Source organism: Arthrobacter sp. Soil_N43 (genome assembly GCF_057655195.1).
The window spans coordinates 1-57,619 of the sequence record NZ_JBDGML010000103.1; the positions used below are offsets into that span (position 1 = coordinate 1).

45 protein-coding genes and 3 pseudogenes are annotated in these 57,619 nt (G+C 66.9%); 19 read left to right on the plus strand and 29 right to left on the minus strand.

The window, feature by feature from the left end:
* The 5 genes from uvrA to AC3A3W_RS13790 all read right to left on the minus strand — a co-directional run.
* Positions 1 to 2,364, minus strand: a 2,364-nt coding sequence (uvrA, locus tag AC3A3W_RS13770; RefSeq protein WP_487443601.1) for an excinuclease ABC subunit UvrA, incomplete at its 3' end; no start/stop codon positions are given.
* Between the two features lie 44 nt (positions 2,365 to 2,408).
* Positions 2,409 to 2,789: a GntR family transcriptional regulator gene (locus tag AC3A3W_RS13775; RefSeq protein WP_487443602.1), complete on the minus strand. Its 381-nt coding sequence runs from the start codon at positions 2,787 to 2,789 to the stop codon at positions 2,409 to 2,411.
* Positions 2,786 to 4,570, minus strand: coding sequence for an ABC transporter ATP-binding protein (locus AC3A3W_RS13780; RefSeq protein ID WP_487443639.1), 1,785 nt, complete (start codon positions 4,568 to 4,570; stop codon positions 2,786 to 2,788). Before AC3A3W_RS13780 ends, AC3A3W_RS13775 begins: the two co-directional genes overlap by 4 nt.
* Before the next feature lie 123 nt (positions 4,571 to 4,693).
* Positions 4,694 to 6,460: an ABC transporter ATP-binding protein gene (locus AC3A3W_RS13785; protein WP_487443603.1), complete on the minus strand. Its 1,767-nt coding sequence runs from the start codon at positions 6,458 to 6,460 to the stop codon at positions 4,694 to 4,696.
* Positions 6,461 to 6,589: 129 nt separating this feature from the next.
* A complete protein-coding gene (locus AC3A3W_RS13790) occupies positions 6,590 to 7,366 on the minus strand; it encodes a trans-aconitate 2-methyltransferase (protein WP_487443640.1) in 777 nt (258 codons plus the stop codon).
* A 144-nt stretch (positions 7,367 to 7,510) separates the two neighbouring features.
* Between AC3A3W_RS13790 and AC3A3W_RS13795 the strand changes: the two genes are divergently transcribed.
* The 3 genes from AC3A3W_RS13795 to AC3A3W_RS13805 all read left to right on the plus strand — a co-directional run bounded on the left by AC3A3W_RS13795 (position 7,511) and on the right by AC3A3W_RS13805 (position 11,965).
* Positions 7,511 to 10,054 carry a DEAD/DEAH box helicase gene (locus AC3A3W_RS13795; RefSeq protein WP_487443604.1) on the plus strand — a complete coding sequence of 848 codons (2,544 nt, stop codon included), beginning with the start codon at positions 7,511 to 7,513 and terminating at the stop codon, positions 10,052 to 10,054.
* A gap of 68 nt (positions 10,055 to 10,122) precedes the next feature.
* The gene (locus AC3A3W_RS13800) at positions 10,123 to 10,623 is read left to right on the plus strand and encodes a GNAT family N-acetyltransferase (RefSeq protein ID WP_309991856.1); all 501 of its coding nucleotides are present in this window, start codon (positions 10,123 to 10,125) and stop codon (positions 10,621 to 10,623) included.
* A gap of 64 nt (positions 10,624 to 10,687) precedes the next feature.
* Positions 10,688 to 11,965 carry an alpha/beta fold hydrolase gene (locus tag AC3A3W_RS13805; protein ID WP_487443641.1) on the plus strand — a complete coding sequence of 426 codons (1,278 nt, stop codon included), beginning with the start codon at positions 10,688 to 10,690 and terminating at the stop codon, positions 11,963 to 11,965.
* Here AC3A3W_RS13805 and AC3A3W_RS13810 read toward each other — a convergent pair.
* The 4 genes from AC3A3W_RS13810 to coaE all read right to left on the minus strand — a co-directional run bounded on the left by AC3A3W_RS13810 (position 11,951) and on the right by coaE (position 18,013).
* Positions 11,951 to 13,300 (minus strand): MFS transporter, encoded by a 1,350-nt coding sequence (locus AC3A3W_RS13810; protein WP_487443605.1) that lies wholly within the window; start codon positions 13,298 to 13,300, stop codon positions 11,951 to 11,953. The genes AC3A3W_RS13805 and AC3A3W_RS13810 overlap by 15 nt on opposite strands.
* A 149-nt stretch (positions 13,301 to 13,449) precedes the next feature.
* On the minus strand, positions 13,450 to 14,487 hold the full coding sequence (locus AC3A3W_RS13815) for a TerC family protein (RefSeq protein WP_487443606.1): 1,038 nt from the start codon (positions 14,485 to 14,487) through the stop codon (positions 13,450 to 13,452).
* Positions 14,488 to 14,678: 191 nt separating this feature from the next.
* Positions 14,679 to 16,778, minus strand: a complete 2,100-nt coding sequence (gene uvrB, locus AC3A3W_RS13820) for an excinuclease ABC subunit UvrB (RefSeq protein WP_487443607.1) — start codon at positions 16,776 to 16,778, stop codon at positions 14,679 to 14,681.
* A complete protein-coding gene (gene coaE / locus AC3A3W_RS13825) occupies positions 16,775 to 18,013 on the minus strand; it encodes a dephospho-CoA kinase (protein ID WP_487443608.1) in 1,239 nt (412 codons plus the stop codon). Before coaE ends, uvrB begins: the two co-directional genes overlap by 4 nt.
* Before the next feature lie 93 nt (positions 18,014 to 18,106).
* On the opposite strand from coaE, the gene AC3A3W_RS13830 reads away from it, so the two are divergent.
* Complete coding sequence (locus AC3A3W_RS13830; RefSeq protein WP_487443609.1) at positions 18,107 to 18,799, plus strand: IMPACT family protein; 693 nt, start codon at positions 18,107 to 18,109, stop codon at positions 18,797 to 18,799.
* Between the two features lie 168 nt (positions 18,800 to 18,967).
* Positions 18,968 to 19,534 carry a type 1 glutamine amidotransferase domain-containing protein gene (locus AC3A3W_RS13835; RefSeq protein ID WP_205652968.1) on the plus strand — a complete coding sequence of 189 codons (567 nt, stop codon included), beginning with the start codon at positions 18,968 to 18,970 and terminating at the stop codon, positions 19,532 to 19,534.
* Positions 19,535 to 19,655: 121 nt separating this feature from the next.
* Here the strand turns inward: AC3A3W_RS13835 and rpsA are convergent, their stop codons facing one another.
* From rpsA to polA, 3 genes are all read right to left on the minus strand, one after another.
* The gene (rpsA, locus tag AC3A3W_RS13840) at positions 19,656 to 21,131 is read right to left on the minus strand and encodes a 30S ribosomal protein S1 (protein ID WP_026537355.1); all 1,476 of its coding nucleotides are present in this window, start codon (positions 21,129 to 21,131) and stop codon (positions 19,656 to 19,658) included.
* A 251-nt stretch (positions 21,132 to 21,382) separates the two neighbouring features.
* Complete coding sequence (locus AC3A3W_RS13845) at positions 21,383 to 22,672, minus strand: GNAT family N-acetyltransferase (RefSeq protein ID WP_487443610.1); 1,290 nt, start codon at positions 22,670 to 22,672, stop codon at positions 21,383 to 21,385.
* Positions 22,673 to 22,763: 91 nt separating this feature from the next.
* Positions 22,764 to 25,583 (minus strand): DNA polymerase I, encoded by a 2,820-nt coding sequence (polA, locus tag AC3A3W_RS13850; protein ID WP_487443611.1) that lies wholly within the window; start codon positions 25,581 to 25,583, stop codon positions 22,764 to 22,766.
* Here polA and AC3A3W_RS13855 point away from each other — a divergent pair.
* A complete protein-coding gene (locus AC3A3W_RS13855; RefSeq protein WP_487443612.1) occupies positions 25,582 to 26,112 on the plus strand; it encodes a hotdog fold thioesterase in 531 nt (176 codons plus the stop codon). The genes polA and AC3A3W_RS13855 overlap by 2 nt on opposite strands.
* Before the next feature lie 52 nt (positions 26,113 to 26,164).
* Here the strand turns inward: AC3A3W_RS13855 and AC3A3W_RS13860 are convergent, their stop codons facing one another.
* From AC3A3W_RS13860 to AC3A3W_RS13885, 6 genes are all read right to left on the minus strand, one after another.
* Positions 26,165 to 26,716, minus strand: a complete 552-nt coding sequence (locus AC3A3W_RS13860; RefSeq protein ID WP_487443613.1) for a dihydrofolate reductase family protein — start codon at positions 26,714 to 26,716, stop codon at positions 26,165 to 26,167.
* A 61-nt stretch (positions 26,717 to 26,777) separates the two neighbouring features.
* Positions 26,778 to 26,999 carry a hypothetical protein gene (locus AC3A3W_RS13865; protein WP_487443614.1) on the minus strand — a complete coding sequence of 74 codons (222 nt, stop codon included), beginning with the start codon at positions 26,997 to 26,999 and terminating at the stop codon, positions 26,778 to 26,780.
* Positions 26,996 to 28,225 (minus strand): anion permease, encoded by a 1,230-nt coding sequence (locus AC3A3W_RS13870; RefSeq protein ID WP_487443615.1) that lies wholly within the window; start codon positions 28,223 to 28,225, stop codon positions 26,996 to 26,998. The genes AC3A3W_RS13865 and AC3A3W_RS13870 overlap by 4 nt, the downstream gene beginning before the upstream one ends.
* Before the next feature lie 152 nt (positions 28,226 to 28,377).
* On the minus strand, positions 28,378 to 28,902 hold the full coding sequence (locus AC3A3W_RS13875) for an HAD domain-containing protein (RefSeq protein ID WP_487443616.1): 525 nt from the start codon (positions 28,900 to 28,902) through the stop codon (positions 28,378 to 28,380).
* A 137-nt stretch (positions 28,903 to 29,039) separates the two neighbouring features.
* A complete protein-coding gene (locus AC3A3W_RS13880) occupies positions 29,040 to 30,290 on the minus strand; it encodes an FAD-dependent oxidoreductase (RefSeq protein ID WP_487443617.1) in 1,251 nt (416 codons plus the stop codon).
* Positions 30,283 to 31,578, minus strand: coding sequence for an MFS transporter (locus AC3A3W_RS13885; protein WP_487443618.1), 1,296 nt, complete (start codon positions 31,576 to 31,578; stop codon positions 30,283 to 30,285). The genes AC3A3W_RS13880 and AC3A3W_RS13885 overlap by 8 nt, the downstream gene beginning before the upstream one ends.
* Before the next feature lie 48 nt (positions 31,579 to 31,626).
* Here AC3A3W_RS13885 and AC3A3W_RS13890 point away from each other — a divergent pair, with 48 nt between their 5' ends.
* The 5 genes from AC3A3W_RS13890 (at position 31,627) to AC3A3W_RS13910 (ending at position 37,729) form a co-directional block, all read left to right on the plus strand.
* Positions 31,627 to 32,424 (plus strand): IclR family transcriptional regulator, encoded by a 798-nt coding sequence (locus AC3A3W_RS13890; RefSeq protein WP_487443619.1) that lies wholly within the window; start codon positions 31,627 to 31,629, stop codon positions 32,422 to 32,424.
* 107 nt (positions 32,425 to 32,531) lie between these two features.
* Positions 32,532 to 33,674 (plus strand): cupin domain-containing protein, encoded by a 1,143-nt coding sequence (locus AC3A3W_RS13895; protein ID WP_487443620.1) that lies wholly within the window; start codon positions 32,532 to 32,534, stop codon positions 33,672 to 33,674.
* The gene (locus AC3A3W_RS13900; protein WP_487443621.1) at positions 33,674 to 34,498 is read left to right on the plus strand and encodes a fumarylacetoacetate hydrolase family protein; all 825 of its coding nucleotides are present in this window, start codon (positions 33,674 to 33,676) and stop codon (positions 34,496 to 34,498) included. The genes AC3A3W_RS13895 and AC3A3W_RS13900 overlap by 1 nt, the downstream gene beginning before the upstream one ends.
* Complete coding sequence (locus AC3A3W_RS13905) at positions 34,498 to 35,250, plus strand: maleylpyruvate isomerase family mycothiol-dependent enzyme (RefSeq protein ID WP_487443622.1); 753 nt, start codon at positions 34,498 to 34,500, stop codon at positions 35,248 to 35,250. The genes AC3A3W_RS13900 and AC3A3W_RS13905 overlap by 1 nt, the downstream gene beginning before the upstream one ends.
* Before the next feature lie 67 nt (positions 35,251 to 35,317).
* Positions 35,318 to 37,729: a phosphoketolase family protein gene (locus AC3A3W_RS13910; RefSeq protein ID WP_487443623.1), complete on the plus strand. Its 2,412-nt coding sequence runs from the start codon at positions 35,318 to 35,320 to the stop codon at positions 37,727 to 37,729.
* Between the two features lie 27 nt (positions 37,730 to 37,756).
* Here AC3A3W_RS13910 and AC3A3W_RS13915 read toward each other — a convergent pair.
* The 3 genes and pseudogenes from AC3A3W_RS13915 to AC3A3W_RS13925 all read right to left on the minus strand — a co-directional run.
* Positions 37,757 to 38,131 (minus strand): annotated as a pseudogene (locus AC3A3W_RS13915) (hypothetical protein); the annotation flags it as partial.
* A 38-nt stretch (positions 38,132 to 38,169) separates the two neighbouring features.
* Positions 38,170 to 38,601 (minus strand): VOC family protein, encoded by a 432-nt coding sequence (locus AC3A3W_RS13920; RefSeq protein WP_487443624.1) that lies wholly within the window; start codon positions 38,599 to 38,601, stop codon positions 38,170 to 38,172.
* Positions 38,602 to 38,717: 116 nt separating this feature from the next.
* The gene (locus AC3A3W_RS13925; RefSeq protein WP_487443625.1) at positions 38,718 to 39,578 is read right to left on the minus strand and encodes a DUF6528 family protein; all 861 of its coding nucleotides are present in this window, start codon (positions 39,576 to 39,578) and stop codon (positions 38,718 to 38,720) included.
* 184 nt (positions 39,579 to 39,762) lie between these two features.
* Between AC3A3W_RS13925 and AC3A3W_RS13930 the strand changes: the two genes are divergently transcribed.
* Positions 39,763 to 40,383, plus strand: coding sequence for an L-threonylcarbamoyladenylate synthase (locus AC3A3W_RS13930; RefSeq protein ID WP_487443626.1), 621 nt, complete (start codon positions 39,763 to 39,765; stop codon positions 40,381 to 40,383).
* A gap of 6 nt (positions 40,384 to 40,389) precedes the next feature.
* Here AC3A3W_RS13930 and ligD read toward each other — a convergent pair whose 3' ends face one another.
* Positions 40,390 to 41,412, minus strand: coding sequence for a non-homologous end-joining DNA ligase (gene ligD, locus AC3A3W_RS13935; protein ID WP_487443627.1), 1,023 nt, complete (start codon positions 41,410 to 41,412; stop codon positions 40,390 to 40,392).
* Positions 41,413 to 41,628: 216 nt separating this feature from the next.
* On the opposite strand from ligD, the gene AC3A3W_RS13940 reads away from it, so the two are divergent.
* Complete coding sequence (locus AC3A3W_RS13940) at positions 41,629 to 41,970, plus strand: YciI family protein (protein ID WP_487443628.1); 342 nt, start codon at positions 41,629 to 41,631, stop codon at positions 41,968 to 41,970.
* A gap of 54 nt (positions 41,971 to 42,024) precedes the next feature.
* On the opposite strand, the pseudogene AC3A3W_RS13945 reads toward AC3A3W_RS13940, so the two are convergent.
* Positions 42,025 to 42,366: pseudogene (locus AC3A3W_RS13945) on the minus strand (carbonic anhydrase); the annotation flags it as partial.
* Between the two features lie 164 nt (positions 42,367 to 42,530).
* Between AC3A3W_RS13945 and AC3A3W_RS13950 the strand changes: the two are divergent.
* Positions 42,531 to 44,444, plus strand: a complete 1,914-nt coding sequence (locus tag AC3A3W_RS13950; protein ID WP_487443629.1) for an alpha-amylase family protein — start codon at positions 42,531 to 42,533, stop codon at positions 44,442 to 44,444.
* A gap of 39 nt (positions 44,445 to 44,483) precedes the next feature.
* Entirely contained in the window at positions 44,484 to 45,146 is a 663-nt protein-coding gene (locus AC3A3W_RS13955; protein ID WP_487443630.1) for an alpha/beta hydrolase family protein, read from the plus strand.
* Position 45,147: 1 nt separating this feature from the next.
* On the opposite strand, the gene AC3A3W_RS13960 is transcribed toward AC3A3W_RS13955, so the two are convergent.
* The 4 genes from AC3A3W_RS13960 to AC3A3W_RS13975 form a co-directional block, all read right to left on the minus strand.
* Positions 45,148 to 47,325: an elongation factor G-like protein EF-G2 gene (locus tag AC3A3W_RS13960; RefSeq protein WP_487443631.1), complete on the minus strand. Its 2,178-nt coding sequence runs from the start codon at positions 47,323 to 47,325 to the stop codon at positions 45,148 to 45,150.
* Positions 47,326 to 47,468: 143 nt separating this feature from the next.
* Complete coding sequence (locus AC3A3W_RS13965; protein WP_487443632.1) at positions 47,469 to 47,612, minus strand: hypothetical protein; 144 nt, start codon at positions 47,610 to 47,612, stop codon at positions 47,469 to 47,471.
* A gap of 172 nt (positions 47,613 to 47,784) precedes the next feature.
* Positions 47,785 to 50,457, minus strand: coding sequence for an ATP-dependent helicase HrpB (gene hrpB / locus AC3A3W_RS13970; RefSeq protein WP_487443633.1), 2,673 nt, complete (start codon positions 50,455 to 50,457; stop codon positions 47,785 to 47,787).
* Between the two features lie 43 nt (positions 50,458 to 50,500).
* Complete coding sequence (locus tag AC3A3W_RS13975) at positions 50,501 to 50,881, minus strand: VOC family protein (RefSeq protein ID WP_487443634.1); 381 nt, start codon at positions 50,879 to 50,881, stop codon at positions 50,501 to 50,503.
* Positions 50,882 to 51,074: 193 nt separating this feature from the next.
* Between AC3A3W_RS13975 and AC3A3W_RS13980 the strand changes: the two genes are divergently transcribed.
* Positions 51,075 to 51,701 (plus strand): hypothetical protein, encoded by a 627-nt coding sequence (locus AC3A3W_RS13980; RefSeq protein ID WP_487443635.1) that lies wholly within the window; start codon positions 51,075 to 51,077, stop codon positions 51,699 to 51,701.
* A 42-nt stretch (positions 51,702 to 51,743) separates the two neighbouring features.
* Positions 51,744 to 52,562 carry an alpha/beta fold hydrolase gene (locus tag AC3A3W_RS13985; protein ID WP_487443636.1) on the plus strand — a complete coding sequence of 273 codons (819 nt, stop codon included), beginning with the start codon at positions 51,744 to 51,746 and terminating at the stop codon, positions 52,560 to 52,562.
* On the opposite strand, the gene AC3A3W_RS13990 is transcribed toward AC3A3W_RS13985, so the two are convergent.
* Entirely contained in the window at positions 52,559 to 55,045 is a 2,487-nt protein-coding gene (locus tag AC3A3W_RS13990; protein ID WP_487443637.1) for a PEP/pyruvate-binding domain-containing protein, read from the minus strand. The two genes, AC3A3W_RS13985 and AC3A3W_RS13990, sit on opposite strands and share 4 nt — an antisense overlap.
* Positions 55,046 to 55,210: 165 nt before the next feature.
* Between AC3A3W_RS13990 and AC3A3W_RS13995 the strand changes: the two genes are divergently transcribed.
* Together AC3A3W_RS13995 and AC3A3W_RS14000 are read left to right on the plus strand one after the other, a co-directional pair.
* Positions 55,211 to 56,404, plus strand: coding sequence for an MFS transporter (locus AC3A3W_RS13995; protein ID WP_487443642.1), 1,194 nt, complete (start codon positions 55,211 to 55,213; stop codon positions 56,402 to 56,404).
* Between the two features lie 36 nt (positions 56,405 to 56,440).
* Positions 56,441 to 57,304 carry an alpha/beta hydrolase gene (locus AC3A3W_RS14000; protein WP_487443638.1) on the plus strand — a complete coding sequence of 288 codons (864 nt, stop codon included), beginning with the start codon at positions 56,441 to 56,443 and terminating at the stop codon, positions 57,302 to 57,304.
* Positions 57,305 to 57,358: 54 nt separating this feature from the next.
* Here the strand turns inward: AC3A3W_RS14000 and AC3A3W_RS14005 are convergent.
* Positions 57,359 to 57,619: pseudogene (locus AC3A3W_RS14005) on the minus strand (hypothetical protein); the annotation flags it as partial.

Sequence of the window (57,619 nt, forward strand, 5' to 3'; positions counted from 1 at the left end):
GTTCATCTCGATCTTCAGGGTGCCGTCACCGGAACAGGCCTCGCACCTGCCGCCCTTGACGTTGAAGGAGAACCGCCCGGGCAGGTAGCCGCGGACCTTGGCTTCGGTGGTCTCGGCAAACAGTTTGCGGATGTTGTCGAAGACGCCTGTGTAAGTGGCCGGGTTGGAGCGCGGGGTGCGGCCGATCGGGCTCTGGTCCACATGGACCACCTTGTCGAGGTGTTCCAGCCCCTGCACCGTGCGGTGCCGTCCGGCGACCTGCTTGGCGCCGTTGAGCTTGTTGGCCAGCACCTTGTAGAGGATCTCGTTGACGAGGGTGGACTTGCCCGAGCCGCTGACCCCGGTGACGGCCGTAAACAGGCCCAGCGGAAACGCGGCGTCGACATTGATGAGGTTGTTTTCCCTGGCCCCGACAACCTTGATTTCGCGCTTTTTGTCGTACTTGCGCCGCTTCTTGGGGACGTCGATCTTCTTGCGCCCCGAGAGGTAGTCACCGGTGAGGGACGCATCGTTCTTCAGCAGGGATTCGTAGGAGCCCGAGTGGACCACCTGTCCGCCGTGCTCCCCAGCCCCCGGTCCAATGTCCACGATCCAGTCGGCTTCATGGATGGTGTCTTCATCGTGCTCTACAACGATGAGCGTGTTGCCCATGTCCCGGAGCCTGGTGAGGGTTTCGATCAGCCGGCGGTTGTCCCGCTGGTGCAGACCGATGGAGGGCTCGTCCAGCACATACAGCACGCCGACCAGGCCGGAACCGATCTGCGTGGCAAGCCGGATGCGCTGGGCCTCGCCGCCGGAAAGTGTTGCCGATGGGCGTTCGAGGTTCAGGTATTCCAGGCCGACGTCGAGCAGGAAGGTCAGCCGGGCCTGGATCTCCTTCAGGACCTGGTGGGCGATCTGCGCTTCACGTCCGGTCAGCACCAGGTTGTTGAGGAATGCGGCGCACTCCCGCATGGGCAGGGCAGCCACCTCGGCAATCGATTTGCCGTTGATCAGGACCGACAGCGACGCCGGGTTGAGCCTGGCACCGTTGCACGCAGGGCAGGGAACCTGCCGCATGTACTCCTCGTAACGGTCGCGGGCCCAGTCCGAGTCCGTCTCGCCGTGCTTGCGGTGCACATACTGGATGGCCCCTTCGAACCCCGTGCTGTATTTGCGCTCCCGGCCGAACCTGTTGCGGTACTGCACCACAACCTTGTGGTCTTTGCCGTGAAGAACGGTCTGGCGCACGTCAGCCGGCAGCTTCTCCCACGGGGTGTCCATGGAGAAGCCCACCTCCTTGGCGAGCCCGTCAAGCAGCCGGTTCCAATATTCCGTGGTGGCGGTGCCGAGCGACCAGGGTGCGATGGCACCCTCTGCCAAGGACAGCTCGGGGTTGGGGACGATCAGCTCCTCATCGACTTCGAGGCGCGTTCCGATGCCGCTGCAGGCCGAGCAGGCGCCGAACGGGTTGTTGAACGAGAACGACCTGGGCTCGATTTCATCGATCGCCAGCGGGTGCTCGTTCGGGCAGGCAAGGTTCTCCGAGAAAGCACGAAGCCGGTCCGGCGAATCGGCGTCGAGGTCCACGAATTCGGCCAGCACACGGCCTTCGGCCAGTCCAAGGGCCGTTTCGATCGAATCCGTCAGGCGCTGGCTGATGCCCTCCTTGACCACCAGGCGGTCCACCACCACTTCGATGGTGTGCTTGAACTGCTTGCCGAGCTTGGGCGGATCGCTGAGCTGGATGAGCTCACCGTCCACCCGGGCGCGCGAGTAACCCTTGGCGGTCAGCTCCTTGAAGAGGTCAACGAATTCGCCCTTGCGGCCGCGGACGACGGGCGCGAGCACCTGGAACCGTGTGCCCCCCTCCAGTTCCAGCAGCTGGTCCACGATCTGCTGCGGCGTCTGCTTGATGACGGGCTCGCCGCAGACCGGGCAGTACGGACGGCCTACCCGCGCCCACAGGAGGCGCATGTAGTCGTAGATCTCGGTGATGGTACCGACAGTGGAGCGGGGGTTCTTGCTCGTGGACTTCTGGTCGATCGAGACCGCGGGCGAAAGGCCTTCGATGAAGTCGACGTCGGGCTTGTCCACCTGGCCCAGGAACTGCCGGGCATAGGCCGAGAGGGACTCGACGTAGCGGCGCTGGCCCTCAGCGAAAATCGTGTCGAAGGCGAGGGACGACTTCCCTGATCCGGACAGCCCGGTGAAGACGATCATGGCATCGCGCGGAAGATCGAGGTCCACGTTGCGGAGGTTATGCTCTCGGGCGCCCTTGACGATCAGGCGGGACAGGTCCGGGCGCACCGGCTTCGCAGAGGTCAGGGGCACGACGGCGGAGTGGGCATCTACGGCTGTTTCTTCAGCTACGGCTTTAGGCACCATCCAATGCTAATCGAAAACTTCTTCGAATATCCACGACCCCGCTATTCCGCGTCGTAGGCCGCCGCCAGCAGGTGTACAGCCTCCGCGAACGTGGCGCCCTGCGACCTTGCCGCAGCGGCGAATTCCGCGGCGGCCGCTGAAAGTGCTCCCCAGCGTTCATCCCGGGCGCACACGACGGTGCCGTTCCGGCCCTTCGTGGCCACAACGCCGGCAGCTTCAAGTTCCTTATAGGCCCTTGCGACCGTATGGGGAGCCACACCGAGAACCTCGGCAAGGTTCCTGACTGCGGGCAGCCGGGTTCCCGGGGCAATCTTTCCCTGGTCCGCCTGCTCGATGACGTGGAGCCGGAGCTGCTCATAGAGGGCCACGGAGCTGCCGTGGTTGGGTTTCCACTGTCCGGGGAAGGGCTGGCCGGTGCTCACAGGGCCGGCTCTCCCGCACTGCCGTTGGCCCGGCCGGGAGTGTTTTGGGCGGCCATGCCATGCGTCCCGGTGTCCTGCGCCGCGGCGGCGGCCCTGTCGAGGCCGCGGAACTGGGCGTTGTAGAGCCGCGTGTAATGTCCGTCTCCGGACAGCAGGCTCTGGTGGGTTCCCTGTTCAACAATGCGTCCGTGGTCCATGACCAAGATTAGATCAGCGTCGCGGATCGTGGACAACCTGTGGGCGATGACGAAGCTGGTTCTGCCCCGGCGCAACCTCTTCATGGCAAGCCGGATCTGCACTTCTGTCCGCGTGTCCACGGAGCTGGTGGCCTCGTCAAGGATGAGAACGCTGCGCCCGGCCAGTTCGGCCCGGGCTATGGTGATCAGCTGCCGCTGCCCCTGGCTCAGTGAATCACCGTCGTTGCCGAGCCGGGTGGAGTAGCCGGCCGGCAATGCGCGGAGGAAGGGGGCCACGTGGGTGGCCTCGGCTGCGGCCTCGATTTCCGCGTCGCTTGCCCCCGGCCGTCCGTACTCGATGTTTTCCCGGATCGTTCCGCTGAAGAGCCAGACATCCTGCAGGACCACGCCGAAATGCGAGCGCAGGGAGTCGAGCGGCACGTCGGCGATGTCGGTGCCGCCGAAGGTGATGCGGCCGGAATCAAGCTCATAGAAGCGCATCAGCAGGTTGACCACGGTGGTTTTGCCGGCGCCCGTGTGGCCCACGATGGCGACCGTCTGCCCAGGCAGGACGGAGAAGGTCAATCCGCTGACGGCGGGCACGCCCGGGACGTAGCCGAACGTCACGTTGTCGAACTCGATCCGCCCGCTGAGGCTCTGCTTCCCGGCCGCGGCGGCGGCGTCAGCGATCTCCTCCGAATCCAAGAGGGAGAAGACCCGCTCCGCGGACGCGGCGCACGACTGCATCAGCGTGAGCATTCCGCCGATCTGTCCCATCGGTTGGGTAAAGAGCCTGCTGAACTGGATGAACGCCTGGACGCCGCCGATGGTCATGGCCCCCGCCGCGACCTGCAGGGCGCCCACCACGGCCACCGCCACGTAATTGAGGTTGGCGATGAACACCATCAGGGGCTGTACCGCGCCCGACATGTACTGCGCCCTGGCAGAGGTACGGGCCAGCCGGTCGTTCCCGCCGGCGAAAATCTGTGAGACAGCGTCCTGCTGTCCAAAGGCCTTGATGACCTCGTGTCCCGTCACGAATTCCTCGATGTGCGCGTTCAGTGCTCCCGTCGAAGCCCACTGCTCGGCGAAGTAGGCCTGGGACTTCCGGGCGATCAAAACGGTGATAAGGGTGGAAACGGGAACCGACACCAGGGCGATGGCGGCCAGCAGTGGCGAGATCCACAGCATCATGGCCAGCGAACCGCAGAGCATCAGGACTGCCATGATCACCTGCGTCAGCAGTTGGTTCAGGGACTGGGAGATGTTGTCGACGTCGTTGGTTGCCCGGCTGAGCACGTCACCGCGCGTCTGCTCCTGAAAGTGCGACGACGGCAGCCGATGCAGCTTGGCTTCGACCGCGGCACGCAGCCCAAATACGAGTTCCTGCACGGCCTTGGCGGTGAGCACACCTTGGAGCCAGTTGAGCAGCGAAGTCCCTATGTAGATCAGCGCCACAACAACCAGCAGCTGCGCCAGCCTGCCCTCGTCAAAATCACCGCCGACGAACGCCTCCACCACCACATCCGTGGCATCCCCAAGGAGTTTCGGAGCGGTGACGTTGAGTGCTGCGAACCCGCACGTGGCCGCGACCGCGACGAGCATCCGCCCCCTGGACGGGGCCAGCAGTCCGATGAGTCGGGCTGCGGCCGCCCGGAAGGCTCCGCCCGGCCGCGCGGCGGCGTGCGCGCCCCTCACGGCAGTCCGCCTCTCACGGCAACCCGGCTCTCATGGCATTCCGTTCATGGCGAGCTGTGACTCGGCTATCTCGCGGTAGGTCCGGGAGGTCCGGAGCAGGTGCGCGTGCGTGCCCTGCGCCTCGAGGCGGCCGTCGTTGAGGACGAGGATCTGTTCGGCATCCATGATGCTGGCGATCCGCTCGGCCACTACGATCACGGTGGCGGCCTCCAAGACGGGGACCAGCGCCTGCCGGACGCTCGCCTCCGTTGCGTAGTCCAGGGCGGAATAACTGTCGTCAAACAAGAAGACCTGGGCCTGGCGGAGAATGGCGCGCGCAATGCAGAGCCGCTGCCGCTGGCCCCCCGAAAGTCCGGCGCCGCCCTGGCCCACCGCGGCGTGCAGGCCGTTCGGCAGCCTGCGGACGAACTCGTCCGCCTGCGCACGGCGGAGCGCCTGCCACAGCTCCCCGTCCGTGGCGCCGGGCGCGGCCATGCGCAGGTTTCCGGCCACGGTGCCGGAGAAGAGGTACGCCTGCTGCGGGACCACGGCCATCCGGCCGCGAAGGTCATCCAGCCCGAAGGTGCGGATGTCCCGTCCGTCCAGGCTGATCTCACCGCCGACGGCGTCCAGGAAACGCGGCAGCAAGTTCAGCAGCGTGGATTTTCCGCTGCCGGTGGAGCCGATGATTGCTGTGGTGGAACCTGCACGGGCGGTGAAGGAGATGCCGCCAAGGACCGGAGTTTCCGCGCCCGGATAGGCGAAAACGACGTCCCGGAACTCCACCGTTGCCCCTTTGGCCGGGGCGCTGGCGGACGGAGCATCCGCGGCGCGTGCTTCGCCGTCGGCAGTCTCCATGCCGGCGACGGCCGGCACCACGTCCAGCACCCCCTGAACGCGTTCTGCGCAGACGGCCGCCCGGGGGGCGGTCATGAACACGTACATGGCCATCATGATGGCCAGCAGGATCTGCAGGATGTAGGCGATGAAGGCAGTCAGCGCCCCCACCTGCATGCTGCCGGCCTGGATGAGATGCCCGCCGAACCAGACCACGGCCACAGAGGAGAGGTTCACCACGATCATGATCATCGGCAGCATGCCGGCGACGAGCAGTGCCGACTGCAGGTTGTTGCCCGTCAGCTGCCGGTTCGCCTCGGCAAAGCGCGCCGCCTCGTGGCCCTGCCGCACGAACGCACGGATGACGCTGGCACCGATGATCTGTTCCCGCAGGATCCGGGTAACGCCGTCAATCAGCGTCTGCCCCTCCCGGTACAGCGGAATCAGGCGCCGCACGATGAGGGCCATGATCAGGACCAGCAGCGGAACGATGGCAATCACGACGACGGACAGGGCCGCGTCCTGCTGGACCGCAAGGATGATACCGCCGATACCCATGACCGGCGCGGCGGCCAGCATCGTAAAGACCAGGACGGCGAAAGTCTGGATTTGCTGCACATCATTGGTGGCCCTGGTCACGAGGCTGGGCGCACCGAAGGCACTGACCTCCTGGGAGGACATCGCCTGGACCTTGGCGAACAGGTCGCGCCGGAGCCGGTGGCCGATCTTCATGGCCACGGCGGCCCCCAGATACCCGGCCCCCAACGCGGCAGCGACCTGGACAACGGAGATCGCCGCCATCCAGCCGCCGAGCCGCAGGATCACGTCCTGGCGGCCGGGCAGGATGCCGTCGTCGATGATGCTGGCGTTCAGTGTGGGCAACAGCAGGTTGCCGGCCGTTTGGAGCATCTGCAGCGCAATGAGGGCCCACACCGCGGCACGGTGTTCCGACAGAAGGCGGCGCATGAGGCCAATGAGCACCGGGCCTCCTCCACATGGCTAGGCAGAACAGGAGCCTCACTGACCGGCCCCATAATGGCTTCGTCCTTGTAAGCTACATCACGGTTCCCCTTGCCTGCTGCATAGGACGCGCCTGGAAGGGGTCCGGCCCTACAGTTTCCGGCCCACCGCGAAGATCCGGCGGAACGGGTAGACGGTGCCGTACTCCGTAGCCGGGTAGGCCTCCGCGAGCCGCTGAGCGTAGCCCCGTTCGAATTCGGCCGCGTCTTCGCGTGACAAGGCGGCGAGGACTGGCCGGAGGGCCGTTCCCCGTACCCATTCGTACACCGCGTTGTCGCCGGGAAGCACCTGCAGGTAAGTGGTTTCCCACGCGTCCGCCGCGCAGCCGGCGCGCAGCATGATGTCAAGGTAGCGTTCCGGTTCGGCGACGGCGTCATCATGCCGGAGCACGCCGTTGAGCCGGGCGGACCACTCTGGGGATTCGGCGAGTTCCCGCAGCAGGGAATGGGACGGGGAACCGAAGTTGCCGGGTACCTGGAGGGCGAACCACGCCCCGGGGCGGAGAGCCTCCAGCCACCCCGGGAGCAGGTCAAGATGCTCCGGGACCCACTGCAGCGCCGCGTTGCTCACCACCACATCGGTTTCCGGGGACGGCGACCATGCGGCGATGTCCCCGAGCCGGAACTCCAGATTCGCCGCCGGTCCCGCGTGCGCTTCGGCTTTGGACAGCATCTCCGGTGAAGAATCAACGCCCACCACACGGGCCCCCGGCCAGCGCTCCGCAAGAGTGGCGGTGAGCTTACCGGGGCCGCAGCCCAGATCGACCACCTCACGCGGCGCGGCCGCGTCGATCCGGCCGGTCAGGTCAAAGAACGGCCGCTGCCGGTGGTCGCCGAATTGGCCGTACTTCGCGGGATCCCAGTGCACATCGCCTCCAGTGGCTTCAATCAGCGCGGGCACGCCGTGCCCGCTCACCTGCGCGGCCGCCCCCAAAGGTGCAGCCAACGCGAGCCTAGTGCCGGTCCAGGGAGAAAGCACGCGCGGCAGGGACACGCACTAAGCTGGAAGGCAATGAAACTCGTTGAACAGCTCCCCGCCCCTGCCGCACGGACAACGACGGCGGAGGCAGACCCGGATTCGCTCTACATGCGTTTCCTGGAGTGGACCGAAAGCCGGGGACTGGAGCTGTATGCCGCCCAGGACGAGGCCATCATGGAACTCGCCTCCGGCGCCAACGTGATCCTGGCGACACCCACCGGATCGGGCAAATCCCTCGTGGCCATCGCGGCGCATTTCCAGGCTATGGCCCGCGGGGAACGCAGCTACTACACCGCCCCCATCAAGGCCCTTGTCTCGGAAAAGTTCTTCGCCCTGTGCGAGATCTTCGGGGCAGAGAACGTGGGCATGATCACCGGCGACTCCGGAGTCAACCAGGACGCCCCCATCATCTGCTGCACCGCCGAGATCCTCGCCAACATCGCCCTGCGCGAGGGGGCCGCTGCCGACCTCGGCGCCGTCATCATGGATGAATTCCACTTTTACTCGGACCCGCAGCGCGGCTGGGCGTGGCAGGTGCCGCTGCTCGAACTGCCCCAGGCCCAGTTCCTGCTCATGTCCGCGACCCTCGGCGACGTCAGCCGCTTCGAGGCCGGCATGACAGAACTCACCGGCCGGCCCACCACGACGGTCAGCTCGGCCGAGCGCCCGATTCCGCTGCACTACTACTACCACCAGACCCCCGTGCACGAGACGCTCGAGGAACTGCTGTCCACCAGGCAGGTTCCGGTCTACGTGGTGCATTTCAGCCAGGCCGAGGCCATTGAGCGTGCCCAGACACTGATGAGCATCAACGTCTGCAGCCGGGACGAAAAGGACAAGATCGCCGAGCTCATCGCGAATTTCCGTTTTGCGGCAGGGTTCGGCAAGACGCTCAACCGCCTGGTCCGGCACGGGATCGGCGTCCACCACGCAGGCATGCTGCCCAAGTACCGGCGCCTGGTGGAACAGCTCGCCCAGGCCGGCCTGCTGAAGGTCATCTGCGGGACCGACACCCTGGGCGTCGGCATCAACGTTCCCATCCGGACCGTGCTGCTCACCGCACTCAGCAAGTACGACGGCGTCCGCACCCGCCTGCTCAACTCCCGGGAATTCCACCAGATCGCCGGCAGGGCCGGCCGCGCCGGCTACGACACTGCGGGCACCGTGGTGGTCCAGGCGCCGGACCATGTGGTGGAGAACGCCAAGGCCATGGCCAAAGCCACCGCCAAATTCGGCGACGACCAGAAGAAGCTCCGCCAAGTGGTGAAGAAGAAGCCGCCGGAAGGCTTCGTCTCCTGGGGCGAGCCCACCTACAACCGCCTGGTGGAATCCGTTCCGGAGCCCCTGAGTTCAAGTTTCACCGTGACCCACGCGATGCTGATGAACCTGATGGAGCGTCCCGGCGACCCGTTCGCCGCGGCGCGGCGGCTGCTCACCGAGAACCACGAACCCCGGTCTGCCCAGCTGCGGCTGATGAAGAAGGCGCTCTCCATCTACCGTGAACTGCTCGCGGCCGAGGTGGTGGAACGCATCCCGCTGGCCGACCAGGGCGCCGACGGCCGCACCGTCCGCCTGACAGTCCACCTGCAGGCGAACTTCGCCCTGAACCAGCCGCTCTCGCCGTTTGCCCTGGCCGCGCTGGAGCTGCTGGATCCGGAGTCGCCGTCGTATGCCCTGGACGTAGTCTCGGTCATCGAGGCGACGCTGGAGAAGCCGCGGCAGATCCTCTCCGCGCAGCAGAAGAAGGCCCGGGGCGAGGCCATCGCCGCGATGAAGGCGGACGGCATTGAATACGAGCAGCGCATGGCGATGCTCGACGACGTCACCTACCCGCAGCCCCTCGCCGAAATCCTCGGCGAGGCCTTCGAGGTCTACCGCAAGGCAGCGCCCTGGGTGGGCGACTTCGAACTGGCGCCCAAGTCCGTCGTCCGCGACATGTACGAACGCGCCATGAACTTCGGCGAATTCGTCCAGTTCTACGGGCTCGCGCGTTCCGAGGGGATCGTGCTGCGGTACCTGGCCGACGGCTTCAAGGCCCTGCGCCAGACCGTCCCCCAGGACGCCCTCCGGGAGGACCTGGAAGACCTCATCGCATGGCTCGGCGAACTGGTACGCCAGGTTGACTCCAGCCTGCTGGACGAGTGGGAGGAGCTGACGTCCGGTGCGGCGCCGACTCCGCACGATGCACCGCCCCCGCCGCCGCCGTCGCTGACCTCCAACACGCGGGCCTTCCGCGTCATGGTCAGGAACGAAATGTTCCGCCGCGTGGAGCTGTTCGCGGACGAGGACGCCGCGGCGCTGGGCGAGCTCGACGGCGACGCCGGCTGGGATGCCGACCGCTGGGAAGACATCCTGGACGACTACTTCGACGAGCACGACGATATAGGCACCGGCCCGGACGCCCGCGGCCCGGGACTGCTGATGATCACGGAGGGACCGGACGTGTGGAAGGTCCGCCAGATCTTCGACGACCCCGCGGGCAACCACGACTGGGGCATCTCCGCAGAGGTGGACCTCGCTGCCTCCGACGAGACCGGCACCGCCGTGGTCCGGGTGACAGAGGTCAACAGGCTCTGACGCCGCCCGGCGCCTGCCCAGGCGCAGCCCAAGCGCGGTGCCCTGCCCGGCCCTAGTATGCTCGGAACATGAGCGTAATCCGTCCCGCAACCCCGGCCGATGTCCCCGTAATCCTGCAGATGATCCATGAACTGGCCATCTACGAAAAGGAACCGGACGCCGTACGGAACACGCCGGAGATGCTGGCCGAGGTGCTTTTCGGCGAGCACCCCCGGGTGTTCGCCCATATGGCCGAGAACGACGCCGGAGAGGTCCGTGGCTTCGCCCTCTGGTTCCTGAACTACTCGACCTGGGAAGGTGTCCACGGCATCTACCTGGAAGACCTCTACGTCACCCCCGAGGCGCGAGGCGAGGGCCACGGCAAGGCGCTGCTGCAGCACCTGGCCGCCACCGCCGTCGAGCGCGGGTACGCGCGGGTTGAGTGGAGCGTCCTGGACTGGAACGAACCCTCCATCAATTTCTACCGGAAGCTCGGGGCGAGCCCGATGGAGGAGTGGTCCACGTTCCGCCTCACCGGCGACGCCTTGGCAGCGTTCGGGGCCCGCAGCGGGGCGGGCGCCCGTGGCTGAGGCCGCCGTGGACGCCGTTGATGCTGCCGTCCACACTGTCCGCGCCCGGCATGAGTTCCGCGGGATGCGCACGGCGGAGCACTACTTCACAGTCCCACTGGACCACTTCAATGGCGCCCCCGGCAAGGACGCCGAGACCATCACCGTCTTTGCGCGCGAATACGTGTCCGCGGACCACAGCGAGGCAGCGGCGGAACGGCTGCCGTGGCTCCTGTACCTGCAGGGCGGACCCGGCGGCCGCGGCAACCGGCTGATGTCCCTCGGCGGCTGGAGCAAGGCGGCTGCAAAGGATTTCCGGATCCTCATGCTGGACCAGCGCGGCACCGGGCTGTCCTCCCCCATCGACCGGAACACACTTCCGGCCAGGGGCGACGCCGCTGCCCAGGCCCGCTACCTGGAACATTTCCGCGCCGATTCGATTGTGGCCGACGCGGAGCTGCTCCGCCGTGCCCTGGGATCGGAGCCGTGGAGCATCTACGGCCAAAGCTACGGCGGATTTTGCGCGCTGACGTACCTCTCATTCGCGCCCGAAGGACTGCGGGAGGTCCTCATCACCGGCGGACTGGCCCCGCTGACAGGGTCGGCAGAACGCGTGTACCGGGAAACCTTCAAGCGCGTGGCCGCCCGCAACGCGGAGTACTTTGGCTGGTATCCGGAAGACCGCGAGACCGTCGACCGGATCGCCCGCCACCTCCGGGTCACCGAAGAATTTCTGCCCGGCGGTGAACGCCTGACCGTGGAGCGGTTCCAGATGGCGGGCGCCTTCCTGGGCGGAAACACCAGGGTGGACGGGCTCCACAACCTGCTGGAGGACGCCTTCGTGGACACGCCACGCGGCGCCCGGCTGTCCGATTCCTTCCTCGAGCAGCTCCGTTCCCTGGTCTCACGGGCCGGCAATCCGCTCTACGCGCTGATGCATGAGTCCATTTACGGCCAGGGCTCGGCCACGGATTGGGCAGCGTGGCGGGTCCTCCGGGAGTTCCCGGAGTTCAGCCCGGACGCGCCGGAGCTCCTGCTGACCGGCGAGATGGTGTATCCGTGGTACTTCGAGCAGGACCAGGCGCTGCGCCCGCTGAAGGAAGTGGCCGGACTGCTGGCATCCAAGCCGGACTGGACGCCGCTCTACGACCCGCTCCGGCTGGCGGCCAATACCGTGCCGGCGGCAGCGGCCGTCTACACCGACGACATCTACGTGGAGCGCGGCCTGTCCCTGGAGACCGCCGCAGCTGTCCGCGGCCTGCAGGTCTGGGAATCGGCCGACTTCCACCACGACGGCATCGCCGACGACGGCGAAGCGATCTTCGGCCGCCTGCTGGGCATGGTGCGGTCAGTCAGGGACTGACCCGACGGGCTTCGACCGCCCTGCCAGCAGGGCGACGACGGCGGCCGCAAGGACCGCGGCACCGAGCACGCCGCCGGCCAGGTTGAGGCCGAGGTATCCCACCCAGCTCAGGACGAGGCCCGAGACAGCCCCGCCGACAGCACCCGCCACGCCCATCATCATGTCCGAGACGCCCTGCACGGCCACCCGGTCCTTCTGGCTGACGCTTTCAGCAAGGAGAGTGGATCCGGCGATGGTGGAAGCCGACCATCCCACGCCCAGGAGCACGAGACCGACCGCGACCGCCGCCGTCGACCCTTGGCCGAAGCCGGCCACGAGAACAGCGGCGAGCAGGGTGGCGAGGCCAAGCGCAATGGTCTGCGTCCTCCCGAGCTTGTCGGTCAGCCACCCCATGACCGGGGAGAGCGCGAACATCCCCGCGATGTGCAGCGAGATGGTGAAGCCGATAATGACCAGCGCATCGCTTCCGGCGGCATGGCTGCCGTGGACACTGTGCGGGCCCGCAACGAGTGCCTGCAGGTGGAGCGGCGTCATGGACATGACGCCCACCATCATGGCGTGGGCCCCGACGACGGCGGCCAGCGCCAGGATCGCGGCCGGTGCGTGGCGGACCGCCCGAAGGCCCCTTGCGAGTGAGCCTCCGGCCGGCGCCGGAACCGGCGCTCCGCCTGCGGGAGGCCCGGCGGGCTGGGCCCGTGCGGCAAGTTGCCGAGCCAGGAAGAGGGGGTCCGGGCGGAGCCCGGCCAGCAGCAGGCCGCAGGCAAGAAACAGCCCGGCGGCGGAGATGACGAACGGTCCCGCAATGGGCGGCAGCCCCAGGCTCTGGCCCACCACCGCGCCGGGCTGGACCAGGTTGGGCCCGGCCACGGCCCCGACAGTGATGGCCCACACGACGGCGGACAGGGACCGGCCGCGGTGTTCAGGGTCTGCCAGGTCGACGGCGGCGAAACGCGCCTGCAGGTTGGCTGCCGTGCCCACCCCGACGCCCGCGGCGCCCATCACGAGGAACACGAAGATGCCCGTGACCACAGCCAGCACAATGAGGAGTGCACCCGCCAGGGCCGCCGCCAGCCCGGTGGCAAGGCTGATCCGTCGTCCCCGGCGCTCGGCAAGCGACGCCAGAGGCAGCGCCGCCAGTGCGGCGGCCAGGGTCATCATGGTGGCGACTGACCCGGCCCACGCTTCCGAGCCGGATAGATCGACGGCCAGCAGGGAACCGATGGAAACGGTCGCCCCTGTGACGATTGCGCTGAGCAACTGCGCGGACCCCAGGAGCAGCACGGTGCGGCGCTGCACCTGGCGAACATCCGGCTCCGCCCGGGAAGTGGTTGCCATCCTCCGAGCATAGTCCCGGCCCGGCGGCAGGAGGAGGCTCCAGCGCACAATTTTAACGCGAGAACCCCGGCCACACAGTGACCGGGGTTCTCGCGGGCAGCACCTAGAAAGGCTGACTCAGGACTGCCTGGGGACTGTAGGCCGGGAGCCTAGTCGACGTCCACGTCCACGTCGCTGCGGCTCTTCCGGGCGTCCTCCTCGAGGCGGGCGTCCATTTTGGCCTGCTTTGCCTTGGAGCTGACCAGGCTGGCAATCACGGCGACGACGATGGTGCCCACGATGACCGCCAGGGAAACGTAGGTGGGGATCTCGGGTGCCCACTCGATGTGGTGGCCGCCGTTGATGAACGGCAGTTCGTTCACGTGCATGGCGTGCAGGATCAGCTTCACGCCGATGAATGCCAGGATGACGGACAGCGCGTGCTTCAGGTAGACGAGGCGGTTCATCAGGCCGCCGAGCAGGAAGTAGAGCTGGCGCAGGCCCATGAGCGCAAAGATGTTCGCCGTGAAGACGATGAACGCACTCTGGGTGAGGCCGAAGATGGCGGGGATGGAGTCCACGGCGAACAGCAGGTCCGTCATGCCGATAGTCACGAAGACGATCAGCATGGGGGTGAAGACCTTCTTGCCGTTGACCACGGTGCGGAGCTTGCCGCCGTCGAACTTCTCCGACATGGGGATGACGGTGCGGATCTTGGCGATGATCGGGTTTTCCCGGTCCTCTTCGTCCTCGCCTTCGTCCTGGGCCTGCTTCCACGCCGTCCACAGCAGGAAGGCGCCAAAGATGTAGAAGACCCAGCTGAACTGCTCGATGACGATCGCACCGAGCATGATGAAGATGCCGCGCAGGATGAGGGCGATGATGATGCCCACCATCAGCACTTCCTGCTGGTACTTACGGGGCACCGAGAAGCGGGCCATGATGATGATGAAGACGAAGAGATTGTCGATGCTCAGGCTGTACTCGGTCACCCAGCCGGCGACGAACTGCCCGCCGTACTCCGGGCCCGCGAACATGAACATGGCACCGGCGAAGACCAAGGCAAGAGCCACATAGAAGGCGACCCAGAGGCCGGCTTCCTTCATGGAGGGTTCGTGCGGACGCCGCACCACCAGGAGCAGGTCTAACAGGAGGATGATGCCGAGGACGACGAACGAGCCGACCTCAAACCAGACGGGAAGCTGCACAGAGATACCTTTCGCAGGGTACAAAAAACTGGTGTAAGTCTCTCCGGCGAACCTGTGCACTTGGTGCTGATGTGGTTGCCCGCTACGCCCGGCAAGGCATCTGTGCCTTGCGTGTTGACGTCCGTAGCGCTTGGGATACTCCCCTACGTGACCTCAACTTTACCTCACGCCGGCGCCTGCCCGCGCCTACCTTACGCGTGACCGGCTGCATGCATCTGGCGGAGTTCCTTTTTCAGCTCGCCCACTTCGTCGCGGAGCCGGGCAGCCAGCTCGAACTGCAGCTCGGCTGCGGCGCCGTGCATCTGCTCCGTCAGCTGTTCGATCAGCCCCACCAAATCCTCGGCAGGCGCCGCCGCGAGCCCGTCCGCCCGGACAGTCGCCGCACCCTTGGCCGCGGACTTGCCCCGTTTGGCGCCCTTGGCCAGGCGGTTGTTGTTCAGCAGTTCCTGGGTGTCGGCGTCCTCCTTGGCAATCTGGTCCGTGATGTCCGCGATCTTCTTCCGCAGCGGCTGCGGGTCCACTCCGTTTTCGGTGTTGTAAGCAACCTGGATGGCGCGCCGCCGGTTGGTCTCGTCGATGGCATGGGCCATGGAGTCGGTGATGCGGTCCGCGTACATGTGCACCTGCCCGGACACGTTCCTGGCCGCACGGCCTATGGTCTGGATCAGCGACGTGGACGACCGAAGGAAGCCTTCCTTGTCGGCATCCAGGATGCTCACGAGCGACACTTCAGGCAGGTCAAGACCTTCGCGGAGCAGGTTAATGCCCACGAGGACGTCAAAGGTTCCCATCCGCAGTTCGCGGAGCAGCTCCACGCGGCGGAGGGTGTCCACGTCCGAGTGCAGGTACTCCACCTTGACGCCGTGGCCCAGGAGGTAATCGGTGAGGTCCTCGGCCATGCGCTTGGTGAGGGTGGTGACCAGGATGCGTTCGTTCTTCTCGGTGCGGGTCCGGATCTCATCCAGCAGGTCATCGATCTGGCCCTTGGTGGGTTTCACGACCACCTCGGGGTCGATCAGGCCGGTGGGGCGGATGATCTGCTGGACAAAGCCGTCCGCCTTTCCGAGCTCGTACTTGCCCGGGGTGGCGGACAGGTAAACCGTCTGGCCCACGCGGTCCTGGAACTCATCCCACTTGAGCGGGCGGTTGTCCATCGCCGAGGGCAGGCGGAAGCCGTGGTCCACCAGGTTCCGCTTGCGCGACATGTCGCCCTCGTACATGGCACCGATCTGCGGCACCGTGACGTGGGATTCATCAATGACCAGGAGGAAGTCGTCCGGGAAGTAGTCGAGCAGGCAGTGCGGCGCGGTTCCGCGGGCGCGGCCGTCGATGTGCGACGAATAGTTCTCGATGCCGTTGCAGAAACCCATCTGCTGCATCATTTCCAGGTCGTATGTGGTGCGCATCCGGAGCCGCTGGGCCTCCACGAGCTTGTTCTGGCCCTCGAGCACCGCGAGCCGTTCGGCGAGCTCGTCTTCGATCCGCTTGATCGCCCGGCTCATCCGTTCTGGACCGGCCACGTAGTGCGACGCCGGGAAGACGTACATCTCGGTCTCGTCCCGGATGACCTCCCCGGTGAGCGGGTGCAGCGTATAGATGTTCTCAATCTCGTCGCCGAAGAACTCGATCCGGATGGCAAGCTCTTCGTACATCGGAATGATTTCCACGGTGTCGCCGCGCACGCGGAACGTGCCGCGGTGGAAGTCCATGTCATTGCGGGTGTACTGCATGGAGACGAATTTCCGGAGCAGGTCATCGCGGTTCATCTCCGCCCCCTTGCGGAGGGTCACCATGCCGGCGATGTACTCTTCCGGGGTGCCGAGGCCGTAAATGCAGGAGACGGTGGCCACGACGATCACGTCCCGGCGGGTCAGCAGCGCGTTCGTGGCAGAGTGCCGGAGCCGTTCCACTTCCTCGTTAACGGAGGAGTCCTTCTCAATGAACGTGTCCGTCTGTGCCACATAGGCCTCGGGCTGGTAGTAGTCGTAATAGGAGACGAAGTACTCCACCGCGTTGTTGGGTAGCAGCTCGCGGAATTCGTTGGCGAGCTGCGCGGCGAGCGTCTTGTTCTGCACCATCACCAGGGTTGGACGCTGGATCTGCTCGATCAGCCACGCCGTGGTGGCGCTTTTGCCGGTACCCGTGGCGCCCAGGAGCACCACGTCTTTTTCACCGTTCTTAATCCGTTCGGTGAGTTCGGCGATGGCGGCCGGCTGGTCGCCGGCGGGCTTGAACTCGCTGATGACCTCAAAGGGCGCGACGACGCGGTTGATCTCCTGCGCAAGACTCATGTATCTAATCTACCGCTGCCCGCAGGGGCGTACGACGGCGGCCGCCAGCCGCTGCTTGCGGCCCACCGCTCCATTCCGGGGACGGCCGTCTCCATAAACCAGGCTTCTTTCTCCTGGGCGTACCCGGAGGTGGAGGTGTCCGATGCGTGGAGCGCCGCAACCCGGCGCTTTTCGGCTGCATAGGCGTCCCGGGCGGCCGGGTCCGCCGTTAGCCAGTCACGGAAGCCCAGTGCGAAGCGCCAGCCCGGAGATCCAGCGACGCGGACGTGGAGGTTCACGGGCCGCCCGGGATCCGCGTTGCCGTGGAGCCGCTTGGACCATGCAGCGGGATCCGGGCGTCCGGCGATGGGGCTGTCGAGCAGGATGCCCGGCCAGGCGGGGAACCCGGCGGCACCAAGCAGCGGCGCCATGCGGTCCGCCGTCTCCAGGTCCGTGACCGCCAGCTGCAGATCGATGACGTCCTTGGCGTCGAGTCCGGGAACGGCCGTGGATCCAATGTGGTCAACGGCGAGGACTTCGTCGGGGACAGCGGTCCGCAGCCTGTCCATCAGCAGGCTCGCCTGGCGCCGCCAGTCGGAATCGTGCGGAGCCAGCACCGGCCCGCCGTTTCGGGCGGCAACGGTGGCGTTGCTGATATTCCTGGCGTACGGCACGAGCCGGTCCTGCCACAGCAGGTCCACCTCACGCTGCAGTTCCTCCGGCGTGCCGGAGTTGTCCAGCACAACATCGGCCGCCGCCAGCCTGACGTCCCGCGCAGCCTGGGCGGCCATCCGGGAGCGGGCTTCCTCCTCCGTCATGCTGCGGTGCTTGACCATGCGCTGGAGCCGGACCTCGGCCGCCGCGTCCACGACCACGACGAGGTGGAAGCTGCTTTGCTGGCCCGTTTCGACGAGGAGCGGGATGTCCTGGACCACGACGGCGTCCGCGGGGGCGGCGGCGATCACCGCGGTGGCCTGCTGGCGGACCAGGGGGTGGATGATGCCGTTAAGCTCCGCACGCCGTTCCGGGTCGCCGAACACAACGGCACCGAGGCGGGGCCGGTCGAGCCGGCCGGCGGCGTCGAGGATATCTGCCCCGAACGCCCGCACTACGGCGGCGAGACCGGGAGTGCCGGGTGCCACGACATCACGGGCGATGGCGTCCGCATCGACCAGCACCGCCCCCAGCTCTTTGAGGCGCGCGGCCACCATTGACTTCCCTGAGGCGATGCCGCCCGTCAACCCAATCTTCAACACTCCCCCAGACTAGTCCCCACCGCCCCCCTGACCTCGCTCCGCTCGCCCAGGGAACCCTGCCGGCATGGGCCCACCCCGGACTAGACTTGGGCGGTGCAAGAGCAGAAGAGCAGGACGTCGTCCTTCACCACCCTGGCTGCCGGGCCGGACTTCCGCCATGAGCTGGAGATCAAACGGTCGCGGTTCATCACTGTGCTGCGGCGCACGGACAGCGAAGAGGCTGCCCGGGCGCTCGTGACGGACCTGCGGCGGGAATTCCACGACGCCCGGCACCACTGCTCTGCGTTCGTGCTGGGCCCGGACCGCAGCATCCAGCGTTCCAGCGACGACGGCGAGCCCTCGGGAACGGCGGGGATCCCCATGCTGGAGGCCCTCATCCGGCGGGAAACCGCCCCGGGGGTGACGGACCTCAGCGACGTGAGCGCCGTCGTCGTTCGGTACTTCGGCGGAATACTCCTGGGCGCCGGAGGGCTGGTGCGGGCGTATTCCGAGTCGGTGTCCGCAGCCCTTGACCTCGCGCCACTGGTGCAGCGCAGACGGCTGCGCCTCTGCGCTGTCCGGGTGCCCCATGCCGCTGCCGGGCGGCTTGAGAACGATCTCCGGGCCGCCGGCTATGCCATGGCCGAAACGGGCTATGAGCCGCAGTCGACCGTCCTGCGGCTCGCCCTGCCTGACGCGCCGGAACCGTTGGCGGAAGCGGCCGAGCGGCTCGCGGCAATGACGTCCGGAACCGCGACGCTTGAGCCGGAGGGCACGGACTGGGTGGACGTGCCGCTCCCCCGCTGACGGTGCCGGCTGCGGACGAAGTGCCGGCCCCTAACCAATAATCAGGTTGCTTATCAGTTTTCTGCTTCCTAGGGTTGATGTGTAAGCCAGCACACCGCGCGCCACGCCGGCATATCCTCGGCAAACCCTGCAGGACACCCGGCGGCGCAACAGGTTGAAGGAGGACGAATGTCGGAACACAACATCGCAGGCAAGAAGGTCGCCTTTCTGCTCACCCACGGGGTGGAGCAGGTGGAGCTGACAAGCCCCTGGAATGCGGTCAAGGAGGCCGGCGGTGAGCCCACCCTCGTTGCTCCGTCCAGCGGAAAGATTCAAGGCTTCAACGGGGTCGAGAAGGGGGACACGTTTGACGTGGACCTCACCCTGGCGGAGGCCAACGCCTCGGACTTCCACGCCCTGGTGATCCCCGGTGGCGTCGTGAACGCCGACCACCTGCGCGTGAACAAGGACGCCCAGGCCTTCGCCCGGAGCTTCTTCGAGCAGCACAAGCCCGTGGCCGCGATTTGTCACGGCCCCTGGCTGCTGATTGATGCCGGCGTGGTCAAGGGCCGGAATCTCACCTCGTACCACACCCTCGCGACCGATCTCAGGAACGCCGGCGCCAACTGGTCGGACGAGAAAGTGGTGGTGGACCAGGGTTTCGTGACCAGCCGTAAGCCGGACGACCTCCCGGCCTTCAATGACAAGGTGCTCGAGGAAATCGCCGAAGGCGAGCACGCCGGCCAGACTGCCTGAGCCGCCGGAACGCAGCGGCAGCAGACAGGCCGGGCACTCAGTTCCAAAGACAGCAAAAAAAGGTGGCCGCCCCCTTCCGGGGACGGCCACCTTTTTACTGGCAATCAGTCGTTACTGGCAATTAGTTGCCGGTCAGCTTCTCACGCAGTGCTGCAAGAGCCTCGTCCGAAGCAAGCGTGCCTGCGCCGGTCTCGGTTGCAGCCGGCTCCGAGGAGTAGCTGGTGGTGCCGGAATCGCTCTCACCGGACGTTGCAGCGGCAGCGTCGTCGGCAGCGTGCTGGGCAACCTGCTTCTTGTGTGCTTCCCAGCGGGTCTGGGCGTCAGCGTACTGCTGCTCCCAGGCGGCGCGCTGGTTCTCGTAGCCTTCAAGCCACTCGTTGGACTCCGGGTCGAAGCCCTCCGGGTACTTGTAGTTGCCCTCTTCGTCGTACTCGGCGGCCATGCCGTAGAGTGCCGGGTCGAATTCGGTGCTGTCGGCGTCGACGCCCTCGTTGGCCTGCTTGAGGGAGAGCGAGATACGGCGGCGCTCGAGGTCGATGTCGATGACCTTGACGAACAGCTCGTCGCCAACGGAGACAACCTGCTCAGCCAGCTCCACGTGGCGGACAGCCAGCTCGGAGATGTGAACGAGGCCTTCGATGCCGTCTTCGACGCGAACGAACGCACCGAACGGAACGAGCTTGGTGACCTTACCCGGAACAACCTGGCCGAGGGCGTGGGTGCGGGCGAAGGTCTGCCACGGATCTTCCTGCGTAGCCTTGAGCGACAGGGAAACGCGCTCGCGGTCCAGGTCGACCTCGAGGACCTCGACGGTGACTTCCTGGCCAACTTCGACAACCTCGGACGGGTGGTCGATGTGCTTCCAGGACAGCTCGGAAACGTGGACGAGACCGTCTACGCCGCCCAGGTCCACGAAGGCACCGAAGTTGACGATGGAGGAAACGACGCCGGGACGGACCTGGCCCTTTTCCAGCTTGTTGAGGAACGTGGAGCGGACCTCGGACTGGGTCTGCTCGAGCCACGCACGGCGGGACAGCACAACGTTGTTGCGGTTCTTGTCCAGCTCGATGATCTTGGCTTCGATCTGCTGACCGATGTACGGAGCCAGGTCGCGCACGCGGCGCATCTCGACGAGGGACGCCGGCAGGAAGCCGCGCAGACCGATGTCGAGGATAAGACCACCCTTGACAACCTCGATGACGGTACCGGTGACAACACCGTCTTCTTCCTTGACCTTCTCGATGTCGCCCCAGGCGCGCTCGTACTGAGCACGCTTCTTGGAGAGGATCAGGCGGCCTTCTTTGTCTTCCTTGGTGAGCACCAGGGCTTCGACCTGATCGCCAACGGAGACGACGTCTCCGGGATCAACGTCGTGCTTGATGGAAAGCTCGCGGGAGGGGATGACACCTTCGGTCTTGTAACCGATGTCGAGCAGAACTTCGTCGCGGTCGACCTTGACGACGGTACCTTCGACGAGGTCTCCGTCGTTGAAGTACTTGATGGTGGCGTCGACTGCTGCGAGGAAGTCCTCAGCGGTACCGATGTCGTTAATGGCGACTACGGGGGTACCGGGCTTCTCGGTGGAGGTGATGGTCATGTAGTAGGGGCTCCGTTGTGGATAGTTAGTCGGTCAGGCAAACCATCGCGCCCGCGTTATGGAACGCAGGCGCAAAGCACGGCATATCACGCGGATGTGCCGGGTCATCCTGATTTTGTGGATTTAAGGTACGTGCACCTAGTACACGCCCGTTCATTCTAGTCGTACTCGCCAACGCCGGTCAAAGCGCCGCCGCTACGTTGAAGGCCTGTGACCTGCAAAAATGCTGTCAGAAGTTGTCAGCAGTTCTGTCAGAAATGCGTCAGGCAGTGGGGCGCGCGTTCGACGGCGAACATGAGCCGCGCTTTCAGCGCCGCCCCCGGCGTGTGCTCGGTAAGCCGGCCGGCGGCCTTCAGGGTGACGGGACAGACGCCCCCCAGATAGACGGAGCCGAGGTCCGCGACGTCCAGCGACAGGTCCGGCTCCGAGTCGAACGGGGCCTCCGAGACGTTCGCTTCCCCGCCGCTGACCGCGACCCGGAACGTGCCACCGGCAAATCCCAGGGCGTCGCTGATCCTCAGGATGAGGGCGCCATCTGCGGAGTAGTGCCGGGCGGCCAGCGCCTTGCCCGTGTCCAGGATCCGGAGCCAGAGCATGTCGCGGTGGTCCGAGGACTCGATGCACCGCGGATCCCCCAGCGCCCAGCTCAGGGGGTCGTCCACCGGCGCGTCCTGCCAGCTGATCCGGTCCACCAGGTCGATGCTGCCGAGGAACCGCCACAGTTCCAGGTAAGCGGCGTCAGTCGCCGCCACGAGGTCCACGATTTCCATGGTGTACGGCTTGGTGTCCCAGCCTGCGAACTTATACGAGACGTAGCCGTCCACGGCGCCCGCGGCGTCGTAGTGCAGGGCGCACCGGATGGCTTCGTCCTCGCTGCCATCGCGGCCAACGGCGCCGGAGACGGTCTGCCGGTAGGCGTCCTGCCGGACGATGGACCCCGGGGTGTGCCGGTGCACGCGTTCGAACACTTCCGGCGCCAAGTCGAGCAGGACTTTCCGGTCGGCGCTTTCCACCGATCCGACGGGCTGGTGGTGCAGGTTGAAGCGCGGCCCGGTGTCCACCTTGACGCTGCGCTCGAACGTTGCCACTCCGTAGCCGAAACGGCCGTAGATGGAGCCTTCCGATGCGGTCAGCGCCGCCACGGCCAGTCCGTCTGCCTTTGCCGCGGTGAGGTCCTCGGTCATCATCCGGCGCAGGATGCCCTGGCGACGGTGCGTGCCCCGCACCGTCACCGCCGTCACCATGTGCGTCCGGAGCTGGCGGCCATAGCCGACATTCATGTCCTTGCGCAGTGTGCCAAACGTGGCCACGGGAACGTTGGCGCCCAGGGAATGCGGTGCAACCGGGGCCGTCTGGTAGACGCCCGTCAGCTCACGGCCATCCTGCCGGTACATGGCCATGATCTTGTCCACGAATTCGTCATTCCGGCGGGTGTCGTGGAAACCGAAGCCCACGGCCTGAATCCAGTCGGTGCCCTGGGCGTATCCGGGCGTGCCCTTGTCCGCTGCCCTGAACCGCCTGGTCTCATAGCTGCCTGCCATGTACTGCTCCCCCTTGAACCGAAATGAAGTGAACCGAAACAAACGGGATGCGCAGGGCGCCTGCCATGGCGCCCTGCGCATCCTGAATTACCTAGTGGCCGGCGTCGTACCAGCTGGCGCCTACGCCGATCTGCACATCCAGGGGAACGCTCAGCTGCGCAGCTGAGCCCATCTGTTCCGTGACCAGTTTCTCGACCGCCTCGCGTTCGCCGTTGGCCACCTCCAGCACCAGTTCATCGTGCACCTGCAGTAGCATGCGCGATTTGAGCCCCTGGGCCGCCAGTTCGGCGTGCACTCCCAGCATGGCCCGCTTGATGATGTCTGCGGCGGACCCCTGGATGGGCGAGTTGAGGGCGATGCGCTCGGCGTTTTCCCGCATCTGCCGGTCCGTGCTCGTGAGATCCGGCAGGTAGCGCCGCCGCCCTTCGATGGTCGACGTGTAACCGTCGATCCTGGCCTGGTCCACCACTCCCCGGAGGTAGTCGCGGACGGCGCCGAACCGGTCGAAGTAATTCTTCATGAGCGTCCTGGCCTCATCGACCGAAATTTCCAGCTGCTTGGACAGCCCGAAGGAGGTCAGGCCGTAGGCCAGGCCGTAGGACATCGCTTTGACCTTGGAGCGCATGGCGCTGGTGACCTCTGCCGGCGGCACGTGGAAGATGGAGGAGCCCACGAAGCGGTGCAGGTCCTCGCCCTGGCGGTAGGCCTCAATCAGCCCCGCGTCACCGGACAGGTGGGCCATGATGCGCATTTCAATCTGCGAGTAGTCCGCGGACAGCAGGCACTCGTAACCGTCGCTGACCACAAAGATGCCACGGACCCGGCGGCCCTCCTCGCTGCGGATTGGGATGTTCTGCAGGTTGGGATTGTTGGAGGAAATGCGTCCCGTGGCCGCGACGTTCTGCGCGTACGTGGTGTGGATGCGGCCGTCTTCGGCCACGGACTTCTTGAGCGTCTCCACCATCTGGCGCAGCTTGGCCGATTCCCGGTGGGCCATCAGCTGGACCAGGAATTCGTGGCCCGTCTTCTCCAGCAGGTTCTTCAGCGAGGCGGCGTCTGTGGTGTAGCCCGATTTGATCTTCTTCGTCTTGGGCAGCTGCAGCTCGTCGAACAGCACCGTTTGCAGCTGTTTCGGGGAGCCCAGATTCACCTCATGACCGATGGCCGCAAACGCACGCTCCTGGGCGTCGTCGATCACCCTGGCGAGGTCCGCCAGCTGCTCGTCCATCAGCTCCATGGAGACGGAGATGCCGGTATGCTCCATGTCGGCCAGGACCCGGCTCACCGGCAGTTCCAGCGTGGCCAGCAGTTCTTCCGCCTTGCGTTCCCGCAGTTCCGACTCGAAGAACCGGCTCAGTTTGTGGACGACGGCGGCGACCTGGACCAGAGCCCCCGACGCCGCGGCGGCGTCGTCATCGAACGACAGTTCCAGCTGGCCGGCTTTGGCGGCCTCCGGGGAGACGTGGATGTTCAGGTGGTACTGGGCCAGTTCGGCCAGCTCGTAGGTGCGGCGGTCGGGCTGGATGAGGTAGCCGGAGATAGAGGTGTCGTCCACCACCCCTTCCAGGCCGAGCCCGCGGTTGTTCAGTGCTTTCAGGGCCGCTTTGTAGCCGTGCATGACCTTCGGGGAGTCCGCGTCCCGGAGCCACTGGGCCAGAACGTTTTCCGCCTCGGCGTCCAGTGAGGTGAGGTCGATGTAGGCGGCGGCGTCGTCCCGCACGATCGCGACGGCGTCGGCGTCCTCGCCGATCCTGCCCGGCAGGACATCGACGGCAAGGGCAGACCGCTCGCCGGCGCCGGCGGCGAGGAAGGCCCGGAGCGCGTCCGCGCCGGTCAGCGTGGCGAAGTCCCGCGTCTCCAGGGTTTCGCGTTCCGCTTCCGGGGTGTCGCTGGCATACAGGTCGAAGAGCCGCGTGCGGATGGTTTTGAACTCGAGAGTGTCAAAGAGCTCCTCGAGCGCCTCCTGGTTGGGCCGAGGATCGGCGAGCTCGTCCAGCGTCACCGGCAGGTCAAGGTCGGTGTGGAGCCTGTTCAGCTTGCGGTTGCGCTTCACCGAATCAACGTTCGCCCGCAGCGCGTCCCCCACCTTCCCGCCGATGGCGTCAACGTGCTCCAGGACTCCTTCGAGCCCGCCATAGAGGTTGATCCACTTGGCGGCCGTCTTGGGACCCACACCTGGCACTCCGGGGAGGTTGTCGGCGGTCTCCCCCACCAAGGCAGCGAGGTCCGAATACTGCGCGGGCGAGACAAAGTACTTTTCCTGCACTGCCGCGGCATCCATGCGGGGGATGTCGCTGACGCCCTTCCGGGGATACAGCACAAAGACGTTGTCGGTGATCAGCTGGAACGCGTCACGGTCACCCGAGACGAGCAGGACTTCGTAGCCGGCCTTTTCACCCATGGCCGCCAGCGTGGCCAGGATGTCGTCCGCCTCATAGCCGGGCATCTTGATGGTCTTGATGCCCCAGGCGCCCATCACCTGGTCGATGAGGTCGATCTGGCCGCTCATCTCCCGGGGAGTCTCATTGCGGCCGCCCTTGTATTCGCTGTACTCGGCCTTGCGGTGAGTGGTGTCGTCCGAGACATCGAAGGCCACCGCGATATGCGTGGGCTTCTGTTCCTTGATCAGGTTGATGAGCATGGACGTGAAGCCGTGGATCGCGTTGGTGTGCTGGCCCCGGGCGGTTGAGAACTTGTCGGCCGGAAGGGCAAAGAAAGCCCGGAAGGCCATGGAGTGACCGTCCAGCACCAGAAGGCGGGGCTGATCCGTCAGGGGAATGACCGGGGCCTCGGTGGCCGACGCCGACGGGCCGGCAGGCGAGGACACCGCGATGTCCTGAAGGGTTTCGGTTGTGGACGGGAAGGGGGCCGGTTTGGTTGTTTCACTCACAGGTGCCAGCCTAGTTGCCATGATGGACAATTTCACGCCCGGCGGCCCTGCCGGAGGGGAAGCCCGGGAGGCCCTGCCGCCGAAAGCGGCGCGCGCCGGCGAAGAAGCGCGGTTCAAGGATGAACTCCTGGCAGCCGGGGTTCCCGAACACCTCCACGACTGGCTTGGCGGGTTCGGCATCGGCGCCCTGGTGGTGAAGATGGGGATCCGGTTCCTGGAGATGAGCCCCGAACGGACGGTAGCCACCATGCCGGTGGAAGGGAACACCCAGGTGGCCGGAATTCTCCACGGCGGCGCCCACGTAGTGCTGGCCGAAACGTTGGGGTCCTTCGCGGCAGGGATGCACGCGGGGCCGGGCAGGCAGGCACTGGGCATCGAAGTGGGGGCAACGCATCACCGGGCCATCGCGTCAGGAACCGTGACAGGCACCTGCACGGCCATCCATCTCGGCCGGACGCTGACCACTCATGAGATTGTCATGACTGACGAGCAGGGCCGCAGGCTCTCCACGGCCCGCCTCACCAACCTGATCCGGGACATCACCCAGTAGCCGCTCTGGGACATCGCTCAGTAGCCGCTCCGGCGACTGGCTGCTCCGGCGCCTAGGCCGGAGTTTCCCCGAAACGGTAGCGGAGCTCAACGATGCCCCGCCCCTGGGTGCGGGACTCCGCCAACTCAAGCGGCGGCGTCGGCCCTTTCAGCGGCAGCAGCCGCTTTCCGTGTCCCAGGACGACGGGGATGATCGAGACGATCAGCTCATCCAGCAGGCCGGCGTCGGTGAACTGGGCGGCGAGCTCACCGCCTCCGACCACCCAGACGTTCTTGCCTCCTGCGTCGCCGGTGAAGTCGCCGGCGAATTCAGTGACGTCACCGCGGACGAACGTGACGTCCGCACCGGGCGGGGCACTGAATTCGTGGTGCGTGAATACCCAGCAGGGCGTGTCGGGGTACGGCCAGTTGCCGGGCTCATGGTCCATAAGCCACTGGTAGGTGGTGCCGCCCATGACGATGCAGCCCACGCCGGCCATGAAGGAGTCGTAGCTTTCTTTGCCGCCTTCGAACCCGTCGAACTGCAACAGCCACGCAAGGTCATCGTCGGCCGTGGCGATGAACCCGTCGAGGGATGACGCCACGTAGTACTGGACACTGGACATGGGCTCAGCCTAGCGATTCGCACGCCGGGTTCACAGAGCGCCAGGCGACGGCCGCTGAACCCTATCCGCTGAAGTAGGGAATGATCAGGTAGAGCCCGAACAGCACCGCAACTCCGCACAGGCCGAAACAGATGTAGGCGAAGTAGCGGACCCATGCCGGGGCGGTGGTCTGGCTGTCCCCGGCAATGGCGGTGAGGCGGACGCCCAGGGAATACAGGACCACGACGGTTACCGCGGCTGTCAGCGTGGCACCCGCCACGGTGAGGAGTTCCAACCACTTCATCGCTGCGCATCCTTCGGCTTGTTCGCCTTGGCGCGCTCGGCGGCGCGTGCCCGGGCGAGGGCTTTCTTCTTGGCGAAGCGGACTGCCTGCCCTGCTTCTTCGACCTCCACCGCGTTATGGTGGCCAACCTGGGACTTGCGTGAGACCAGGAACATGTACAGCACGGCTGCCGTTCCGGCCACGGCCGCGATCACCACGCCGACGACGCCCGTCTTGACCAGGATGGCGGTCAGGGCACCGACAATGCCCGCCGCGGGAAGGGTGAAGAGCCAGCCAAGGGCGATGCGCCCCACCATGCCCCAGCGGACGGTGGTCCCCTTGCGCCCCATGCCCGAACCGATCACGGATCCGGACGCCACCTGCGTGGTGGAGAGGGCGAATCCCAGGTGCGAGGAGGCGAGAATGGCGGAGGCGGTGCTGGATTCGGCCGCGAAACCCTGGGCAGGTTTCACCTCTGTCAGTCCGGCGCCCATGGTCCTGATGATCCTCCAGCCACCTGCGTACGTGCCGATGGCGATGGCGAACGCGCAGGCGGCGATGACCCAGAACTGCGGGCCCGATCCGGGATCCTGCGTTCCCGCGGCAATCAGCACAAGCGTGATGATGCCCATGGTCTTCTGGGCGTCGTTGGTGCCGTGCGCCAGTGCCACGAGGCTGGACGTAAAGATCTGGCCTGTCCGGAAGCCGCCGCGTTTCTGCGTGAGCTTGCTGCCCGTTTCGGGATCATGCCGGGAGGTGAGCGCGTAGGCCACGCGGGTGCAGATGTAGGCCACGATGCCGGCGATGAGGGGGGCGAAAATCGCCGGCAGGATGACCTTCTGCAGCAGCGACTCCAGATTTATGGAATGGAATCCGATGCCGGCAGCCGCGGCGCCGATGAGCCCGCCGAAGAGGGCGTGCGACGAGCTCGAGGGCAGTCCCTTGAGCCAGGTGATCATGTTCCAGAGGATCGCGCCCATGAGCCCGGCGAATATGATCTCCGGCGTGATCTGGATGCCGTCGTTACCCTCCCGGATAATGCCGCCGGAAACGGTCTTGGCCACTTCCGTGGACAGGAACGCCCCCACCAGGTTCAGGACCGCTGCAAGTGCAACTGCCGTCTTCGGTTTGATGGCACCGGTGGCGATGGGCGTTGCCATCGCATTCGCGGTGTCATGAAATCCGTTGGTGAAGTCGAAAAATAAGGCCAGTCCTATGACCAGCGCCACCATTAAGGTGATATCCACCTGTTGCCCAATCTGCAGAGTCGACGATCAGCAGTTCCACTTTCCCCGGCTGCATGCAAGGCACAGTTCACCAATTGTTCACGCGATGGGACTTGTGGTGGCTGCAGAACGGGTTTGAAACCCTATAGATCGTACGCGCCACGCACTTGAGATCAAACCCGGTCCTCGGCGAAGGCCCGAATGGCATCGAGCTCCCCGGGCGAGAGCCCGCGTCTCGGATCGGGGGAAACCAGCAGCGCGCGCCCGCGCAGGAACCTGGCCCAGGACTGGGCGCGCCCTTCGAAGGCAAGCTGGTCGTCCACCCAGATGATCCGTTCGGGACGGCTGAACTCGACGTCGGCCTGGATGGCGTCCAGCTTCCACCAGTCCGCTCCGCCTCCGGCGCCGTCCGCGGTCAACACCGGCCATTCCCCGCCGGCGAGCCCGGTGGCCGGGCACAGGACCGCGGGCGCCAGTTCCTCCCAGCTGGTCAGCCAGACGCAGCGCAGGCCCGGCGTTGGAGCCAGCATGTTCAGCTCATCCACCAGCTCCGCCGCGTAAGCCACCTCGAGCATGCCGGCGTAGGCGTACCTCCAGGCCGAACCCCACGGCGTCCGTCCGGTCGCACCAAACGGGCACACCACGCCGTCGACGTCGAGGTAAAGCGCCACCCTCTCCGCTGCACCGTCCTGTCCCACGGCATGTGTCCTTCCTGCGCGGCACCTCCCGGGCCCTCCAGCCAACGCTACGGATCAGGGGTGCCGGTGGGCAAGGGCACCCGGGGCGGCCGGGACACTGCGTGTGTCTGTCCGGCCGCCCCGGCGCCGGGCGGGGCTTAGGCAGCCGCCCTGACGCGTGCAGCGGGGGCCTCCGTGGCCGGCACGCCCTCATTGGCCTGGCCGTACAGCCAGTCGTTGTACTGGAAGTCTCCGTCCCTGCGGCTCTTGAAGAGCAGGTTCCGCAGGGTCCGGGCAAGTCCCGAAACATGCCACGATTCGCCCCACACACGGGCCGTACGCTGAACTCGGGCCGTCCGTGCTGCCCGCTTGGCATTGAACTCGGCGATGGCAGCGTCCCAGGCACCCGCGTCCACGCCGTTCTCAGTGAAGACGGTGCCATGGCTGACATCCTGCAGCACTGCGGCGTCCTCAAGGGCTTGGCACGCGCCCTGGGCGAGGTATTGCAGCATTGGGTGGGCGGCGTCGCCCATGAGGACCAGGCGGCCGGCAACCCAGTTCGCGATGGGGTCGCGGTCGTACATGGGCCAGCGGATGCCGGTGGCCAGGTTTTTGAGGGCTTCCCGGACGGCAGGGACGCAGTCCTGGTAGGCGGCCTCGAGTTCGTCCACGCCGCCGTACTGCTCCTCGCCGCGCTCGAAGGACGGTGACTTGAAAACAGCAACGGTGTTCAGCAGCTCACCCTTGCGCAGCGGGTACTGCACGAGGTGGCAGTCCGGCCCGAGGTAGACAATCACGTCTTCCAGATCCGTGGCGGGCGTGTTCTCCGTGATGGGGACGGTTCCGCGGTAGGCAACATAGGACGACGAGACGGGTCCGTCCTGCGCCACCGCCGGACGGAGGGTGGACTTGAGCCCGTCGGCGCCGATCACGACGTCGGCCTCGTAATCGGCGCCACCGGCGGTGTGGGCAACGCCGCGGCCCTTGACGGTCTCCACGCTTTCCACCGTGACGTCGTTGACGAGGCGGACGCCGGCCTCCTGGCAGGCTTCAAGGAGGACCCGGTGCAGGTCGCTGCGGTGGATGACAACGTACGGGGCGCCGTAGCGTTCTTCGAACTCGCCACCAAGCGTCTGGCGGGTCAGTTCTTCGCCGGTGACGGCATCGCGGAAGACGAGGTGCTTGGGCCGGACCCCTATCTCGAGCGCCTTCTCAAGGAGTCCCCAGCGCTTCAAGACCCGGGAGGCGTTGGGGGCCATCTGCAGGCCGGCACCGACTTCGCCGAATTCTGGCGCGCGTTCAACCAGCGTTACCTCGGCGCCGTTCGCGCGCAGCGCCAGGGCTCCGGCCAAGCCGGCCATTCCCCCGCCGATAACGAGGACATCCGTGGACGGTTTCGGGTCAGACATTGCTTGCTCCTACTGAAGTTGAGGGTTTTGTGGTGATTTTGATGCCGATGGCTCCGAGCAGAACGGCTGCCACGGCGGCTGCCCCGGCGAACGCCAGGAAGTTCGAATTGACGCCCAGGCCGGCTGCGAGCAACAGCCCTCCCACCTGGGGCGCGGCGACGGCGCCGATGCGTCCGACGCCGAGCGCCCAGCCCAGGGCGGTGCCGCGGAGATGCGGCGGGTAGTGGCTGGCCACTGCGGCGATGACCAGGCACTGCGTGCCGTGCGTTCCGATGCCGGCCAGGACCAGCATCAGATAGACGACGGTGACGGGAGGTCCCGCCACCAGGACCACCAGGGCGGCGGCGGCCACGGCGGCCGCCGCTATCGCCGTCGGTATGGGGCCGAAGCGGGTGCCGGCCCAAGCGGTGATGACCGAGCCCGCGACGGCGCCGAGGTTCAGTGCAAGGGCGAAGGTCAGCGCGGAGCCCAGGTTGTAGCCTGCCAGCTGCATGAGGTTGGGCAGCCAGGTGCCCAGTCCGTACCAGGCGAAGAGCGTCACGAGGGTGGCGATGGCGAACAGCACGCTCATGCCCAGGAATGGGGCCCGGAGCAGGGAACCAAAGCCAGCGGGCTCCTTGGCCCCGCCACCGGCCTGGGCGGGAGCCAGGGTCTCGGGCAGGTAGCAAACACCCAGCGGGATCACCACCACCAGCGCCAGCACAGCGATGAGGAACATGACGGGCCAGCCGAAGGCGGGAATCAGCGGGATGCCGACCAGCGCGGCAATCGAACCGCCGATCGGGACCCCGGACATCATCAGGGTGGCGATGGTGGACCGCCATTTTGCGGGTACCAGTTCCGCCACGAGGGCGTTGGCCGAGGGAACCAGCCCGCCAAGGCCGATGCCGGCCAGCAGCCGCAGGCCGCCGAACACCGGGGCGTTCGGAGCAAAGGCGCACAGGATGGTGAAAACGGAGAACAGGATTGCGCAGCCGAGGATGGTCCGGCGGCGTCCCCACGTATCGGACATCCTGCCGGCGAAGATGGCGCCGATCATCATTCCCACGAAAGCCATCGACCCGACCGTCCCGGCCGTCGCCTTCGTGAGCCCCCATCCGGTGTCATTGATGAGCGAGGACTGCACAGTGCCGTAAACGATGAGATCGTAGCCGTCGAAAACGACCAGCAGCCAGCAAACCAGAACTGCCATGGCAGATTGCCTGGAGAACCGGGGCGAGGGCCCGGTGGAAGCGTCTGCGCCGTGGGTGGACCGCTCCGGCGCTGCAGCGGAAGGTGTGTGATTCATCCCACCACTGTCACGGCAGGTGCCCGGTGGCGCCTATAGAATTCTGCTATGCAGAACTCTCCGCTCCAGAAGAAGCCCACCTACTCCATTGAGGCAGTGGACAACGCACTTCAGCTGCTGCAGCTGCTGCGCGACGGCGGGAGCCTGCGGCTGAAGGATGCGGCAAGCGAGCTCGGGGTAGCGCCCTCCACGGCTCATAGGCTCCTGGCCATGCTGGTCTACCGCGGCTTCGCCGTGCAGGACGAATCCCGGCGCTATGTGCCGGGGCCGGCGATGGGCGCCGGACCGGCCGGCGTCAGCTGGACGCGTCTCTTGCGGGAGCTGGCCCGCCCCCACATGGAGCTGCTGTGCTCCCGCGTCAACGAGTCGGTCAACCTGATGATCCGTGTGGGAACGAAGGTCCGGTTCCTGGACACTGTGGAAAGCACCAACGCCCTCCGTGTGGGTGACCGCCAGGGCACTGTCCTTCCCGCGAACAAGGCTTCGGGCGGAAAGGCGATGCTGGCAGAGCTCGAGCCTGCAATGCTCGAACAGCTGTTCCGCAGCCAGAACGCGGAGATCGGCGGAGACAGCATTCCGGACGACGAGTTTCCGGCATTCCTGCGCGAGCTGGACACCATCCGCAGCAACGGCTTTGCTGCCAACTTCGAGGGAACCGAGGAAGGAATCAGCGCCCTGGGAATGGCACTCCATAACCGGAAGGGTGACGTAGTGGGAGCCATCAGTGTCGCCACGCCTGTGGCCAGGTTCCGAAAGCTGTTCGACGCCGGACTCGTGGGCGTCATGCTCGAGACCCGCCGCCAGCTGGAAATCGACATCGCAGCGAATCCGGCGGAACCGGACTGAGCACACCAATAGATTCTGTCTAGCAGAATGTGTTGGAGGCTTCCGGACGCGCCTCTCTAATGTCGGAAATGCGCCCAACGTATTCCGCACTCAACGAGGAGGCCCCCGTGTCCATCAGCGCCGAGAATCCCACGCATGAATCTGTTGCCGCCGGGCTGTCCGTTCCGGAGCCGACACCGGAGGAGGCTGCCCAGCTGGATCAGCTCTACCGCGACTTCGAGGCGGAGAACCTCATCCCTCTGTGGACGGAGATCGGGGATCTCATGCCGATGGTCCCCACCCCGAAGGCCGTGCCGCATGTGTGGCGCTGGAGCGATTTGTATCCGCTGGCAGCGCGCGCCGGTGACCTGGTGCCGGTGGGCCGCGGCGGTGAACGCCGGGCCATTGCCCTGGCGAACCCGGGCCTGGCGGGCACGCCGTATGCCACCCCGACGCTGTGGGCGGCGATCCAGTACCTGGGCGCCCGCGAGACCGCGCCGGAGCACCGGCATTCGCAGAACGCCTTCCGGTTCGTCGTCGAGGGCGAAGGTGTCTGGACTGTCGTCAACGGGGATCCGGTGGCGATGCGGCGCGGCGATTTCCTGCTGACCCCGGGCTGGAATTTCCACGGCCATCACAACGACACCGACCAGCCCATGGCCTGGATCGACGGGCTGGACATCCCGTTCGTGCACTACGCCGACGCCGGGTTCTTCGAGTTCGGCACCGAACGCGTCACCGACGAGGCCACCCCGGACATCTCCCGCTCCGAGCGGCTCTGGGCCCACCCCGGCCTGCGCCCGCTCTCCGGACTCGATGACACCACCAACTCCCCCATCGCCGCGTACCGCTGGGAACACACCGACGCGGCGCTCCGCGAACAGCTCCTGCTCGAGGACGAGGGCCATCCGGCCACCTTGTCCCAGGGCCACGCCGCCATCCGGTACTCGAACCCGACCACGGGCGGGGACGTGATGCCCACCATCCGGGCCGAGTTCCACCGCCTCCGCGCCGGCGCGTCCACCGAGGCCGTCCGGGAGGTCGGCTCCAGCGTCTGGCAGCTCTTCGAAGGCACCGGCTCCGTGGTGCTGAACGGTGAAACCCGGGCCCTGGCGAAGGGCGACCTGTTCGTCGTCCCGTCCTGGCAGGAATGGTCCCTGCAGGCCGAGACTGGCTCTCAAACAGAGTTTGATTTGTTCCGTTTCAGCGACGCCCCCATCTTTGAACGCCTGAACTTCAACCGCACCTACACCGAAGGACGCACCAAGTAATGAGACTCCTCACCCTCCGCACTTCCGAAGGCACGACGGCGGTCCGCCAGGACGGCGACACCCTGACCGAGATCGACGGGTTCGCCGACATCGGCGCACTGCTGCAGGATCCCGCCTGGGAAACCACCGCCAAGGCGGCCAGCGGCGCCACGCACCCGATCGACGGCGCGGACCTCGCCGCCGTCGTGCCCTCCCCGGGCAAGATCATCTGCGTGGGCCACAACTACCGCAACCACATCAAGGAAATGGGCCGGGAGGTCCCCGAATACCCCACCCTGTTCGCCAAGTACGCCGAGTCCCTGATCGGCCCGAACGATGACCTGGCCCTGCCACAGGAATCGGACACCGTGGACTGGGAAGCCGAACTCGCCGTGGTCATCGGCAAGAAGGGCCGCCGGATCAGCGAAGCCGACGCCGCCGAGCACATCGCCGGGTATGCCGTGCTGAACGATGTGTCCATGCGGGATTACCAGTTCCGCACCATCCAGTGGCTGCAGGGCAAGACCTGGGAGAAGTCCACCCCGTTCGGCCCCGCCCTGGTCACCAAGGACGAGTTCAGCGCCGGTCCGCTGATGACCTCGGCCGTCGACGGGGAGATCCAGCAGAGCACCCCCACCGGAGACCTTGTCTTCACCCCGGAATTCCTGGTCTCCTACATCTCCACCATCATCACGCTGAACCCTGGCGATGTGATCGCCACCGGCACCCCCGGCGGCGTGGGCCACGCCCAGGACCCCAAGCGCTACCTGCAGGAAGGTCAACTCCTGGTCACCACCATCGAGGGCCTGGGCCAGCTGAACAACCGCGTGGTCAAGGAAGCCTGATGGCCGCCCGCACCGACCAAACCACCGACCCGCGCCTGCAGGACGCACTCCTGCAGGCGCGGCGCGGCACGGCGTTCTTCGCCCGCAAACTCAACGAACTCACCGACGCAGAGCTCGACGGCGGCACCCTGCTTCCGAGCTGGACCCGCCGCCACGTCGTGGCCCATGTGGGCTACAACGCCCGCGCCATCGCGCGGCTGGTCGAGTGGGCCGCCACCGGAGTCGAGACACCGATGTACGCCTCCACCGAGGCCCGGAACCATGAAATCGACTTCGGCGCCACGCTGTCCCCGACCGCGCTGCGGAACCTCTTCGACCACTCCGCCGTGCACCTGTCCGTCGAATGGCGCGACCTGCACGCCGACGCCTGGCACCACAAAGTCAAAACCGCCCAGGGCCGCATCGTCCCGGCCGAAGAAACAGTCTGGATGCGCACCCGCGAAGTCTGGGTCCACGCCGTGGACCTCAACAACGGCGCCACCTTCACCGACATCCCCGAGCCCGTCCTCACCCGGCTCCTCCGCGACATCACCGCAGCCTGGCGGACCCGCGGCACCGACACCGGCCTCGTAGCCAACGTGACGGGCACGGACCTGACGTTCGGCGACACGCTCGCCGGGAACCCGACGATCATCACCGGGCCACTGGCCGCCCTCGCGCAATGGGCCACCGGCCGCGGCACCCAAGGGGTCACAGCTACACACAACGGATCCCCACGAGCGGAAGTGCCGGCCGCGCCGCCGTGGATCTGAGGTTCCAAAATCCCGGAGGATAGACTGTGCCCGTCAGCGCTGGAGCAGATCCGACGAGAGGCAGGGCATGGGCACCACCGATGCGGCCGAAGCCATTTCCCCCGATGAACTTGACCTGCTGCACCGGTACTGGAGCGCTGCGAACTACCTCACGGTGGCCCAGATCTACCTCCAGGAGAATGCGCTGCTGCGGGAACCGCTGGCACCGGAGCACATCAAACCGCGGCTGCTCGGCCACTGGGGCACCGGCCCCGGACTGTCCCTGATCTACGTGCATCTCAACCGTCTGATCAGGCGGACCGGCGCGGAGGTCCTGTTCCTTGCGGGCCCTGGCCACGGCGGGCCGGCTGTGGTGGCGAACGTGTACCTCGAAGGCACGTATTCCGAGGTCTACCCGGAGATCAGCCAGGACGCGGCCGGGCTGCGGCGTCTGGCCCGCCAGTTTTCGACCCCCGGCGGCATCGGAAGCCATGCGGGCCCCGCCACACCCGGATCCATCCATGAGGGCGGCGAGCTCGGCTATTCCCTGATGCACGCGACCGGCGCCGTCATGGACAACCCCGGGCTGATCGCTGCCTGTGTGGTGGGCGACGGAGAGGCCGAAACCGGTCCCCTGGCGGCGTCATGGGATGCGCCCTTCTTCCTCAATCCGGCCAGGGACGGCGCCGTCCTGCCGATCCTCCACCTCAACGGGCACAAGATCTCGGGGCCCACCGTGTTGGGCCGCCGCTCCGACGGTGACGTCGAGGCCCTCCTGCATGCCCACGGCTGGGCTCCCGTCACGGTCTCCGGCGACGACCCCCAACGGGTCCACGGTCAACTGGCCGCCGCAGTCGACCGCGCGTATGCCGATATCCGCCGTTTCCAGGAGGCTGCCCGCAGCAACGGTGTGACCGGCGCCGCCCGCTGGCCGGCCATCATCCTGAGGACTCCCAAGGGTTGGACGGGACCGGAAACCGTCGACGGCAGCCCGGTGGAAGGAACGTTCCGTTCCCACCAGGTGCCGCTGTCAGGGGTCCGGGACAATCCTGAGCACCTTGCCCAGCTCGAACACTGGATGCGTTCCTACCAGCCCGGAACACTGTTTGACGCCGACGGCAGGCTGGTTCCCGAGCTGGCGGCCCTGGCTCCGGAGGGTGCACTGCGGATGGGATCCGTACCGCCCGCGAACGGCCTGCCCTCCGTTCCGCTGGAGATCCCTGATCTGGCGCAGTACGCCGTGGATCCCGGCGAGCGCGGCTCCACCAGCAAGGAAACCACCAAGCCGCTCGGCGAACTGTTCCGCGACCTTTACCGGAGCACGGAGGACGACCCGCGGTTCCGGCTCTTCTGCCCTGACGAAACCAACAGCAACCGCCTGGGGGCTGTCTTCGAGGCGAGCGACCGCTGCCTGCTGCTGCCGCCCGGCGGCGGCGACGCCGCGGGGTCCAGTGACCATGTCTCCCCCGATGGCCGCGTGATGGAGGTGCTCTCCGAGCACCTGTGCCAGGGCTGGCTCGAGGGGTATCTGCTCAGCGGGAGGCACGGTTTCTTCGCCAGCTATGAAGCCTTCGCCATGGTCAGCGCCTCCATGACAGTCCAGCACGCCAAATGGCTCCAACACGCGCGGGAACTGGACTGGCGCTCCCCCGTTCCGAGCCTCAACATCCTGCTGACGTCCACCTGCTGGCGCAATGACCACAACGGGTTCAGCCACCAGGGGCCGGGCCTCATCGATACGGTGCTCTCCCTCTCCGGCGAGGTGACGCGCATCTACCTGCCGCCGGACACCAACACCCTGCTGGCCGCGGCAGAACACGCGCTGCTCAGCACCGACTACGTCAACCTTGTGGTGGTGGACAAACAGTCGCATCCGCAATACCTCACGCTGGACGAAGCCCGGGCCCATGCCGAGGCAGGCGCCTCGCGCTGGGACTGGGCCGGCAACGAACCGACGGAGGGCACGGCTGACCCGGACATCGTCCTCGCCTGTGCCGGCGACATACCCACCGAGGAGACGCTGGCGGCCGCCTGGCTGCTGCAGCGCCACGTCCCCGATGCCCGTGTCCGCGTGGTCAACATCATGGACGCCATGGTCCTCCCGCCCCGCCAGACCCACCCGCACGGCCTCGACGGCGGCACCTTCAGCGCCCTGTTCACGGAAGGATGCGATGTCGTCGTCGCCTGGCACGGCTATGCCCGATCCTTCCACCAGCTGCTGCACGGGCGGCCCAACCCGGAACGGTTCCATGTGCGCGGGTACAGCCAGCAGGGCACTACCACCACCCCCTTCGACATGGTGGTGCTGAACCGGATGAGCCGCTACCACCTCACTCTCGAAGCGCTGCGGCGCATGCCGCGCCGGCTCCCCGGGGCCGAGGACCTGGCTGAGCTGTGCAGCCGGCAGCTGGACGCCCACGCCCGGTACATCCGCGAGTGTTTCGAAGACCTCCCCGAAATCCGCAACTGGACCTGGACGCCGCCGGCTCCACCCGAGTAAGCACGTCCTACGGTTTGTTCCGAAGGATCAGATGGCAGCCGACGAACCAGTGCCGAGCATCCGGGCGACCTTTTCCTCGAGTGCTGCCCGTGTGGCATCGGGCAGAACGATAAGGCCCTCCAGCTCGTGCCGCGCACGCCTGTATGCCGTCTGCCGTTCCGCAGGTGTGACAGCCTCGTCCTCGGCGATGCGCAGCAGCTTCCTGGCCGTGGCCAGCCGGTGGCGCTCGCCCGCGGAAAAGTTGCTGTGCCTGATCCTTCGGGCTTCACGCTCGGCAACGTCGAACGCGACTTCAAAACTGCGGACCGCGGCCCGGTATTCGTCCAGGCGTGACTTGCTCAGGATGTCCGACTGGCTCGAGGGGCGCAGTCCGTCAGCGTGACGTTTGGCCTCGAGAGACGCAGCCAGCCTGGACCGCGCCCGTCGCCCGGAAGTAGGGGTCAGGCAGTCGGCGCCTGCTGGGCTCCGGTGATGTTGACCAGCCAGGCAATGCCGAACCGGTCCGTGCACATGCCGAACGTGTCGCCCCAGGGCGCGGGCTCCAGCGGTACCGTGACGGAGCCGCCCTCGCCGGAGAGCTTGTCCCAGTAGCCGCGCAGTTCGGTTTCGTCGTCGCCGCTGAGCGAGACGGAGATGGTGTTGCCCGGCGTGTAGTCCATGCCCGCAGGCGTGTCCGCGCCCATGAGGACGAGCCCGTTGCCGGACGTCAGCATCCCGTGCATGATCTTGTCCGCCTCCGCCGGGTCTTCGCTGGCATGGAAGTCGCCGAAGGTGCTGAGGGCCAGGTCGCCGCCGAAAACCGACTGGTAAAAGGTCATCGCATCGCGGGCGTTGTCGCGGAAGCCGAGGTAAGGGTTGAGCACGGTAGGCACAGCATTCTCCTTTAAGTCGGGACAGTCGGGATGGCCGCTGGTGTGGCGGACCGCACTACACATGTTGCCGGAAACGGGCATTCCTTCATAGGGGTTCACGGGTGTTGCCGTGGCGGTCACTCGTAGTCCGGGCTGAAGATCCTGGCCTTGTAGAAGCGTGCCTCGGGCCAGCCGCGCTCGTGGGTCGGCGTCCCCAGGTCCTTGCCGATGCTTACCCGTGTGCCCATCTCGCCTGTTTTGGGTGAACCGACCACCCAGATGTACTCCTTGGTGACGGAGTGCCGGGCGATGGACTTGACCCGCCCCTTGGCGCAGATCGGGTCGCTGATGACCTTGTCGTTGCTGTTGACGTCGTAGCGGTAGACGCCCTTGCTGTCGGCAAGCAGGAGGTGGCCGCGCTTGGTGAAGTCGGGTTGCAGGTCATGACCCATTTTGGCGGCGGGATGGTCGATGACCACTTCGCGCCAGACGTCGAGGTCAGTGTTCTGGCCGGACCCCTTGACCTTGTAGCCGACGAGTTTGCCGTCGCCGAGCACCCACAGGACTCCTTGGGAAACCTCGTTCTTGGTGCGCGGATCCCAGAGGGTGCCATGGGCGCCCGGGAAGCTCCAGGAGTTGACCTTTTCATAGCTGTCGAAGTCGTCGATCGAGTCCGGGTTCTTCGGGGAGTAGAGCTGGAGGTTCTTGCCGCCCTTCGAGCTGGCGGTGAGGATCGAGCCGTTGTGCGGGATCCTCTCGATGGAGTGCGGATGGTCATCCGGGTAGGCCTGCCAGATCAGGTCATTGTCGAAGTCGGTGTGTTCGCCGCGCCTGACCTGGACGATTCCGGCGGCACCGCCGGAGGCGCAGACCAGCGCGATCCGCCCCCGCGCCTGGGTCTTGCGGATCTTGACGTCGGACAGGTCCGACCACCACTTCTTGCCGGGCGAGGGTCGTCGGCTTGCTGAGGTTTCCGAGCGTGTCGGCAGCCAGGTCAAAAATGGCCATAGTTTCCCCCCACGGGAATCTCAGATCTGCCGGCACCGGATGACGCCGGACACCTTATCCACCCTGACGGAATCGGCGGAGATATGTCCAGTCGGTGCAGTAAATGAATGCCGGTTTCTGCTTGACTTGCGTCTCCCGATACCCCGCGGCTCCTGGTGCCCGTAGGCTCTAGCCATGGCGAGATACTTTGATGTGCACCCCGAAGACCCCCAGCCGCGCGCGATTGCCCAGATCGTGGACCTGCTCCACTCCGGCGGACTGATCGCGTACCCCACAGACTCCTGCTACGCGCTCGGGGCGCAGCTGGGCAACAAGGAGGCGCTGGACAGAATCCGCACCATCCGTCAGCTCGACAGCAAGCACCACTTCACACTGGTCTGCAGGGACTTCGCCCAGCTGGGGCAGTTCGTGAACATCGGCAACGACGTGTTCCGCAGCATCAAATCCGTGACACCGGGCAGCTACACGTTCATCCTGCCGGCCACCAAGGAGGTGCCGCGCCGGCTCCTGCACCCGAAGAAGAAGACCGTGGGTGTGCGCATTCCGAACCACCGCTTCGTCCAGGCGCTCTTGGCCGAACTGGGTGAACCGTTGCTTTCCAGCACGCTGCTGCTGCCGGACGAGGAGGAGCCCCTGACCCAGGGCTGGGAAATCAAGGAGCGGCTGGACCACGTGGTGGACGCCGTTGTCGATTCCGGTGACTGCGGGGCCGAGCCGACGACGGTCATCGACTTCTCGAGCGGCGCCGCCGAGGTGGTGCGCAGGGGAACCGGCGATCCCTCGCGGTTCGAATAGGGCGCTCTACTCCGGCTTCTTGGCCCGGCTCGGCTGCACGCGGGGCGGTTCGCCCGGCATCTTGGGGTAGTCGGGCGGGAACGGCAGTTCGCCCAACCCATCGTTGATGTCCCGCTCCCACCAGCCGAGCAGCGTATCGACGGTCCCGGGGTTGGCGCTCATGTCCGCCCACGGGTCGCCCACGGTTCTTAGCCGCTCGGGCACGGTGAGGATGGTGAAGTCCTTCGGGTTGACGCCTTCCAGCTCGTCCCAGCTGATCGGGCAGGACACGGGGGCATGCGGAAGCGCCCGGGGACTGTACGCGCCGGCGATGGTGCGGTCACGGTTGGCCTGGTTGAAGTCCAGGAAGACGCGTTCGCCGCGCTCTTCCTTCCACCAGTTGGTGGTCACCTTGTCCGGCATCCGCCGCTCGAGTTCCCGCGCGGCGGCGATCACTGCATGGCGCACGTCGAGGAATTCCCGCTTCGGCTCGATCGGGGCGTAGACATGCAGGCCGCGGTTCCCTGAGGTCTTGATGAACGCTTCCAGCCCCGCTTCCGACAGCACGTTTCGCAGCTCCTGGGCGGCGGGGACGGCGTCATCGAAGTCCGTGCCGGGCTGGGGGTCAAGGTCAATGCGCAGCTGGTCCGGGTTGTCCGAGTTCTCGGCGCGCGAAGGCCACGGGTGGAACACGACGGTGTTCATCTGCACGGCCCACACCGCGGCCGCAGGCTCGTCCAGGACCAGCTGGGGATGCGAGCGGGCGCTCGGATAGACCACCTTGACGGACCGGATGAAGTCCGGCGTCCCCTTCGGAGGGTTCTTGGAGAAGAACTGATCGCCGTCGACGGTGTCCGAAAACCGCTGGAGCGACACCGGCCGGTCACCGTTGGCCCGGATGAAGGCCTCGCCGACGTCCACAATGTAGCGCGCCAGGTCCAGCTTCGTCAGGTCCAACTCGGGCCAAAGGACCCGGCTGGGGCTCGAGATCCGCATGTCGCGGGGGCCGTTGGGGCCGTCTACGGTAAGGGTGGTCTGTTCGCTGGCCATGGGGACAACCTACCCCGGCCTGGACCGCTGCGTCAGCACCCTTCCGCCCAGCGCGTTGGGCCACTGCTGCCGCCCGGCAGGCCAGACACAAGTGTCGGTCGCGGCGCTCGACCTTGACCACATGCCGGGCGCCGGCGCCATAATCGGGCTGGGCACCAGAGCGGTGCCGCAGAGAAGAGCCGACGGATGGCGCCGCCGGAGCAGAGGAGTCCTCGAATGACGAAGTACCTGATCTCGTTCCCCAGTGAGGCCATGGTGGTCCCCGAGGAGGACTTCGACGCGGTGGTCGACTCCTCGCATGCCGTCATCGAGGAAGCCAAGGCGGCGGGCGTGTATGTCTTCGGCGGCGGGATCGATGAGGACGTAGACCCAGTGCTCGTGGCCGGTGACGGCACCGTCACCGAGGGCACGTACCCGGGCCACAAGGTCCCCAACGGCGGCTACACCGTTCTGGAGCTGCCCTCGCGGGAGGCGGCACTCGAGTGGGCCGCGAAGATCGCCGTCGCCTGCCGCTGCCCGCAAGAGCTCCGGCAATTCGGGTACGACCCGGCCAGCTGACGGGGCAGCCCCAGCCAGAGTCGGCCGCGCGCCGTGCGAGCCGCTTTGGCTGCTTTACAGGACGCCGGATGTGGAGACGAGCTGCGCCCGGCCCTCTTCGAGCCGGTAAGCGACGGCGATCACCGCGGTCGAGTAATCGTCCACGGCGTCGAAGATCACCCGTGAACTGTCCAGCAGCCGGCGAACGGTTTGCTTGGCATGTTCGACCACCATGTCGTTGACGTCGGTCTTGTCCTCACGCAGCGAGCTCAGCACCGATGGTGTGATCCGTTCAACCGGGTCGCGGATGTGGCCCGATGGCACCTCCCCGGTTTCCACGGCCTCTTTCGCGGCCGTGACGGCGCCGCAGTTGTCGTGTCCGAGGACGACGATCAGCGGGACGTTCAGCACCGAGACAAGCAGGCGCTGCCATGCATCGTACGGGCTGATTCGTCTGCTCACCCTGCTTACTTTACGGGGGCGCAGGCGCAGGGCCTGTTGCGGCGTCAGGTAGAAACCGCAAGGATGTGAACTGACCCGGCGCCCTCTGGCGCCCACCGTCGTCGAAGGGGACACTCTCCATGGTTGAATCCGCCAGTCTGGACCAGACAGCCGGCCAGCAGGTGCTCAGCGCCGTCGCCGGGCAGGTGGATATTCCGCGGGGAAGCAGGGACTGGGCAGACTTCGAGCGGCGCTTCGACCGCCATTTCCCCGACCTGGCCCGGCTGTTCCATTCCCTTTACGGCCCACGGCCCGACTTCCAGGACCAATTGGAATCCCTCGTGCTGGAAACCGCACGTTCCTGGCAGGACCGCCCCACAGATCTGAAAATGCTGGACGCGGAACGGGAAGGCAGCGGTGACTGGTTCCAGTCCAACCGCATGCTCGGCGGGGTCTGCTATGTGGACCGGTACGCCGCCGACCTTGAGGGTGTCCGTGCACGGATCCCCTACTTCAAGGAACTCGGCCTCACCTACCTGCACCTGATGCCGCTCTTCCTGGCCCCCGAGCCACTGTCCGACGGCGGCTACGCCGTGTCCAGCTACCGGGAAGTCAACCCCAAGCTCGGGACGATGGAACAGCTGCGCGAACTGGCCGTCGAACTGCGCGCCAACGGCATCAGCCTCGTGGTCGACTTCATTTTCAACCACACCTCCAATGAGCACGAGTGGGCCCGCAAAGCCGGTGCGGGCGATCCGCGCTACAGCGACTACTATTGGATCTTCCCCGACCGGACCATGCCGGACGCCTTCGAGCAGAACGTGCGCGAGATCTTCCCGGAGGACCACCCGGGCTCATTTGTGCCGCTGCCGGACGGCCGCTGGGTGTGGGCGACGTTCCACACTTTCCAGTGGGACCTGAACTATTCCAACCCGGAGGTATTCCGGGCCATGGCCGGCGAGATGCTCTTCCTCGCCAACCAGGGGGTGGAGATCCTGCGGATGGATGCCGTGGCGTTCATCTGGAAGCAACTCGGCACGACGTGCGAGAACCTGCCGGAAGCCCACACGCTGCTGCAGGCCTTTAATGCGGTTTGCCGGCTCGCTGCCCCGTCGCTGCTCTTCAAGTCCGAAGCCATCGTCCACCCCGACGAAGTGGCCCTGTACATTGATCCGGCCGAGTGCCAGCTCTCCTACAATCCTCTGCAGATGGCGCTGATCTGGGAGGCGCTGGCCACCCGTGACGTCTCCCTGCTTTCGCAGGCCCTCGAGCGCCGCCACAACATTCCGGCGGGAACATCCTGGGTGAACTATGTGCGCAGCCACGACGACATCGGCTGGACATTTGCCGATGAGGACGCCGCCGAGTTCGGGATCAACGGCTTCGACCACCGCCGCTTCCTCAACTCCTTTTACGTCAACCGCTTCCCGGGCAGCTTCGCCCGGGGCGTGCCGTTCCAAGACAATCCGCGCACGGGTGACTGCCGCATCTCCGGAACCACTGCCTCGCTGTGCGGCCTCGAGGACGGCTCGGCGGAGGCGATCCGCCGGATCCTGCTCGCCCATTCGGTGACCTTCAGCACCGGCGGCATCCCCCTGCTGTACCTGGGCGATGAGGTGGGCCAGCTCAACGATTACGACTATGCGCTCGAAGAGGGCCACGACGCGGACAGCCGATGGGTGCACCGGCCGCAGTTCCCCGCGGAGCGGTACGCCAACCGGACTGATCCGGCCACCCCGGAGGGTGCCATTTTCACCGGGCTGCGGAGGATGGCGGCCGTCCGCGCCGCCACCCCGGAACTGGCCGGGACGCGGCTGGTCCCCTTCACCACGAACAACCCCGGAGTACTGGGCTACCAGCGGCCCGGGGACGGGTCACTGGTTCTGGCGCTGGCAAACTTCAGCGACGGACCCGCGGTGATTTCGGCCGAGACGCTGTCCGGATTCGACGCAGTGGCGCGGGACCTGTTTTCCGACGATGACGTCCGCATTGACGAGGGCATCGTCCTGCGCCCGCAGGATTACGTCTGGCTCAGGGTGGTGCCGGCCGGCTGAGCGGGCGCGCCGCACTCGGGTATCCGGCATCATGGACTCATGCCACTTGCTGAATCCCCTGTCACCATTGATGTCGGCGACGTCCGGGTCTCCGGTGTATACGCCCGCCCGGACAACCCCTTCGCGACGCTGGTGGTTGCGCACGGGGCGGGCGCGGGCATGGAGCATCCGTTTATGAGCGGCTTCACCCGCGCACTTAACGACGACGGCGTCGCCACCTTGCGCTTCAACTTCCCCTACCGTGAGGCCGGCAGGAAGTTTCCCGACCGGCCGCCGGCCGCGATCGCCGCGTGGCGGGCCGCCATGGACGCGGCCCGGTCCCGGTCGGAGGGCGAACCGTTGTGGGCGGCAGGCAAGTCCTTTGGCGGCCGCATGGCATCCATGGCGGTAGCTGAAGGCATGCCCGCCTCCGGCCTGGTCTATCTCGGCTACCCGCTGCACCCGCCGGGCAAGCCGGAGAAGCTGCGCGACGAGCACCTGTACGGCCTGGAACTGCCGATGCTGTTCCTACAGGGAACGCGCGACACCTTCGCGACGCCCGAACTGCTTGAGGGCGTCGTTTCCCGCGTGGGACCAAACGCCACCCTGCACTGGTGCGAGGGCGGCGATCATTCCTTTGCCGTGGCAGGACACAAGCGCGGCGCGGCCGAGATCGGCGCGTCCCTGGCACCAGCGGCTGCGGCCTTCCTGCGCCGCGCCTGATTCAGGCGTTGGCGGCAGCCGGTGCCACGTTGCCCGGCACGGGCTCGTGCCGCAGGTAACTGCGGCGGAAGCGGCCGGTCCCGGCCGTCAGCGAACGCAGCTGGACGGCGTAGCGCAACAGTTCGCCGTCGGGCACCTCGGCGGTGACCTCGGTGCGTTCGCCGCCTGCCGACGTCGTTCCTGTCAGCCGCCCGCGGCGGGAAGACAGGTCGCTCATCACCGGCCCGACGTACTCGTCCGGGGTGCTGATGGTCACGGCGGAGACCGGCTCAAGCAGCTGGATCCGTCCGGCGGCCGCCGCCTCGCGCAGCGCCAGCGCGCCGGCGGCCTGGAACGCGGCGTCCGACGAGTCGACGCTGTGGGCCTTGCCGCCGACCAGGGTCACCCGGATGTCCACCACCGGGAAGCCGGCCGAAACTCCCTTTTGCATCTGGGACCGGACGCCTTTTTCGACTGACGGGATGTACTGGCCGGGAACCACTCCGCCCACGGTCTTGTCGATGAATTCGAACCCTGCGCCGCGGTCCAGGGGTTCCACCTCGATGTCGCAGATCGCGTACTGCCCGTGGCCTCCGGACTGCTTGACATGGCGTCCGTGGCCGGCGGCGGGTGCGGCAAACGTTTCCCGCAGCGGCGTCACCACCGGTACCGTCTGCAGCTTCACCCCCTGGTCGCGCAGCCGGTCCAGCACCACCTCGCCGTGGGCCTCCCCCATGCACCACAGGATGAGCTGGTGCGTTTCGGCGTTGCGTTCCACCCGCAGGGTCGGGTCGCCGGCCGCCACTTTCCCGAGGCTCTTGGCGAGGGCGTCCTCATCGCTGCGCGAGGCTGCCTCTACGGCCACGGGCATCAGGGGCTCCGGCATGTCCCAGGACTCCACCAGCAGCGGGCGCTCCTTGGCCGAGATGGTGTCCCCTGTCTCGGCATTGGCCAGCTTGGCGATCGCGCAGATGTCGCCGGCCACGCAGGAATTCACCGGCTTCAGGCTGGCTCCCACCGGCGAGTAGAGGTGCGTGAGGCGTTCGTCGCTGTCGTGGTCCTCATGGCCCCGCTCGGACAGCCCGCGACCGCCGACGTGCACCGCCGAATCCTCCCGCAGGGTGCCGGAGAAGACGCGGACCAGGCACACCCGGCCCAGGAACGGATCAATGGTGGTGCGCACCACTTCTCCTGCCAGCGGCCCCGCCGGATCGCAGGTCAGGCCCACCGGCGCCCCGGCAAGATCGGTTGCCGCGGGCAGCTCACGCTCCGCCGGCGAGGGGAAAGCGCGGGTCAGCATGTCCAGCAGTTCGGCTACTCCGAGTCCCGTCGTCGCCGAGGTTGCGAGCACAGGGAAGAAGGACCCGCGGGCCACGGCGGTCTCGAGGTCAGCCACCAGGATGTCGACGTCGATGTCCTCGCCGCCGAGGTAGCGGTCCATCAGCGTCTCGTCTTCGCTCTCCGAGATGATGCCTTCAATGAGCGCCCCGCGTGCCGCCTCCGATTCAGAAAGCTCGTCGGGGCTGGCCTCCCGCTCCGCCGGGACCGGGTCGCCGTCCGTGTAATCCGCTACCGTCCCGGAGAGCAGCCCCAGCAGACCGGTGATCTCCGTACCGGTGCGCACCGGAAGGTAGGCCGGCACCACCGAGTCGCCGAAGGCCCGCTGGCATGCGGCGAGGGTCGCTTCGAAGTTGGCCCGCGGATGGTCCAGCCGGCTGATCACCACCGCCCGCGGCACTCCGAGCTGGTCACACTCCGCCCACAGCGCCGTGGTGGCCGCATCGATGTCATCCAGGGCGGAGACCACGAACAGCGCCGCATCGGCTGCGCGCAGCCCGGCGCGCAGCTCGCCCGTGAAATCCCCGTACCCCGGCGTGTCCAGGAGGTTCACCTTGATGCCGTCGTACAGCAGCGGGGCCACCGAGAGCACCACGGAGCGCTGCTGGTGGATTTCGGAGGGTTCCGCGTCGCTGACCGTATTGCCGTCCTCGATCGAGCCCATCCGCGAAATGACGCCGGTGGCCGCCAGCAATGCCTCAAGCAGCAGCGTCTTTCCCGCTCCCGAGTGGCCCACAAGCGCAATGTTGCGGACCTTCTCCGGCGCGTCGGCCTGCATCCCCGCGGACGCATCGGCCCGACGAAGGTCCGTACTGCCGCGGCCGGGGCCCTTGCCCCGGCCATTTGTGCCTTTCAGGGACATGACCATCTCCCGGCGTCCTAGTGCTGAGCCGCCATGCGGCCTTGGTAAGTCGATTCGACACCCTGAGGCGGCCGGACAGCAATAGGGAGAGGCGTGCCACTGTGGAACCGGGAGCCGGAGCCTGTCACAGGACGCGACCAGCCTCAGGCGTCGTCGTGCCACCATCCTTCCCAGGCGCTGGACGTCAGCTGGCCGCTGGGAAATTCGGTGACACCCGTGCCGGCTTGTGCCTGCGGATCGTCGTCATGCGGACTGAAATCGAGAAGGAAGTTGCTCCAAAGCATCATCGTTGTGTCCTTTCATGCGGACCGGGACCACGTTGTCCCGGTTGGCATTAGCGTAGCCGGGCAATGTTTCACCGCGGGGACAAAACGTTTCAGGTTTGTATCCGGGATCTATCCGGGTCCCGCGGACATCCGTGCCGTCGCCTCCGGGGCCAGGGAACACGGCGTTCGGGGGTTACATCCGGGCTTTCGTCCGCGCCGTGGCCGGTGCGGTCCACGGGTCCTCCGGCCAGGGATGCTTCGGATAACGTCCTCGCATCTCGGCGCGGACCTGTGCGTAAGGTCCGGACCAGAACGATGCGAGGTCATCGGTTACGGCCAGCGGACGCCGCGCCGGCGAGAGCAGGTGGAACAGCACGGGAACTGCACCGTCCACCAGCCGCGGGGTCTCCGCCCAGCCGAAGCATTCCTGGAGCTTGACCGCCACCACGGGCCGGCCGCCGTCGTCGCCGACATCCGGGTAGTCGATCCGCACGCGGGAACCGCTCGGCACCTCAAGGCCTTCCGGGGCCAGTTCACCCAGCCGTGCCGCGTCCGGCCACGGCAGGAGCCGGCGCAACGGGTCTGCCAGCTCGATTCTGTTCACCGGGGTTCCGCCGGCCATTGCCTCAAGCTCCGGGGCCAGCCATTCGTCCAGCCGGGACAGCAGGGCCTGCTCGGAAACGTCCGGCCACGGCGCACCCAGTTCCCGGTGCAGCAGGGCGAGCCGGCGGCGCAGGGCGTCGGCCGCCGTCGACCATCCGATGGTTCCCAGCCCTTCACGCTCCAGCGCCCGGGCCACGGCCGCCCGCCCCTCCCCGGCTGTGGGCCGCACCGGGGTTGAGGAAAGGACTATCGCTCCCAGCCGGCGTTCCCTTCTGGCAGTGACCTTTCCCTGGCTGAAGCCGGCTTCCACCGTCTCGCCCAGCAGGTTCCGGGCGGCGGCCTCGGCCGCGTCCGCGGTAAGCGGCGCCGCGGAGCGGATGACGGCTCCGGTGCCGGCCGCATCCCGCCCGCCGGCCCGGGACACCTCGGCGACAGCCAGCCACTCGTGCCCGGACAACGCGCTGCCCGACGGCAGGCCAGCCCGCGTGCCGGAGGCCAGCAGGTAGCGCTCCGGTCCGGGGCCCGGAACGCGGCGCGCCACCCGGTCCGGAAACGCGAGGGCGACGACGGACCCTACGGCTTCCGCCGGCGTCAGCGGCTCGGCGGGCCGGGACTGGGCCCGGCCGGAGGTTTCCGTGCCGGACGCCTCCTGGCGTGCCATCGCCTCCATGCGCCGGGCTTCCTCGGCCCAGCGGCCGGCGGCCGGATCCCTGCCACCGCGGAGCGCTGCGAGCAGGCGCGGAAGGTCCGCACCTGGCGCACGCTGGTCTCCGGATACGACGGCGACTGTCTCCGCCGCGGTGCGTGGGCCCACGGTGGCGGCGCCGTCCAGCAGCGCGCGTCCCAGCCGCGGGTCGGCCGGGATCCTGGCGAGGATCCTGCCCAGCGGCGTGGCATGGCCGTCGGGCTCCACCGCCCCGAGTTCCCGCAGCACCTCGACGGCGTCGTCCATGGCTGCCTTCGGCGGCGCGTCCGGGAGGGCCAGTCCGTTCCCGCCTGGGGATCCCCAGCAGGCCAGGACCAGGGCGGCGCCGGTCAGGTCCGCCGCAGCGATCTCCGGGGTCCGGTGGGCCGGCGCAGCACCGAAGGTCTTCTGGTCGTAGCAGCGGACCACTGTTCCGGGACCCTGGCGGGCGGCCCGTCCGGCACGCTGCTCGGCGGACGCGCGCGAACAGGACACGGTCACCAGGCCGGACATGCCGCGGTTGGTGTCGCGGCGCAGTTCGCGGGACAGGCCGGCGTCGATGACCAGCCTGACCCCGGGAACGGTGAGGGAGGATTCGGCCAAAGCCGTCGAGACGACGATCCGCGCGGGGCCGCCGGGCTCCCGTCCGGAAACGGCGCGGTCCTGCTCCGCCGGGCCGGCCTGGCCGTGCAGCTCCAGCACTTCAGCCTTGACCCTGGTGCGCAGCCGGGCTGCCACGTGGGACACCTCCCGGGCGCCCGGAAGGAACACCAGGGCGTCGATGCCAGGGTCTGTTTCGAGGGCGTGGGAGTGGGCGGCGGCCGTGGTGTCCGCGACATGGTCCAGGAAGGGGCGGGTCACGCCCCGGCTGTCCAGCCGGGGCACGGCCGCGGGCGCCCAGTCCACTGTGAGGGTGTGCAGCGCCGAAGGGCAGTCGACGACGGGAACCGCCCCGCCGCCGTCGTTCTCCCCCAAGAGCGCGGCGAACCGCGGCGCGTCCAGCGTGGCCGACATGGCGACGAGCGTGAGGTCGCCACGCAACACCCGGACCTCTGCGAGCATGCCGAGAAGGAGGTCGGTGTCCAGCCCTCGTTCATGGACCTCATCGAGGATCACTGCACCGGTGCCTTCCAGCCCGGGATCCGAGAGCAGGCGGCGCAACAGGATGCCCGGAGTGACGAACTCGATCAGTGTCCCCGAGCCCGTCTTGCGCTCGCCGCGGACCGTATACCCCACCCGGTCACCAAACCGGCTGCCGTCCAGCGCGGCAAGACGCCGGGCCGCCGCGCGCGCGGCAACACGGCGGGGCTGGGTCACCACCGTGCGCGGCACCTTGCCGCCCGCCTGGCCGGCTTCCGGAGGTGACCCGCCGGAGAGGAGGTTGGCGAGCAACGGGGGAACCAGCGTGGTCTTGCCTGTGCCGGGCGGGGCCTGCACCACCGCGGCACCGGCCGGGCTGTCCGCACGCAGCGCGGCGGCGAGCCGCCCCAGGGAGTCCGCGAAAACCAGGCCGGCACCGATGGCTCCCAGGTCAAAGGGGCCAGGGGTGCCTGCAGGGTTCAGGGCAGCGGAAGTCACCCGTCCATTGTGCACGGATCAGGCAGCCACGCCGGTCACACAGCTACGGGCGCTGGAAGAGGCTGAGGATGTTGCCCTCGGTGTCCAGGAACCAGGCGGCCTTTCCGGCAGTGCTCGTGGCGATGCCGTTCTCGGTCTTCAGCCCCGGGAAGTCATAGTCCTCAAAAACAACACCCCGGCCCCGCAGCTCCTCAACCTCGGCCTCGAGATTGTCGGTGGTCCAGCTCAACTGCGTGTTCTTCGCCGTACCCGCGTTGTCTGTCAGATACAGCAGGAACGACGTTCCGTTCCCGCAGGTGTACAGCAGGTTCTCTTCGTCCAGGGTCTCTGAGGGTTCCAGGCCGAGGACATCCCGATAGAAATCCCTGGCCCTGGAAATGTCCTTCGCGGGAAGGACAGCGATGACTTCACGTTCCTTAAGCATGATGAATTTTCTCCTTCTCACCCAGGTCCCCGGGGAGCTGCCCGATAGGCACGGCGACATTCGGAGGCGTGCCGGAAGGTCCTGTGCGCACCATCGTAGGCTTCCGCGTCCGGTAGTCAATGCCGCAACGCAACACGTCAGATCACGATCAAATCCCCGCGGTAGGGCGCGGGAAACGACGCCCGGGAGGATAATGGCACCGAAGCCAATTGCCAGCGCTGACAAGGGGGTCCGGATGTATGGGCTTCCGCGGATCACGGTGGAGGTTCCGGTAACCAGCATTGGGTCCGGCCCTTCCGATTACGAGGAGCTGGGCAGCTACGTCGTCGGGCTGCGCAGGCAACAGGGCCTGCACCTCACCCTGCTGCACATTGGCATCCTTGCGGACTTCGCACAGGACGTCACTGAGTGGACCAAGGGATCCACCAGCGCCGAAGCGGCCACCCGCAGGACAGTTGCCTGGCTGAAGGGGCTGCCCATACTGGACGGATTTTCGGGCAGTGCCGCCCGGCTGATCGTCTTGGGCGGCGGCCACGTGTGCGGACTCGAAGTGGACGTGCCTCAGCACGTTCGGGACTTTCAGATGATGCTCGTGCAGGCGCTGCACGAACTGCTGGAGGACCTTCTCGTGGACAACGTTGATGACTTTATTCTCAGCTCACGCGCCCTCGGCTTCCGGTATCCACGCTGGGTCCCGCACGTCGCCGTCGGACGTCCAATGTCGCGCACCGGCCACTGGGAGATCCGGCCGCTTGCGATCGAATTCGGCGAATCACGGATCAGGAACCGTCAGTCCCTCCCGGCTGTCGACGCCGACTAAGGCGCCCTTCCGCTGTAAAACCCCGGCACCTAGGCTGGAGCTATGTCCAGGCTCAGCGTCAACGGCGTGGATCTCCACTACGAGGAACACGGTCACGGGATCCCGCTCCTTGGCCTGCACGGGACGCCCGGTTCGGCGGCGATGTGGACGGACGCCGCCAGGGAGCTCGCGCTGCACGGCCGGTGCATCATCTATGACCGCAGAGGCTTCTACCGCAGTGCCCCTCCTGCGCCCTTCGGCACCCTGGACCTGATTGACCACGTCGACGACGCTGCCGGTGTGCTGGCCGCACTGCACGCGGGGCCCGCCGTCGTGATCGGCCGCAGCACCGGCGGCCTCATCGCCATCGAACTGGCCCGCCGGTTTCCCGACAAGGTGAAGGCGCTGGTTCTCCTGGAACCGGCCTTGTTCACGCTCGATCCGCTCGCTGACGCCTGGGCACGCGAACTGCGGCTCAGAGTGCTTGAGCAGTCCGCCGGGCAGCCCGGCCAGATCGCGGAGGCGGTGATCCGGGCGGCCCTGGGCGACGCCGCCTGGGAATCATTCCCGGAGGGCATCAAGCAGATTTTTGCAGCGACCGGGCCGGCCGTCCTCGCGGAAATCAAGGGCCACGGCATGGACCTCAGCGAGGACGCGATGGAGCTGGACGAGGACCAACTCGCGGGAATCCGCCGGCCGGCGCTCATCGTCACAGCCCAGGATTCAATCGAGGCATGCCGGCTGGTGAACGCCAGATTGTCGGGCGCCCTGCCCTTTACCCAGACCGTGCTCGTCACCGGCAGCCATCTCATCAACCCGGCGCACCCCGCGGTCCTGGACTTTGTGGACCGCATCGCCGCCAGCGAAGACGCCTGGGCTTAGAGCTCACGCGCTGCTGGGAAGACCCGGCCGGTACTCCCGTCGACTCTGACCAGGTCCCCGTTCCGCAGCACACTGGTCCCGAATCCGGTCCCCATGACCGCCGGTATTCCATACTCTCTGGCAACGATGGCAGCATGCGAACCGATGCCGCCAGCGTCCACCACGACGGCGGCGGCCCGCTGGAACAGGGGGGTCCAGGAGGGATTGGTGTACGGGCAAACGAGGACCTCGCCGCTGCGCAGAAGCCCGAAATCGGCCGGGCCACGGATGATCCTTGCCTCTCCGGTGGCCTGACCCCGGCTGGCAGGCACACCGGAAACCAGGACACCGGGCGGCCGGCGCCGCTGCCGGAACAGCACGGCCGGATCCAGCAGCGGAATGCCGTCCAGCTCACGGCGCTTGGCTGCCCTGTCCAGCACGAGCCGGCGGTACCGGTCCCGCTCCGACGGCGGGAGCGCACCGGGGTCGGTGATTGCGGCCAGCTCTTCGTACCGCAGGTGGTGGACCTCCTCCGGATCCGCCAGCACGCCAGCCGCGCAAAGCCTGCGGCCCAGCTCAAGCAGGGCGCGCCGCAGCGGCGGGAGAACCATCGTGGCGTAAAAGTGGCTGTCTTCGCGGAAGGCCATGCCTGCTTTCGCCGCATCTACGACGGACAGAAGATGCCGGCGCAGCGGCTCGAAACGAAGGGCGGGATGCCGCGACAGCTCCGCCAGCGCCCCTCCGGTCTGGTCCGCAGCCGCGCGCCGCTCGCCCAGCATCGCGGTAATCAGGCCGAGGACCACCTCCGGCGCATCGGACCAGGTCGGGGTACTGCTCAACACCACGCTGACCGTTTCGCGGTGACCGTACTCGGCAAGGAACGCCCTGAACTCCGCGGCGAACTCCCTGAACTCCTCGTTGTGCCCTAGCGGGTCCAACAGTTCACCGGGCCGGAGTCCCCTCAAGGCACGCTCCAGCCTCGGGCTGGACCGCACGCGCTCGGCCAAATCCTCCAGGGCCCGGTTCGCCTGGCTCGTGCGGGTTTCGGCGCCGGCGATGAGGGCCGAGGCAAGCCGCGGCTTTCCCAGAAGCAGCAGCAGCAGGCGCAGCTTGAGCACGGAGATCGCAACGCCGGGAAGATAGGACTTCCGAAGCTCGGTGATCCCCCGCATCGCGTCGAAGGCACCGTCCGCGAGCGCCATGACTTCGCGCCAGGACTGGGACTTCGGCTCGGAACCCTTTAGCCGCCGGACGTTCTCCAGGAATGCCGCGAACCTGGGGTCCTCGTTCCATCGGGCCGGATCGAACTGCCGTGCCCGGCGCGCCAGCGAGACCGGCGCTCCCAGGACGCGCAGTGTGGTCCTCGGCACGGGCGGTACCAGCCGGATCACCACCCCGTCCTCTTCCTGAAGGATCTGTGCCACCGAGGGGAAGAGGATGCCGACACTGTCCGCCATGCCATGGAGCATCGCCAGGATCCCGCGCTGCATCCAGCCCGATACGTCGAGGGGATAAGGACGCTCCTGGAACATCTCGACGAAGAACGGGCCCACGAGCCGCTGGAAGCGGCTGAGCCGCAGCGGCTGCGGCGGAAGGGCGGTCATCGGCCTGGCTTGGAGCAGGTAGAGGCGGCCCCCGGCGATGGCCCATTCCATGTCCTGCGGCCTGCCGAAATGGTCCTGCACGCCGCGCGCCAGCCGCGCCAGTTCCGTGAGCTGCTGCCGAGTGAGGGCGGGCCCGGTGCTCCCGGGTCCGGCGTACTCCCGCGTGCCGCCGCCGGCAGCAGCCCGGATGGCCACCTCCCGACCACCCGGAGTGAACGCCCTGACCCGGCCGCTGCCGTCCAGGACATAGTGTTCCGGCGTGACTCGTCCGGAAACCACAGCCTCGCCCAGCCCCGGACTCGCGTCAACGACGATGTCGCCGCGTTCGCCGGTCACCGGATTGGCGCTGAACATGACACCGGCGGTGTCCGCGGAAACCATCTTTTGGATCACGACGGCGATCGCCGCCTCGCCCGGGGCGATCCCTTCCCGCTCCCGGTAGGCAATCGCGCGGTCTGTCCACAGGGAGGCCCAGCAGCCGGTGACCGCCGCAAGCACTGCATCCTCGCCGAGCACATTCAGGTACGTGTCGTGCTGTCCGGCGAACGCGGCGCCGGCCAGGTCCTCGGCGGTGCCACTGGACCGGACCGCCACCGGTCCGGCGCCCAAGGAGGCGTACGCGGCAGAGATTTCCGCCCGGATCCGCTCCGGCATGGCGGCGCGGGCAAATTCGTCCCGGATCAGGGATCCGTCTGACCCGGATTCCAGCAGCTGGTCCAACGTGAGGCCCAGTCCGGTGTCCGCCAGCAAGGCGGCGTAGGCGGAGGTGGTGAGGACGACGCCGGGCGGCACCGGGAAGCCGTGCCGCACCAGTTCACCGAGGTTGGCGCCCTTGCCGCCGGCGCGCGCCACATCTTCTGCGGCGAAGTCGGCCAGCGGGCCGGTCATCTTCTCAGTCATCTGCCGCTCCTGGCCAGCGCGAGGGTTTCCTGATGTAGAGGCTACCCCTCGCCGCCGCGGAGGATCGCGGACGCCTCAGCGGTGCTGGAATGTGACGGGCGCAACAAAAGGGCTTTGACAGGGCAGCCCTGCAGGGTCTTTCATGGAAGGCGCTTACCAAGGGTGATGCCGGTCGAAAAAAGTGCACTGCCCATCGGGGCGTTCTTCCTCGGCCAGTGGGGTGACAGGCACGGCCGGAAGAACGTGCTGGTTCCTGCCATGCTGTTGATGGGCGTGTCAACGTTCGCGGTGGCTCTGCTGCCCACTTACGGCCAGGTTGGCATCCTGGCGCCTGCCCTGCTGGTTGCCCTGCGGCTGGTCCAGGGTTTTGCCGTGGCAGGGGAACTGAGCGGCGCCAGCGCAATGATCGTGGAGCACGCGCCCTTCGGCCGGCGCGGCTTCTATGCGAGCTTCGCCCTGCAGGGCACGCAGGCCGGGCAGATTGTCGCGGCTGCGGTCTTCCTCCCGCTCTCGGCCGTGCTCTCCGACGAAGCCTTCAAATCCTGGGGATGGCGCATTCCCTTTCTTCTCAGTGCCCTGGTCGTGTTCGCCGAATACATGATCCGGCGGAAGGTCGAGGAAACTCCTGTCTTCGAGAAGGAGAAGGCGCACCGGGAGATCCGCAAGGCGCCAATTGTCCAGGTCATGCGCGAAAGCGGACTCAACGTACTGCGCGCGGTCTGTATGACACTGGTCAACGTCGTTGGCGTGACCGTGGCAGTCTTCGGCGCGGCCTATGCCACGCAGCCGGGCTACGGCGTCGGCATGAGCACGAGCGTATACCTCTGGATCCCTGTCCTGGCCAACGTGGTGGCGCTGGCTCTCATCCCCTGGTTTGGAGATCTCTCCGACCGGTTTGGCCGCCGGCCGCTGATGATTGTCGGGTCCCTGGGATCCGGCGCCCTGGCCTACGCTTACCTGCACGCGGTCAGCCAGAACAATGTTGTGCTCACTGTGGTCTTGGCGATCCTCATGTGGGGCACGCTCTATCAGGTCTGGAACGCGACGTTCGCCAGCTTCTTCCAGGAGCTCTTCCCATCCCGCACGCGTGTCACAGGCTTCGCTGTCTCGCAGAACATTGGCCTTGTGCTCACAGCGTTCCTGCCCACCCTCTTCGCAACCGTAGCCCCGCCGGGGTCCGCGAACGTACCATTTGTCATCGGGTCCATTTGCTTTGGAATCACGATCATCGGCGCGATTGCGGCGTGGTCTGCCCCAGAGACCCACCGCATCCCCCTCAACAAGCTGGGCACCCCGGACGCGGTGCCCATGCCCCGCGAGGAGTACCACCGCCTCCGGATGGAGGCCGGCAACCGGTAGCCGGTAAACACCCTTCACCCAGGGACGGCAGGAACGATGAACTACAGCGCAGAAGCGGTGCTCCACGACGGGTCCAGCATTCCCATCGCCGTCAGCGGCGCGGGCCGGGCGCTCCTCATCCCCGCGAGGGTCGCGCCCCGCACTGAGTCCGAGGCGCAGACGATGCGCGCCTGGGGCGCCGACCCGGACCTGGGGCCGAACCTTGTAGCGGGCCTGTCCCCGTACTATCGGGTGGTCGCGGCAGACTACGAAGGGCACCGGATGGCGCACCCGGCGCCGGATACCCTCACCCCGGAGAACGTCACCGCGGATCTCCTGGCCATCGCCGACGCGGCAGACGCTGGCGAGTTCGCGTATTACGGGTACTCACGGCTCGCCCTCTGCGGGCTGCAGCTGGCCACCCGTACCAACCGTCTCTGGGCGCTGATCATGGGCGGCTTCCCGCCCCTCGACGGTCCATACGAGAGCATGCTCGCGGTCACCAGGGCAGCGCACTCCATGGCAGCCAAGGCCCCGGCGCAAGCACCTTCCGCTGACGAGGCTCCCGAGCCGGGCGACTGGGATTCCGCGACGATCCAAACGGACGAGGCACAGACCCGCCAATTCCTGACGCTCTACGAAGCGCTGCAGGACTTCGATGATGCAGCAGCAGCGGTGGTTCCCGGCCTGCCGCGGTTGGCATTTGCAGGAGCAAACGATCAAATCGACTACTCGCCGCTCTGGGGAGGCGTGCAGGTGAGGATCGGCGCGCCCCTTGCGGCCCATGAGCGGGAGCTGACAGCGGCAGGCTGGGACGTGCGCGTACTTCCCGGCCTTGACCACTTGGGCGCCATGCACAGTGGCGTGGTCGTTCCCCTCATCACGGCCTGGCTCGAAAGCGTGGCGCAGAGGCACGCCTGAGCGGTCGCATTAAGGCTGGTCCGGCCTGCACGTCACGGCGGCCGGACCTTTCCCTCAACCAAGGCTGCCGCCCAGCAGGAGGGCCCGCTGCCTGGGATCCCCCGCTGCCGCTGCGGCGGCCGCCGCCAGACCGAACGCGCCGTCCATCACGGCACTGTCGGCGGATGCGGAGGACCCATAGGCGGCGAAATCCGCCGTGTGATGGGCTGCGCCGCCCACGTCGTAGCCGAGCAGCGGATGGATGCTTGGCACCAGTTGCGAGACATTGCCCATGTCCGTGGAGGCCACCGGACTCTCGTTGAATTCGACGCGCCT

Coding starts and splice junctions, on each gene's coding strand:
- AC3A3W_RS13780 (WP_487443639.1), bottom strand. CDS start 4,570: ATGCTCGTCGCGGTCGCGGCCACGTGCGGGTTCGCAGCACTCAACGTC.
- AC3A3W_RS13795 (WP_487443604.1), top strand. CDS start 7,511: ATGAAACTCGTTGAACAGCTCCCCGCCCCTGCCGCACGGACAACGACG.
- AC3A3W_RS13800 (WP_309991856.1), top strand. CDS start 10,123: ATGAGCGTAATCCGTCCCGCAACCCCGGCCGATGTCCCCGTAATCCTG.
- AC3A3W_RS13805 (WP_487443641.1), top strand. CDS start 10,688: ATGCGCACGGCGGAGCACTACTTCACAGTCCCACTGGACCACTTCAAT.
- AC3A3W_RS13810 (WP_487443605.1), bottom strand. CDS start 13,300: ATGGCAACCACTTCCCGGGCGGAGCCGGATGTTCGCCAGGTGCAGCGC.
- uvrB (WP_487443607.1), bottom strand. CDS start 16,778: ATGAGTCTTGCGCAGGAGATCAACCGCGTCGTCGCGCCCTTTGAGGTC.
- AC3A3W_RS13835 (WP_205652968.1), top strand. CDS start 18,968: ATGTCGGAACACAACATCGCAGGCAAGAAGGTCGCCTTTCTGCTCACC.
- rpsA (WP_026537355.1), bottom strand. CDS start 21,131: ATGACCATCACCTCCACCGAGAAGCCCGGTACCCCCGTAGTCGCCATT.
- AC3A3W_RS13845 (WP_487443610.1), bottom strand. CDS start 22,672: ATGGCAGGCAGCTATGAGACCAGGCGGTTCAGGGCAGCGGACAAGGGC.
- AC3A3W_RS13855 (WP_487443612.1), top strand. CDS start 25,582: ATGATGGACAATTTCACGCCCGGCGGCCCTGCCGGAGGGGAAGCCCGG.
- polA (WP_487443611.1), bottom strand. CDS start 25,583: ATGGCAACTAGGCTGGCACCTGTGAGTGAAACAACCAAACCGGCCCCC.
- AC3A3W_RS13860 (WP_487443613.1), bottom strand. CDS start 26,716: ATGTCCAGTGTCCAGTACTACGTGGCGTCATCCCTCGACGGGTTCATC.
- AC3A3W_RS13865 (WP_487443614.1), bottom strand. CDS start 26,999: ATGAAGTGGTTGGAACTCCTCACCGTGGCGGGTGCCACGCTGACAGCC.
- AC3A3W_RS13880 (WP_487443617.1), bottom strand. CDS start 30,290: ATGTCTGACCCGAAACCGTCCACGGATGTCCTCGTTATCGGCGGGGGA.
- AC3A3W_RS13885 (WP_487443618.1), bottom strand. CDS start 31,578: ATGAATCACACACCTTCCGCTGCAGCGCCGGAGCGGTCCACCCACGGC.
- AC3A3W_RS13890 (WP_487443619.1), top strand. CDS start 31,627: ATGCAGAACTCTCCGCTCCAGAAGAAGCCCACCTACTCCATTGAGGCA.
- AC3A3W_RS13900 (WP_487443621.1), top strand. CDS start 33,674: ATGAGACTCCTCACCCTCCGCACTTCCGAAGGCACGACGGCGGTCCGC.
- AC3A3W_RS13905 (WP_487443622.1), top strand. CDS start 34,498: ATGGCCGCCCGCACCGACCAAACCACCGACCCGCGCCTGCAGGACGCA.
- AC3A3W_RS13910 (WP_487443623.1), top strand. CDS start 35,318: ATGGGCACCACCGATGCGGCCGAAGCCATTTCCCCCGATGAACTTGAC.
- AC3A3W_RS13930 (WP_487443626.1), top strand. CDS start 39,763: ATGGCGAGATACTTTGATGTGCACCCCGAAGACCCCCAGCCGCGCGCG.
- ligD (WP_487443627.1), bottom strand. CDS start 41,412: ATGGCCAGCGAACAGACCACCCTTACCGTAGACGGCCCCAACGGCCCC.
- AC3A3W_RS13940 (WP_487443628.1), top strand. CDS start 41,629: ATGACGAAGTACCTGATCTCGTTCCCCAGTGAGGCCATGGTGGTCCCC.
- AC3A3W_RS13950 (WP_487443629.1), top strand. CDS start 42,531: ATGGTTGAATCCGCCAGTCTGGACCAGACAGCCGGCCAGCAGGTGCTC.
- AC3A3W_RS13955 (WP_487443630.1), top strand. CDS start 44,484: ATGCCACTTGCTGAATCCCCTGTCACCATTGATGTCGGCGACGTCCGG.
- AC3A3W_RS13960 (WP_487443631.1), bottom strand. CDS start 47,325: ATGTCCCTGAAAGGCACAAATGGCCGGGGCAAGGGCCCCGGCCGCGGC.
- AC3A3W_RS13965 (WP_487443632.1), bottom strand. CDS start 47,612: ATGATGCTTTGGAGCAACTTCCTTCTCGATTTCAGTCCGCATGACGAC.
- AC3A3W_RS13975 (WP_487443634.1), bottom strand. CDS start 50,881: ATGCTTAAGGAACGTGAAGTCATCGCTGTCCTTCCCGCGAAGGACATT.
- AC3A3W_RS13980 (WP_487443635.1), top strand. CDS start 51,075: ATGGCACCGAAGCCAATTGCCAGCGCTGACAAGGGGGTCCGGATGTAT.
- AC3A3W_RS13985 (WP_487443636.1), top strand. CDS start 51,744: ATGTCCAGGCTCAGCGTCAACGGCGTGGATCTCCACTACGAGGAACAC.
- AC3A3W_RS13990 (WP_487443637.1), bottom strand. CDS start 55,045: ATGACTGAGAAGATGACCGGCCCGCTGGCCGACTTCGCCGCAGAAGAT.
- AC3A3W_RS13995 (WP_487443642.1), top strand. CDS start 55,211: ATGCCGGTCGAAAAAAGTGCACTGCCCATCGGGGCGTTCTTCCTCGGC.
- AC3A3W_RS14000 (WP_487443638.1), top strand. CDS start 56,441: ATGAACTACAGCGCAGAAGCGGTGCTCCACGACGGGTCCAGCATTCCC.